At 70.6% G+C, this 57671-nt stretch carries 38 protein-coding genes and 6 pseudogenes (1 of these 44 running past the window's edge); 21 read left to right on the top strand and 23 right to left on the bottom strand.

All coding sequences use genetic code 11. The features are described 5' to 3' along the window. On the bottom strand, nt 1-383 hold the 5' portion of the coding sequence (locus ACWCP2_RS25045) for a hypothetical protein (RefSeq protein WP_450910819.1). 211 nt of this gene lie to the left of the window's left edge; only the first 383 of its 594 coding nucleotides appear in the window; the start codon lies at nt 381-383; its stop codon lies beyond the left edge, outside the window. 716 nt (nt 384-1099) lie between these two features. Here ACWCP2_RS25045 and ACWCP2_RS25040 point away from each other — a divergent pair. After that, nucleotides 1100-1291 (top strand): annotated as a pseudogene (locus ACWCP2_RS25040) (CorA family divalent cation transporter); the annotation flags it as partial. A gap of 141 nt (nt 1292-1432) precedes the next feature. Here ACWCP2_RS25040 and ACWCP2_RS25035 read toward each other — a convergent pair. From ACWCP2_RS25035 to ACWCP2_RS25005, 7 genes and pseudogenes are all read right to left on the bottom strand, one after another. Continuing rightward, a pseudogene (locus tag ACWCP2_RS25035) lies at nt 1433-2110 on the bottom strand (contact-dependent growth inhibition system immunity protein). 10 nt (nt 2111-2120) lie between these two features. Further along, complete coding sequence (locus ACWCP2_RS25030; protein WP_450910818.1) at nt 2121-2420, bottom strand: RNase A-like domain-containing protein; 300 nt, start codon at nt 2418-2420, stop codon at nt 2121-2123. A gap of 9 nt (nt 2421-2429) precedes the next feature. Then, nucleotides 2430-2987 carry a hypothetical protein gene (locus tag ACWCP2_RS25025; protein ID WP_450910817.1) on the bottom strand — a complete coding sequence of 186 codons (558 nt, stop codon included), beginning with the start codon at nt 2985-2987 and terminating at the stop codon, nt 2430-2432. A 10-nt stretch (nt 2988-2997) separates the two neighbouring features. Then, complete coding sequence (locus ACWCP2_RS25020; RefSeq protein WP_450910816.1) at nt 2998-3450, bottom strand: RNase A-like domain-containing protein; 453 nt, start codon at nt 3448-3450, stop codon at nt 2998-3000. Next, nucleotides 3380-3700 carry a hypothetical protein gene (locus tag ACWCP2_RS25015; protein ID WP_450910815.1) on the bottom strand — a complete coding sequence of 107 codons (321 nt, stop codon included), beginning with the start codon at nt 3698-3700 and terminating at the stop codon, nt 3380-3382. Before ACWCP2_RS25015 ends, ACWCP2_RS25020 begins: the two co-directional genes overlap by 71 nt. Before the next feature lie 54 nt (nt 3701-3754). After that, entirely contained in the window at nt 3755-4513 is a 759-nt protein-coding gene (locus ACWCP2_RS25010; protein ID WP_450910814.1) for a hypothetical protein, read from the bottom strand. Between the two features lie 87 nt (nt 4514-4600). Then, nucleotides 4601-5757 (bottom strand): annotated as a pseudogene (locus ACWCP2_RS25005) (RHS repeat-associated core domain-containing protein); the annotation flags it as partial. Between the two features lie 32 nt (nt 5758-5789). On the opposite strand from ACWCP2_RS25005, the pseudogene ACWCP2_RS25000 reads away from it, so the two are divergent. Next, a pseudogene (locus ACWCP2_RS25000) lies at nt 5790-6467 on the top strand (helix-turn-helix domain-containing protein); the annotation flags it as partial. A gap of 56 nt (nt 6468-6523) precedes the next feature. Here ACWCP2_RS25000 and ACWCP2_RS24995 read toward each other — a convergent pair. The 5 genes and pseudogenes from ACWCP2_RS24995 to ACWCP2_RS24975 form a co-directional block, all read right to left on the bottom strand. Next, nucleotides 6524-8552: pseudogene (locus ACWCP2_RS24995) on the bottom strand (HelD family protein). A 37-nt stretch (nt 8553-8589) separates the two neighbouring features. Beyond that, entirely contained in the window at nt 8590-10197 is a 1608-nt protein-coding gene (locus tag ACWCP2_RS24990; RefSeq protein WP_450910813.1) for an MFS transporter, read from the bottom strand. Nucleotides 10198-10253: 56 nt separating this feature from the next. Beyond that, nucleotides 10254-10790 carry a thioesterase domain-containing protein gene (locus ACWCP2_RS24985; protein WP_450910846.1) on the bottom strand — a complete coding sequence of 179 codons (537 nt, stop codon included), beginning with the start codon at nt 10788-10790 and terminating at the stop codon, nt 10254-10256. Between the two features lie 235 nt (nt 10791-11025). Continuing rightward, nucleotides 11026-11694: pseudogene (locus ACWCP2_RS24980) on the bottom strand (beta-ketoacyl reductase); the annotation flags it as partial. A gap of 333 nt (nt 11695-12027) precedes the next feature. Next, nucleotides 12028-12960 (bottom strand): LuxR C-terminal-related transcriptional regulator, encoded by a 933-nt coding sequence (locus ACWCP2_RS24975; protein WP_450910812.1) that lies wholly within the window; start codon nt 12958-12960, stop codon nt 12028-12030. A gap of 235 nt (nt 12961-13195) precedes the next feature. Here ACWCP2_RS24975 and ACWCP2_RS24970 point away from each other — a divergent pair, with 235 nt between their 5' ends. From ACWCP2_RS24970 to ACWCP2_RS24905, 14 genes are all read left to right on the top strand, one after another. After that, nucleotides 13196-13561 (top strand): hypothetical protein, encoded by a 366-nt coding sequence (locus tag ACWCP2_RS24970; RefSeq protein WP_450910811.1) that lies wholly within the window; start codon nt 13196-13198, stop codon nt 13559-13561. A gap of 222 nt (nt 13562-13783) precedes the next feature. Continuing rightward, complete coding sequence (locus tag ACWCP2_RS24965; protein WP_450910810.1) at nt 13784-13924, top strand: hypothetical protein; 141 nt, start codon at nt 13784-13786, stop codon at nt 13922-13924. Nucleotides 13925-14011: 87 nt separating this feature from the next. Then, nucleotides 14012-14275: an MbtH family protein gene (locus tag ACWCP2_RS24960; protein WP_450910809.1), complete on the top strand. Its 264-nt coding sequence runs from the start codon at nt 14012-14014 to the stop codon at nt 14273-14275. Beyond that, nucleotides 14266-15561 carry an MFS transporter gene (locus ACWCP2_RS24955; RefSeq protein ID WP_450910808.1) on the top strand — a complete coding sequence of 432 codons (1296 nt, stop codon included), beginning with the start codon at nt 14266-14268 and terminating at the stop codon, nt 15559-15561. The genes ACWCP2_RS24960 and ACWCP2_RS24955 overlap by 10 nt, the downstream gene beginning before the upstream one ends. Nucleotides 15562-15644: 83 nt before the next feature. Further along, nucleotides 15645-21392 carry an amino acid adenylation domain-containing protein gene (locus ACWCP2_RS24950; RefSeq protein ID WP_450910807.1) on the top strand — a complete coding sequence of 1916 codons (5748 nt, stop codon included), beginning with the start codon at nt 15645-15647 and terminating at the stop codon, nt 21390-21392. A gap of 23 nt (nt 21393-21415) precedes the next feature. Then, nucleotides 21416-29089 carry an amino acid adenylation domain-containing protein gene (locus tag ACWCP2_RS24945; RefSeq protein ID WP_450910806.1) on the top strand — a complete coding sequence of 2558 codons (7674 nt, stop codon included), beginning with the start codon at nt 21416-21418 and terminating at the stop codon, nt 29087-29089. Between the two features lie 55 nt (nt 29090-29144). Further along, nucleotides 29145-29735: a DUF6817 domain-containing protein gene (locus ACWCP2_RS24940; protein ID WP_450910805.1), complete on the top strand. Its 591-nt coding sequence runs from the start codon at nt 29145-29147 to the stop codon at nt 29733-29735. Continuing rightward, nucleotides 29711-32863, top strand: a complete 3153-nt coding sequence (locus ACWCP2_RS24935) for a non-ribosomal peptide synthetase (protein ID WP_450910804.1) — start codon at nt 29711-29713, stop codon at nt 32861-32863. The genes ACWCP2_RS24940 and ACWCP2_RS24935 overlap by 25 nt, the downstream gene beginning before the upstream one ends. Continuing rightward, nucleotides 32857-33876, top strand: a complete 1020-nt coding sequence (locus ACWCP2_RS24930) for a TauD/TfdA family dioxygenase (RefSeq protein WP_450910803.1) — start codon at nt 32857-32859, stop codon at nt 33874-33876. Before ACWCP2_RS24935 ends, ACWCP2_RS24930 begins: the two co-directional genes overlap by 7 nt. Continuing rightward, nucleotides 33873-35159 (top strand): phenylacetate--CoA ligase family protein, encoded by a 1287-nt coding sequence (locus ACWCP2_RS24925; RefSeq protein WP_450910802.1) that lies wholly within the window; start codon nt 33873-33875, stop codon nt 35157-35159. The genes ACWCP2_RS24930 and ACWCP2_RS24925 overlap by 4 nt, the downstream gene beginning before the upstream one ends. After that, nucleotides 35156-36385, top strand: coding sequence for an aminotransferase class V-fold PLP-dependent enzyme (locus ACWCP2_RS24920; RefSeq protein WP_450910801.1), 1230 nt, complete (start codon nt 35156-35158; stop codon nt 36383-36385). Before ACWCP2_RS24925 ends, ACWCP2_RS24920 begins: the two co-directional genes overlap by 4 nt. Nucleotides 36386-36487: 102 nt before the next feature. Continuing rightward, on the top strand, nt 36488-37219 hold the full coding sequence (locus tag ACWCP2_RS24915; RefSeq protein WP_450910800.1) for a thioesterase II family protein: 732 nt from the start codon (nt 36488-36490) through the stop codon (nt 37217-37219). A 97-nt stretch (nt 37220-37316) separates the two neighbouring features. Beyond that, on the top strand, nt 37317-37502 hold the full coding sequence (locus ACWCP2_RS24910; protein ID WP_450910799.1) for a hypothetical protein: 186 nt from the start codon (nt 37317-37319) through the stop codon (nt 37500-37502). Between the two features lie 140 nt (nt 37503-37642). Further along, nucleotides 37643-37804 carry a hypothetical protein gene (locus ACWCP2_RS24905; RefSeq protein WP_450910798.1) on the top strand — a complete coding sequence of 54 codons (162 nt, stop codon included), beginning with the start codon at nt 37643-37645 and terminating at the stop codon, nt 37802-37804. 12 nt (nt 37805-37816) lie between these two features. Here the strand turns inward: ACWCP2_RS24905 and ACWCP2_RS24900 are convergent, their stop codons facing one another. Further along, nucleotides 37817-39067, bottom strand: coding sequence for a helix-turn-helix domain-containing protein (locus ACWCP2_RS24900; protein ID WP_450910797.1), 1251 nt, complete (start codon nt 39065-39067; stop codon nt 37817-37819). Nucleotides 39068-39513: 446 nt separating this feature from the next. On the opposite strand from ACWCP2_RS24900, the gene ACWCP2_RS24895 reads away from it, so the two are divergent. Further along, nucleotides 39514-40134, top strand: coding sequence for a hypothetical protein (locus tag ACWCP2_RS24895; RefSeq protein WP_450910796.1), 621 nt, complete (start codon nt 39514-39516; stop codon nt 40132-40134). A 132-nt stretch (nt 40135-40266) separates the two neighbouring features. On the opposite strand, the gene ACWCP2_RS24890 is transcribed toward ACWCP2_RS24895, so the two are convergent. The 8 genes from ACWCP2_RS24890 to dpgA all read right to left on the bottom strand — a co-directional run bounded on the left by ACWCP2_RS24890 (nt 40267) and on the right by dpgA (nt 48011). Further along, complete coding sequence (locus ACWCP2_RS24890; protein ID WP_450910795.1) at nt 40267-40647, bottom strand: hypothetical protein; 381 nt, start codon at nt 40645-40647, stop codon at nt 40267-40269. A gap of 269 nt (nt 40648-40916) precedes the next feature. Next, nucleotides 40917-42056, bottom strand: a complete 1140-nt coding sequence (locus tag ACWCP2_RS24885; RefSeq protein ID WP_450910794.1) for a glycine amidinotransferase — start codon at nt 42054-42056, stop codon at nt 40917-40919. A gap of 31 nt (nt 42057-42087) precedes the next feature. Beyond that, nucleotides 42088-42300, bottom strand: a complete 213-nt coding sequence (locus tag ACWCP2_RS24880) for a ferredoxin (RefSeq protein WP_450910793.1) — start codon at nt 42298-42300, stop codon at nt 42088-42090. A 14-nt stretch (nt 42301-42314) separates the two neighbouring features. Continuing rightward, the gene (locus tag ACWCP2_RS24875; RefSeq protein ID WP_450910792.1) at nt 42315-43523 is read right to left on the bottom strand and encodes a cytochrome P450; all 1209 of its coding nucleotides are present in this window, start codon (nt 43521-43523) and stop codon (nt 42315-42317) included. Then, nucleotides 43520-44812, bottom strand: a complete 1293-nt coding sequence (locus ACWCP2_RS24870; protein ID WP_450910791.1) for an aminotransferase-like domain-containing protein — start codon at nt 44810-44812, stop codon at nt 43520-43522. The genes ACWCP2_RS24875 and ACWCP2_RS24870 overlap by 4 nt, the downstream gene beginning before the upstream one ends. A gap of 6 nt (nt 44813-44818) precedes the next feature. Then, the gene (dpgC, locus tag ACWCP2_RS24865) at nt 44819-46171 is read right to left on the bottom strand and encodes a (3,5-dihydroxyphenyl)acetyl-CoA 1,2-dioxygenase DpgC (protein WP_450910790.1); all 1353 of its coding nucleotides are present in this window, start codon (nt 46169-46171) and stop codon (nt 44819-44821) included. Then, nucleotides 46168-46863 carry an enoyl-CoA-hydratase DpgB gene (gene dpgB, locus ACWCP2_RS24860; protein ID WP_450910789.1) on the bottom strand — a complete coding sequence of 232 codons (696 nt, stop codon included), beginning with the start codon at nt 46861-46863 and terminating at the stop codon, nt 46168-46170. Before dpgB ends, dpgC begins: the two co-directional genes overlap by 4 nt. Before the next feature lie 17 nt (nt 46864-46880). Beyond that, complete coding sequence (gene dpgA / locus ACWCP2_RS24855) at nt 46881-48011, bottom strand: 3,5-dihydroxyphenylacetyl-CoA synthase DpgA (protein WP_450910845.1); 1131 nt, start codon at nt 48009-48011, stop codon at nt 46881-46883. 38 nt (nt 48012-48049) lie between these two features. Here dpgA and dpgD point away from each other — a divergent pair, with 38 nt between their 5' ends. Further along, nucleotides 48050-48853, top strand: coding sequence for an enoyl-CoA-hydratase DpgD (gene dpgD / locus ACWCP2_RS24850; RefSeq protein ID WP_450910788.1), 804 nt, complete (start codon nt 48050-48052; stop codon nt 48851-48853). A 137-nt stretch (nt 48854-48990) separates the two neighbouring features. Here the strand turns inward: dpgD and ACWCP2_RS24845 are convergent, their stop codons facing one another. Next, nucleotides 48991-50148, bottom strand: a complete 1158-nt coding sequence (locus ACWCP2_RS24845; protein WP_450910787.1) for a glycine amidinotransferase — start codon at nt 50146-50148, stop codon at nt 48991-48993. Nucleotides 50149-50464: 316 nt separating this feature from the next. Between ACWCP2_RS24845 and ACWCP2_RS24840 the strand changes: the two genes are divergently transcribed. The 3 genes from ACWCP2_RS24840 to ACWCP2_RS24830 form a co-directional block, all read left to right on the top strand. Further along, nucleotides 50465-51505 carry a methyltransferase gene (locus tag ACWCP2_RS24840; RefSeq protein WP_450910786.1) on the top strand — a complete coding sequence of 347 codons (1041 nt, stop codon included), beginning with the start codon at nt 50465-50467 and terminating at the stop codon, nt 51503-51505. Nucleotides 51506-51544: 39 nt separating this feature from the next. Further along, a complete protein-coding gene (locus ACWCP2_RS24835; protein WP_450910785.1) occupies nt 51545-51760 on the top strand; it encodes an MbtH family protein in 216 nt (71 codons plus the stop codon). A gap of 119 nt (nt 51761-51879) precedes the next feature. Next, the coding region (locus ACWCP2_RS24830) for an amino acid adenylation domain-containing protein (protein ID WP_450910784.1) at nt 51880-57671 on the top strand (5792 nt) is incomplete at its 3' end.

Genomic DNA, 57671 nt, shown 5'->3' with positions numbered 1-57671 from the left:
AGCTGCGCGCCGCTCGCGTACTCGGGCACGCCTAGCGCCTCCCAGGGCCACCGCCGTACGATCAACTCAGCTTTCGTGCGGATTGCTGCATCTGTCGCATGGGCTCCTGCCCACACTTCGTCGATGGTCCGGTCCAGGTCATGCAACCAGCGACCCAGCGCTTCGTAAGCTCCTTCCACCCGCTCTTGGACGTAGCGCTCGCGTTCCACCTCCCTCTGCGCTTGGAGCTGCTGATCCGCGAAACGCAAGTGAGCATCAACCTGATTGCGCATCACTTCAAGATCGCGGTCGCGCCGCCGGATCGTATCGGCCGCCCCCAGTCGGTAGCCCAAATACACCAGGAAGACCGCTGTAAGCAGCCCGATCAGCGCTTGGTTCGTCATAGGCGACATGGTCGAGAACCCGCCCGTCTCTCCGCAAGACGCAACGGGAAGCCCGGGGTCACAGCGTGGACGTGGCCGCCTGAGCCGGCAGCCGTGCCTGGCCCTACCGAACCCTCGCCCTCCTCCGCAGGGGAGTGCCGACTGATCACACGTGCACGATTGGAACGGAAGGTCCGGAGAAAATCCTGATGCCTGCACCCCCCGAAGAACTGGTCATCGTGATGATCGACGACGCGGACGTCCTTGCCGAGCGCGATACGAGGTGTGTGATCAGCGTCAGAATCGGAAACTCCGTCATTGGCCGGCCCATCGCCCCGGCCGGGGCTGACTGCACCTCGGGGACGGCAAGCTAACGGCTGTGGCCGTGCCAGGGGGACGTTGCGCCTTGGCCGACTCGGATGCACGTTCCTCCGGCACCGAGCAGCCGCACCACACCCCGAACACAGTCCATCCAAACAGCGGCCACCTGCTCTGCCCAGCTACCCCCACGCCGCCTAGCGTGTCATGGCAGGTAGATCACGGTCCCGACCAACGGCGATCCTCCCTCAGGCTCAGCCTCCGCTGGGGAGAATCTGGGGAGAGCGCAGCCCCGTTGGGGAGCGGCTGGGGAGGATCGACCGCATAAACGGGAAGCGCTACGAAAGGGCCTGAAAAGCGGATCGTCGCAGGTCAGAGGGCCTGACCAACCGTTTTCCGCAGGTCAGCGGTGTGCGGGTGACGACTTCAAGAAGATCTCCTCCTGGGCCGCCATCCTCTTCGCCCCCACCCTGGTGGGAACCATCTACGGCATGAACTTCGAGACCATGCCGGAGCTGAAGTGGGTGGCGGGCTACCCCTTCGCGATCCTGCTGATGGCAGTGGTCTGCGTAAGCCTGTACGTCATCTTCAAGAAGCGCGACTGGCTGTAGACCGCACAGCAGCACCATTGATCAACTTAGCTCTCGCGAACACTAGGAAGTGGCTCGCCGGGCGCCCCCGGGGAGAACCCGCAGCCCGCCCGCACCTTGGGACTGCCCCGCCCGGCCCCAAAGCCCTCCGGGCGGGACCGTTCAGTTCGTGTAGTCGGGCCTGGCCGCCCGGAGATGGTCCGCCACCGTCCGGAGCCAGGCTTCGACCGGGAACGGGGCCGGCGGCTCGACCTCCATGCCGAGTTCAGCGACGCCGGCGGCGTAGTCGTGCTACTCCAGCCCCAGAGCCAGCAGTTCGTGGATCTCGCCGACCAGCCGGGCGGTCAGCTGGGGGTCAACCGTTGCCCCGTAATCGCGGACCGCCGCATCGTGGTCGCCGAACTCGTCGGGCATGTCCTGCGAGAACCAACCACCGAGGAACTGTCCCAGCTCCCCGAAGCGGGCGTGCCACTCCCAGTGGGTCTGGGGCGCGACCGGCGGCGGCACATCGCCGGACTCGATGCTGCGCTTGATGTGGTCGGCCATCTCGGACAGCCAGCTTTGAGTCCGGGACTCGGACAGCCCGATGTCGGGTACCGAAGAGAACTCGCCGAGGCGCAGCCGCAAGCGGCCCGGCGGATTCCGTGCGTACTCCCGGAGTTGTTGTTCGGCGACAGAGAGCGCCCAGGGCCGGGTGTGCCAGGTGTGCCGGAGGTACGCCTGAAGAGCCGGAGGCGCTGTGCCTGCTTCCGGACTGTCGGGTTCCTGTCCGACGAAGGCTGCGACGACGACGTCGAGTTCGCCGTACCGGCGGTCGAACTCAAACGGCTTCATCGGCACTGCGGCACCTTCAGAGGTAGATCGGGTAAGTGGCGTGCACGACGAAGCCGTGCGGACTCACCGCTTCACGCCTCAGCGTCACCCGCGCGGCCCGCACATCGACGGGCTCGCGGCCGGCGAGCATCATCGCCTGCAGCAACACGCGCCCGACGGGCTCCTCACGGGACGGCCAAGCCGCCTCGATGGTGAGCCTCGGTCGTGTGCTCTGGGCCGGCCAGCGATGTACGGCCTGCTCGTTGCGCGTGACGACCTGCTGGGTACACCACTGTGCGGTCGCGCGGTCGGGATAGGTGGCAGAACGGGTACGCACGGGAAATCCTCAGTCGATGGTGAAGCCCCAGAAGATGCCGACTTCTATAGCGGAGACAGCGATTACACCACAATCCATTACGTGGCCGGTGAAGCCCTCATAGGCACCCTCGCGACGGAACATATCGGCATGCGGATTCTCTCGCGCCGTCACCGCATTGGTCATGAACAGCGCGTCTTCTCCGAATCTTTCCAGGATCATTCTCGCGTGCGAGGTCAGCTCGGCTTCTCGCGCATCGAAATCCGGAATATCCTGTGTTTGGAACCACTCGCCCTGGAGAGTGACCAGGATTTGTTCGGCGCCCCTCCTGGACACAGGGAAGGCGGTGCTGAAGTCCCTTGGCGTGACAGCACTGAACGGGCCGTCCGGGCCGATGCCGTGGTCGCCCCCTCCCGGTGCCGCGGCAACCTTCGGCCAGCCACGCGGATCGTCCGTCCGCAGCTGCATGACGTCGAGGGCGTCCAGGCGCCAGTCATCGAGCCGCCGCGCCCCCACCGCCGCGAACATGCCCTCTCCGAAGAGGGCCCGCAGGGAACGGCTCCACGAGGTGGCGTCCATCTGGGTCACGGGCCTTACCTCAGTTCTCCAAGTGCGCACTACGGGTGCTGGGTCTTGTCGGTGGGCATGGAAGTGAGAACGACGAACGGCGGGTGTGCGGGTGGCTTCCCGGGTTGGGTCTCAGAACGACCCACACATGGGTCACGTCACGCGCGGCAGCGTCGCCCCGGTCCCACGACCTTCCCACGACGTCGTTCGTCGTCAGAAGGAGCGAGCGTGACGAGTTGGGTCCGGGGTTGCCCGCGAGCCAATTGTCGATTTTCCTCTGATTGCTCGGTTCATACAGAGCCGCCTGAGCATACCGCTGTGCGTCTGCAAGGTTCCCGAACGCAGAAACGGCCTCGGGCCGGATGCCGGAAGGCCTCACGATCTGCTGGTCCCTCAGCCTTTGTTCCAGTTCCTCATCCGTCTTTCCCACCCTCCGCCCGCGCCGACTCGGCCCGGAACGCGGGAGCACTGAGATATGCCTCATCCAGGGCTTCATGCAGTTTGTTGAGCTCCGCGACCTGTCGGTGCACGCGGTTGTTGTACGCCTCGACCGTCGCGTTCATCGCCTCCTCGTCCACCTCAAGGGAGAAGCCGACCGCGAAACCCCTCCCCATCTTGAGGAGTCCCTTGCCGAAGCTCTTGACGTCCTTCAAGTCCAGGCCGTCGCTTCTGTCGATGTGCGGCAGGGCCTTCAGCACGGCTTCGTAGTAGAGCCTGCGAAGGTCGTCCCGCACATCCTCCGCGGCGGCCGCCCAGGCACGCAGAGCGTCAGCTTCCCCGGCCGACCGTCACCGGTGCCCGTAGTCCGCCACCAAGTCGGCGATCTTCACTGTCAGGGCGTCGATGCGGTGGCGGTCCTCGCGCTGGTCACGCAGACGGTGGTCGAGCTCCCGGAGGCCGGCCAGGGCGGCCGGGTCCCGACGCCTCACCTCGTCGAGCAGCGGCGTGGTGAGGAGGTCCAGACATTCGGCGAGCAGGAGCCGGGTGGCAGGGGCGGGAGGAGCCTCGTCGGGAACGGCGAAGCCCGTGGTCAAGTACCGCGCGGAATCCGTGAGGCTCCAACCGACGACGGTCCCGTGCTGGACCAGGAGCGCCACGTCGGGTGCGATGCCGATCCGGGCCTCCAGCGGCTCGTCGAGGACCTCGAGGTCGCGCAGACAGGTCAGCTCGCTGTCCGCGGGTGCGCGGCACAGTTCCGTGGTCACTTCCAGACTGAAGTCCCGGGCTTCGTCCGCACGCAAACCACCCGGGCGGACGAGAGGTGTTGCGGGAACACGCGCCCAGTCCTCGGCGTCAGCGGACCCGACGGCGATCTGGAACTCGGCCCCGACCAGGTTCCGGCTGGCCGGATCGAAGTGGAGTTCGTCGGGCGTGTCCCACAGATACGGATGGCTCCCGAAGGTGTCCAGGAGGAATTGGCCACGTTCCTCGACGTTCGCGTACGTCGCGATGGACACCTTGAGGTCCCAGAAGTCGAAACGCGGGGTGATGGTCAGCGGATCGCCCGTCACCGTCGCGGTCCATTCGTCGCCGATGGTGAGTTTCATGTGCGTGCCACCTCATCTGACCTGCTCTGCTCTGCTCTGCGGGAGCCATGTAGCCGTTCTTGGCAGGAATCCTGCCCTTAACCACCCCTTCGTGTAAGTGGGCATGAGGCCAAGCGGGTCGCGAAGCGGTGTTCGGGTTGGCTACGGGGTTCGGCGCGGGAGCCAGGCCCAAGGGGTCCGGGGGAGGTGTGGCGGCCGGTCTCGGGGTCGTAGTGCCGGAAGTAGTTGTAGTGGAGGCCGGTCTTGGGGTCGTAGTACTGGCCCGGGAAGCGGAGCGGGTGTAGGTGGATGCGCTCGGTCTGCGCCAGGGGGACATCCCCGCGGTGGTCCCATGTGAGGGCGACCGTGTTCGGCTGGTCCGGCTGGAGCGTGGTCTGTTCGCACAGGGTCAGGCCGTCCCAGGTGAACCGGACCTCCTCCACCACGCTCTCGCCGTCGGGCGCCAGGCGCTGCTTCGCGGTGCGGCGGCCGAGCAGGGTGTACCGGTACCTCCAGCGGGTGCCGTCAGGGGTGGTGACGGAGGTGAGCCGGTTCTCCGTGTCCCACGCGTAACGCCAGGTGTCCGGCTTCCGGGAGAGCCGGGTCTTCTGTCGCAGGGTGACCCGGCCGAGGGCGTCGTACTCGAATCGGACGTCTCCGGCGCGGTTGAGGCGGGTGCCGGCGTAGGCACGTGAACCGGTGGCTTCGCCGCCGGGGTGGCCGGACGGCCAGGATGCCGAGGTCTGGTTGCCGGCGGCGTTGTAGGCGTAGCGCTCCGTCCAGCCCTGAGCGTGGACGGCGGTGACCCGGGCCAGTTCGCGGCCGGCGGCGTCGTGGGTGAACTCGACGGGCCGGCCGCCGGTCGTGAGCCGGTGGGGCTGTCCGTCGGCACCGTAGGCATAGGAGGTGGCATGGCCGGTGGGTGTGGTGCGGCACGTACGGCGGGCCCAGGGCGTGTACGCGTAGGTTATGGGGCGGCCGTCAACCAGTTCGGTCTTGGCGAGTCCGCGACGGTCGTACTGGTACCGCAGCTCGGCGGCCGGTCCGGCTGCCTCGAGCAGGCGTCCCGCCCTGTCGTACGCGTAGATCGTGACCTCGCCGTCGACATCCTTGTTTGTCACCTGGCCGAGCTGGTCACGCTCGACCGAGATGGTCCGAAGGGCGAGGTCGACACCGAGGCCATCCCCGACGCCCTGCACGGCACCGAGCGCGTCGGTGCGGGCGGCGAGCCTGCCCGCGGCGTCCACGTGGCAAGTCATTCGTCTACGACGACCGCCGCCGCCTGGCGATCCGGGTGAGGCGCGGCGCGGACGCGGTCCGCAAGGGCCGGCCGTGGAGCCTTCCACTGGCGGACCGTGCGCTGCTGGTCGCGGCCTACTGGCGCACCAACCTGACCATGCGCCAGATCGCGCCGCTGTTCGGGGTGTCCAAGTCGGCCGCGGACCGCATCATCGACCACCTCGGGCCGATGCTCGCGCTCCAGCCCCGCAAACGGTTCGCCAAGGAGACCGTGCTCATCGTGGACGGCGCCCTGGTCCCTGCCCGCGACCACACCACCGCCGCCCGGTCGAAGAACTGCCGATCCTCCTCCAGCCATCAGGTCGTCATCGACGCCGACACCCGCCTGGTCATCGTGGTCGGCCGGCCCCACGCCGGAATCCGCGACGGCTACAAGGCATCGCAGGAGTCCGGCGCCGCAGTCTCTGCCGGCACGGCCACGGCCGTCGCCGACGGCGGCCACCCGGGCCCGGGCACCGGACTCGTCCTGCCGCACCACCGGCGCGAAGGCGAACAACGGCCCGCCCCGAAACAGACCCGCGACGAGTTGCACAAGCAGGCACCCACCCGCGTCGCCCACCTCCTCGCCCGCATGAAAACCTGGCGGATCCTCCGCGACTGCCGCCTCAACGGCGACGGATTCCACCACGCCCTGCTCGGCATCTCCCTCATGCACGATCTCGCCCTCACCGTATGAGCGGCCGTGTGGCGACCGAGTGGCGCCCGCGGCGAGGACGCGGGCGCCGAGTGTCGTCAGGCGGGCTGGACGGTGATGGTGCAGAGGCGCTTGGTGGCCCGGGTCAGGGCTACGTACAAGTCTCTTTCCCCACCTGGGCGGGTCGTGATGATTTCCTCGGGGCTCATGACGACGACCCCGTCGAATTCCAGGCCGCGCGCTTCGGACGCCGGCACGATGCGTGCGTGGTGGGCGACGCCCTCGGCCGTCAGCTCGCTCACCCTGGTGTCGGCGCAGATCACTCCCAGAAGCTCGCCCGGGTGCGCGGCGCTCTGGGCGCGGAGTTCCGATACGACGGCGGTGACCAGCCCGTCCGGAGGCGTGGTCACGGTGCGAGGGCTCTCACCGCTTCGCAGTGACCGTGTGGGCTTCTGATCCGGAGCGATCCGCGTGAGCAGGTCCCGGACGCTTTCCAGGATTTCCTGCGTGGTGCGGTAGCTGACGGTCAGGTTGTGCAGTTTGAACCGCGGTCCGACGTGGGGGCTCAGTGCCTCCTTCCAGTCGCGTGCTGTCGCGACCGGGCCGGCCTGGGCGAAGTCACCCACCAGCGTCATCGCCCTCGCCGGGCAGCGGCGCACGATCATCCGCCACTGCATCGAGGTCAGTTCCTGCGCTTCGTCGACGACGACGTGCCCGTACGTCCGCTCGGGGAGGCCGTCGACGAGGCTCGCCGCCTCGTCCAGCAACGGCACGTCGGCATCGGTCCACGGATCGTCCTGACCGCGCAGCAGAAGGGACCGCTCCTGCGAGGTCAGGCGGGGCAGGTGCTCGGCGAGAGCGCCGGCGTTCGTCAGGAGCGCCTTCACGAGGTCACCGGGTACGAGCCGCGGCCACAACGCCTCGACCGCTCCTTCGACACCGGCGTCGTCGAGGAGATCGGCTCGGATGGCGTCCAGGTCCAGCTCGTGGACCGGACCGGCGTCGGGCGCACCTTCGACACGGCGCTGGGCGGCTCCCGTGAACCGGTCGAGGTTGAGGCCCGTCATTCTTTCGGTATCGGCGTCGATCTGCTCCAGGAGGTCGCCCATGTCCCGTTGCATCGCGTCGGTGACGGCGTCGACCAAGAGCTCCTTGAACACCTGGCGCGCGGGGTTGTGTCCCGATACGGCTGCCACGGCGGCGTCGCGGGCCGCGGCCACTTCCTCGCCGGAGAGGCGAACCGGTTCCTGTCCGACCCGTACGGTGAAGTCACCGGCGGGGGCCTGGTGGACGCGCAGCAAACCGGCCAAGGCGTCCGCGAGATCGGAACTGCCCTTGAGCCGCGCCGTATCGAACGGGTCCACCGTGTCCGTGGACATTCCGGCCAGTTCCTGGCAGGTCGCCAGAACGACGTCGTTCTCTCCGAGCGAGGGAAGGACCTGGGAGATGTAGTCGAGGAACCGGGCGTTCGGACCCACCACCAGGACACCCTCCTCCGCGGCGCGCGGAAACGCGTACAGGACGTAGGCCGCCCGGTGCAGGGCGACCACCGTCTTGCCGGTGCCGGGCCCGCCCTGCACCACGGTCACCCCGCGGTGGGCGGAGCGGACGATCTCGTCCTGTTCGGTCTGGAGCGTCGCGACGGCCGCGTGCATCCTGCCCGTACGCCGTGCCGACAGGGCCTCGGTCAACGGGCCGTCCCCCACGACGTCCTCGTCGGTCGGGGCGGTCCCGTCCAGCAGTTCGTCGCTCACCGAGATGACCGTGCGCTCCTCGAGGCGCAGGTGCCGGCGCCGGCGCAGGCCCATCGGGGTGGACCGGTGTCGCCTCGTAGAAGGGCCGCGCCGCGTTCGCGCGCCAGTCCACGAGCAGAGGCAGGTCGTCCTCCTCCGTATGCAGTCCGATCCGCCCGATGCGCAGGGCCGTGCCGTCCGTCCAGTCGACGCGCCCGAAGACCAGCCCCTTTTCGGCGCCCTCCAGCCGGCCGATTTCCTTGGCCAGACGCTCGGCGGTGATTTCTCTTTCGTACGTCTCGCCGGCGCTTTCCGCCGGTGCCTTCAGCACACCCGATCGGTGTGCTCGCGCCTCGGAAATCCGGTCGGCGAGCAACTCGTACAGAGAGGACACATACTCCCGCTCCGATTCAACGGCGCGCGCGGTGGAATCACTGTTCTTGGGCAACAGAGGGCTCCTTGGTCGGATGTGCCGCTGCCGCGGAGCTGCGGGTCTCTTCGTGGTCCGGCTCCGCTGTCGGACCCGTCTTCTTTCCGGCAGCGGGCAAGGTGATCAGCAGCACAACCGCTCCGAGGAGTGCGATGGCCGCGATCCAGCCTGCGCCGACGTGCATGGCATGGATGAACGCATGGTCAGCGGCTTCGGCAAGAGCGGGCCGGTGCGTGGTGGTGGCGATGTGGCGGGCCTGTTCGGCGGAGACTCGCGCCTGTTCCCGCAGCGGGCCGGGTACGCCCTCCAGCGAAGGTTCGATCGCCCGTCGGTACATGATCGACAGGATCGTGCCGCCCACCGCGATTCCGATCACACTGCCGGTTTGCCGCACGGTGTTGGTGACGGCCGATCCCGCACCGGCCTGTTCCAACGGCAGGTCGCTGATCAGTGCGGCTGTTACGGGGCCGATCACCATGCCGATCGCCAGACCCTGTATCAACAGCAGGATCTCGATCCAGATGAAGGGAGTCTGGAGTCCGAGGAACCCGTACCCGCCCATGGTCAGCGCGCCCACGGTGATCGCCGGCACGGTGACGAGGCGGAGCGGCAGGCGGCGCACCAGGCGCGAGGCGAGAGGCGCCCCCGCGAGCGCGCCGGCCGCGGTCGGGATATTGGCCAAACCTGCCTTCGTCGGCGAAAACCCGAGCGCGCCTTGCAGGTAGAACGCGTTGTAGAAGGTGATCGCGGCCACGCCGAAGAGCAGAAGTCCGAGCGCCGCATTGCCGCCGCTGAACGCACGTTGCGCGAACAGTCGCGGGTTGAAGCTGGGCGCCTTGACACGCAGTTCGACGAGCACGAAAACAACCAGCAGAATCAGACCGGCAACGATCGGCGCCCAGACGTCGGTACGAGTCCACACCGTCACCTGCCCCGCCCGGATCAGCCCGTAGGCCAATGCCACGAGGCCACTGATCGACAGCAACATTCCTGCGGGGTCCATGGGCCGCAGAATGGGGCTGCGGAAATTAGGAACCAGCACGACGAGCCCGATCAACGCCAATGCCGCGACCGGGACATTGATCAGGAAGACCGAGCCCCACCAGAAATGATCCAGGAGGAACCCTGCCAGTACCGGGCCGGCAGCCATTCCGACACCGGCCGACGTCGAGAAAATGCCGATGGCGGCAGCCCGTGCGGGGCCGGTGAAAGTCCACATGAGGATGGCCATCATGGCGGGCGTGATCAACGCGCTGCCCATGCCCATCACGGCTCGGGCCGCAATCAGCTGGCCCGCATCGCTTGCGTACGCAGCCCACAGCGAGGACCCCGCAAAGATCACCAATCCACTGGAAAACACGGTCCGATGCCCGAACCGGTCCCCCAATGCCCCTGCGGTGAACATCAATGTGGCGAAGGCCAGGGTGTACGAACCGGTCGCCCATTGCAGTTGACCGGGATTAGCCCCCAGTCCACGAACCGGGTCCGAAAGGGTCTCCAGCGCGGCACTCAGGACGGTATTGTCCAGCCAAATTAGCAGCGAACACAGCATGAGAATGGCGAGAATCAACTGCTGCCTGGGCTTGGGCAACGTTGGAGACGCAGTCATGAACACCTTCGGATATCGACCGGCAGGAACGTGAACGACTGGACCATAAGTAAACGCTAGGGCACTGTCAAGCTCCGATTTCCTCGCCAGGACCGTTGCGATCGAACGGAATATATGCCCTCCGCCGGATTTGCAGACCGACCGCTTTTATGCCCCTGACGGATTTGCGAGTCAGGGGATTTCATGCCCTCCAGTGAGCGGTCGCACCGCGTCCCGCGACCGTCGAATGCTCGGTGCACGCGTGCGGAGCTCAGCCTCACGGTGGCCCGCAGATTCAGCGTCGGCGCGGCGATCGGCTTGGCCTCGCGTTCGGGGTAGATCCTCACGTAGCCGCCCAAGGCGACCAGGCCATGGTCGTCGACGGGAGTCAGCGCGTTGTCCCGGGACAGGATCTGCCCCAGTGCGTCGGTGAGCACCAGTCGCTTGAGTTCGGGGTCTTCCGGGGAATAGGTGTCGATCATCGCGACGCCCACGAGCTCGACGCCGTCGTCTTCGAGCCGCCGGGCGATCGCATGGGCGAGCGCACCACCGATCGAATAGCCGATGAGCGCCACCGGGCCTCGCCCGCGTTCCGACGCGACGGCCGCGGCCAGGCTCTCGATCGCCGCGGGCCAGGAGCTGCGCGGCCGGGCGCCGTGCGGCGGCCTCGTCGGCGGGGTAGGTGGTCATCAGAGCCGAGCTCGCGATCAGCAGGGGCATCGCCTCTGCCAGCTCACCGCGTCCGTGCGCCGCCGACACCAGGTCGGTGATCGTGCCGCGCACGCCGGCGGGTACCTGCTCCCCCACCCCGGTGTCGGATTCCTCGATCAGCGACAGCACCAGCTTCGCCACATCGGTGGCGGTCGGGTGGTCGAAGATCAGCGTCGACGGCAGCGTCAGCTCGGTCAACTGTGCGAGCCGGTTACGGAATTCGATGGCCCCGAGGGAGTCGAAACCGAGTTCGGTGAACGGCGCGTGCGGGTCGATCGCGTCGCCGGACAGGTGGCCGAGGACCGCCGCGGCGACGTTGCGCGCCTCTCGGACGATCACACCGTCGCGGTCGGCCTCGGGCTCGGGCAGTGCGGCCAGCTGCCGCACCAGGCTGACATCGGCACTCGCGGCGGCCGGGGGAATCCGGATCATGCCGCGCAGTACCGCCGGCAGCGTGCCACCGCGCGCCAGGGCGGTGAGCGCCGTCGTGTCCAGCAGTGCCGTGGCCAGTGTCGCCCGGTCGGTCGCGAGTGCGCTGTCGAACAGCGCCATCCCCGACTCCGGGTCGATCGGGATCAGGCCCAGCCTGGCCCGGATCTGGCGGGCGTACTGCTCGGCGCCGTCCCCGGAGAGCATCCCCGCCATGCCCACGGTCCACAGTCCCCAGGCCAGCGAGTGTGCGGGCAGGCCCGCGCCGCGCCGTACGCGTGCCGGCGCGTCCAGCATGCTGTTCGCGGCGGCGTAGTCGCCCTGTCCTTGTCCGCCGAGCAACGGCGCGGCGGACGAGAACAATACGAACGCCGACAGCTCCAGATCGCGACGCGTGGCTCACCCGCAGCCTGCTGGTCTTGACGCGCTCGGCCATCAGCCTCGACCCGAGCGCCGACACCGCCTCGGTGGTCCCGGAGAAGACCACCGCGTCGCGAGCGTCACTGCGGCCAGCGACACCGCGGCGACCGCCGGATCGGTATGACCCGCCGCCAGCAGCTCCACGGCCCGACGATGCGGGAACCGCCGTGCGCTGTGCGGTGAATCGGCTGGATCCGCGGGACTTCAGCATGGCAGCAGATTCCATGATCGGCCCGACCGCTCGGTCTCGATCCTCCGGCGGATGCCCCCCGAACCAGGTGCCGGGAGGGGTCAGAGCCAGCCCAGGCGGACCGCTTCCATGCCGGCCTGGAAGCGGCTCTGGGCGTTCAGCCGTTTCAGGATGTCCGCCATCAGGCGGCGGACCGTGCGGATGGAGACGCCCAGTTTGCGCGCGATGCATTCGTCGGTGAGGCCGTCCTCCAGCATCTTCAGCAGCGCAAGGTCCCGCTCGCTGGGGCCTTCGCACTCGGGGGCCGGCGTGTCACCCAGGGGGGCCGCGCGTTCCCAGATGAGGTCGAAGAGTTCGTTGAGGGCTGTGACCACGCTCTTGAGGTGGATGACGAAGGCGCCCTCGCGGCTGACGTCCTGGCTCACGGGGAGGACGGCGATGGAGCGGTCGCAGAGGATCAGCCGCATGGGGAGGGACGGCACCGTTCGGGACTGGCCGCCCCGAGAGGTGAACCAGGCGGCGTAGTCCGCCGTGGCGTTGTCGTTGCGCACGCTGTCCAGATAGACGGTCTGCATGCGCACGCCGCGGCCCAGGTTGTGCTCGTCCAGCGGGCGGCACGCCTCCAGCGCGGCGGGGCTCAGGGCGCCTCCGGGCATGAAGGCCCGGACCTCCGTGACGGCCTGCCGGGACAGCTCCGTCAGCCGGCTCCGCACGCCCTCCACGCCGGCGACGCGCTCCACGCCCTCGGCGCCCGCCTGGGCCCGGATGGAGGCATACTCCGACGTGAGCGAGGCCAGGATGGCCCGGTCGCGGGAGAGCTTGGCGCGCCGTTCGTCGAGTTCGGCCTCGACGCCCTGGAGCAGCGGTGCCAGTCCCACCTCGGGACTGGCCGGAACGAAGCGCTCGACCTCGGTCGACGAGCGCAGCAGGGACAGCTTGGTCAGCCGGTCGAGGGAGGAGCGCACCTCGTCCCCGGCCAGGCCGAGATTGGCCTCGATGTCGCGGATCCCCCAGCTCGGATGCAGGAGAAGCATCCGGTAGACATCGTGATCCTGCGCCTGCAGACCGACGCTTTCCAGCACTTCAGCCCCCCGTGCTCGCCTCGGTAGGGGTCTCCCCCGGTGCGTTGCGGACAGCATACCTATGGCCATGATCGAGTACGGGGTCCCCCGATCGGGTCTCCTCTCCCACTGGCCGCTCGGTGTCATGGCACCAGGCGGCCCGCCGAACACCCGTCCCGGTCGCCGTACCCGCCCCTACGGTGACTGCGTGTATGCCATCAAGGTCGTTCTGCAACCGGCCGAACATCCCTCGTCCCCGGGGCGGCAATCCTGGGAGGCCGTGGCCGGCCGGCTCCAGCGCGACGACCCGCAGCCCGGGATCGAGCACATCGCGGCGGTCCTCACGCCGCCCTACGTCGTGGCCATGACCTTCGTCGTGGCCACCGATCTGAGGCAGGCCGAGCGGCTGACGCTCGCCGCCTGGACCTCCTGGCTCGCGCTCACCCGACTGACCGACTGGCGACTTGTGTCCTGTGCCTGCGATCTGTACCTCGGTGTCTGGGCGACAAGGGAATTGGCCATTCCGGATAACGGGGCGAACAGTTCCGGTGGAGATGGCACATGGTTGCCATGACCTACTGAGGCCAGCGGCAGGGGCTGACATCGAGTTTCGGTGGAGCCAGGATTGATCCAGGCAGCCGGGGGGACGCCTTCCTCACAGTGGAACGGACCGCCGGGTGGGAACTCCCCGGCCTCTTCCCGACCAGTTCAGACATGCCGCTCGATTGCGGCCGAAACCAGCGAGGCGAGAATGAACCGATGTACGACGTGGGTTTCCCGGGCAGCACTGCTTTCCGTGCTCCTCGCCATTCCATCGATTTCCACCGCGCAGGCGGACGCCTCCGAAGTCACCACCCACGCCACCCAGTCGGTCGGCGAGCAGCCGGCCACGGGAACGCTGTCGCACGGCAACACCGACAACTGGGCCTGGGACTGAGCCCCGCCGGCTCCACTCGGACCACCCGAGTGCGACGCCGTACGGCAGCGGGCGAACGAGAACAGTCTCAGGCAGCAAAGAGGTGCGATGTCGAATCCGCTCAACGAACCCCATGACCGCTTCTTCGTGGTGGTCAACCTCGAAGGCCAGTACGCACTGTGGCCCGAATGCGCGCAGGTCCCCGCCGGCTGGACGGTCACCCACGGTGCGGCCGACCGCGCCGCCTGCATCGACTTCGTCACCGCGGAGTGGACGGACATGCGGCCGCTCAGCCTCGTGGCGCACTTCGCATCGCGGGGGCGGAATTCCACCCCTTCTCCCATCGAATCCGGAGGTTCCCCGTGGGGGTAACCGGCCACACTGGATCAATCTTCCGGAACAGGGCATTCGCCCTCTTCTGGTCGAGCCAGTCGATCTCCTTCCTGGGCACGCAGGTGACGTACGTCGCATTGCCCCTCACCGCGGTGGTCACCCTTGAGGCGACGCCCATGCAAGCGGGACTGCTGAGCGCGCTCGAAACGCTGCCGTTCCTGCTCTTCGGCCTCTTCGTCGGTGTTCTGGTGGACCGCCGAGCCCGGCGGCCGATTCTCATCCTTGCGAATCTGATCAGGTTCTTCGCACTTGCCTGGATTCCCGTGGCCTATGCGCTCGACATCCTGACGATCTCTCAACTCCTGCTCGTGACATTCCTGGTGGGTGTCATGACGGTATTCTTCGAGATCGCCTACATGTCCTATCTTCCGGGATTCGTCGAACGCGAACGGCTGATGGAGGCCAACAGCAAGCTGCAGGCCTCCGCCTCGGCCGCGGAGGTCGCGGGCCCCGGCATCGCCGGCGGTCTGATCAGCGTGATCAGTGCGCCCGCGGTGATCGCCATCGACGCCGTCAGCTACCTGGTCTCCGCCCTCGCCCTGATCGGGATGCCGGCCGACGCCGCCCCCCAGAAGGAGGGGGACGCCGAGGAGAAGCCGTCCATCGGAGCCTCGCTGCGCGAAGGCTTCGCCGTCGTCGCCCGGAGCACGCTGCTCCGCTGGTGCACCTTCGCGGTCTTCTTCCTCAGCCTGTTCTTCAGCTCGGTGATGGCCCTCTACTTCCTCTTCCTCATCCGTGAGGCCGGGATCGGCTCCACGGCCGTCGGCCTGATCGTCGCGGTCGGCAGCCTGGGTGGACTCGCGGGCGCCCTGCTGTCCGAACGGTTCAACGACTGGCTGGGCCTCGGCCCGACCCTGGTGTCCGCGCTGGCCCTGCCCGGCGTCGGATTCCTCCTGCTGTCCCTCGTGGACGGGAACACCACCGGTTCCGTCGTCCTCGCGGGTGCTGCCACCTTCATCGGGTTCTTCGGCATCCCCGTGTTCGACGTGACGGTCATCAGCTTCCGTCAGTCGATCACTCCCGACCACCTCCAGGGCCGGGTGAACGCCACGGTGCGTTCGATCTCCTGGGGAACCCTCGCCCTGGGCTCCCTGATGGGCGGAGCCCTGGCCAGCGCCCTCGGGCTGCGCGAGGCCCTCGTGATCTCGGCCGCCGGCCTCTTCGTGCCCGCGGTGCTCCTGCTCCTCTCCCCGGTGCGCCGGATGCGGCATCCGCAGACGCCGTCGGACGACTCGGCCGAGCCGAGCCCCGTCGGCTCCCACTGAGAAATCCCGCTCAACGCAGCGGTCGGACGGGCCCGCCCCGTCCCACCGCCGGTGAGCCATGCCCTCCGAAGGAGAACCCCCACGTGGCGGACCTCGCATACTGGCGGGACCGGCTCGAAGACACGCCCTCTTCGTCCGGGCTGCCCACCGACCGGATGCGGCCCCCTGTACGGCGTACCGCCGCAGGCTCCGTACCGATCGTGCTCGGCAGCCCGACCGCCGAGCGGCTGGACCGGATCGCCGGCGCCCACCGGACCACCCGGTCCACGGTGCTGACGGCCGTGTTCCAACTGATGCTCGGCCGGTACGCCGGAGCCACCGACGTCTGCGTCGGCATCCCCGCGCAGAGCGACCCGGGCAACACCCTTGCCCTGCGGTCGCGCTGGGACGAGGCGATGAGCTTCGCCGCGTTCCTCGCGCTGGTGCGGGACGGAATCCTTGCGGACCTCGCACACCAGGACGTGCCCTTCGAGCAGGTTCTGGCAGCGATCCGGCCGGCCGGTGACGCCGGCCGAACGCCGCTGTTCAGGACGGTGACGGCCGCGCGGGACTCCCGTCCCGCCGTCCCCGTGGACCTCGCCCTGCTCTGGGACGAGAGCGCGCCCGAAACCGGAGCGCTGCGCGGTGAGTTCGCGTACGACGCCGACCTCTTCGACCGTGCCACGGTGGAGCGGTTCGCGGGCCACTTCACGGCCCTGCTGGAATCGGCCCTCGCCGCACCGGAATCCGCCCTCCGCGAGCTCGTGCACACCGGCGCCGAGGAGCGGGCACTCCTGGCCGCCTGGGGGACGGAACCGGCGCGGAACTCCGCGGCGAGTGCGGTCGAGGCCTTCCTGGAAATCGCCCTCACCACGCCGAACGCGGTGGCGCTGGACTTCCCGGACCAGGTGCTGACCTACGGCGAACTCCGGCGCCGCGCCGAGCAGATGGCGGGCGTGCTGCGGGGACGCGGCGTACGGGAGGAGAGCGTCGTCGGCCTGGCCGTGGAGCAGTCCTCGGCCCTGGTCGTCGCCATGCTCGCGGTCGTGCTGGCCGGCGGGGCGTACCTGCCGCTGGACGCGGGCCACCCGGACGCGCGGCTGGCCCACATGGTGGCGGACAGCGGGGCACGCCTGGTCCTCGCCGACCGCGACCTCACCTTCGTGACCGAGGTGCCCGTCCTGCGGATCGGTGACCTCTCGGCCCTGCCCGCCGCACCGGCCGGTCTCCGGCCGCCCCACCCCGAGCAGCAGGCCTGCGTCCTCTACACCTCCGGGTCGACCGGCCTGCCCAAGGGTGTGGCGATCACCCACCGCGGGATCGTGCGCCTGGTGTGCGACACCGACTACCTCGGCTGGAGCCCGTCCGACGTGGTGGCCCAGGTGGCCAACACCTCCTTCGACGCCGCCACGTTCGAGATCTGGGGGGCGCTCCTGAACGGCGCCCGCCTGGTGGGCGTGCCCAAGTACGAGGTCCTCGACCCGGCCGCGCTGCGTGCGCGCATCGCCGCCGACGGCATCACCACGATGCTGCTCACCACGGCCGTGTTCCACCGGTGCGCCGACGCCGACCCGGCCATGTTCGCGCCCCTGCGCACCCTCTTCTTCGGCGGCGAGGCCGCGGACGCCCGGCGGGTGAACGCCGTACGGGCGGCCGCTCCCGGGGTCCGGCTGGTGAACGCCTACGGCCCGACCGAGGGCACCACCATCGCGAGCCGGCACGACATCGCGACCCCGACGACGGATGGCCGGGTCCCCATCGGCCGCCCCATCACCGGCACCGTCCTGCACGTGCTCGACCGCCACGGCAGGGAGACCGGCGTCGGCGTCCCCGGCGAGCTCCACATCGGCGGGGCCGGTCTGGCCCGCGGCTACACCGGCCGCCCCGGCATGACGGCCGAGCGCTTCGTACCGAGCCCGTTCGGCGACGGCGAGCGCCTCTACCGCACGGGAGACATCGCCCGGTGGCGGGAGGACGGCGAGCTGGAGTACCTGGGCCGCGCCGACGGCCAGGTGAAGATCCGCGGCGTACGCATCGAGCCGGACGAGATAGCGAACGTGCTCCACAGCTGCCCGGGCGTGCGTGAAGCGGTGGTCGCCGTGAAGGGCGAGGGCGAGCGGACGGCCCTGGCCGCGTACCTCGTCCTGGCCGACGGCAAGCGGGCCGAACCGCACGCGCTGCGGTCCTTCCTCGCGGAACGGCTGTCGGCCGCGATGGTTCCCACCTGGTACGTGACCCTCGACGAGCTGCCGATGACGCCGAACGGCAAGGCGGACCTGAAGGCGCTGCCCGAGCCTGCCGCAGCGGACGGCGCCCTCTCCGGGTCCGGCGTCCCGCCCCGGGGAGCGACGGAGAAGCTGGTCGCCCGGGTCTGGTCGGAGCTGCTGGGGCCCGAGGACATCTGCGCCGACGACGACTTCTTCGCGCTCGGCGGGAACTCGCTGCTGGCCTCCCAGACCGTCGCCCGCGTCGCCGGGGAACTCGGGGTGGTGCTCGGCCTGCGGGACCTGTTCGCGGCGCCCACCGTGTCGGGGTTCGCGCGCCGCGCCGCGGCGGCCGGCTCCGCCGGGGCACACCTGCCGATCCTGCCGGTGGGTAGCGGGCCCCAGCCGCTCTCCTACGCCCAGCAGCGGCTCTGGTTCCTCGACCGGCTGGCTCCCGGCAGCCCGCTGTACAACGTCCCCCTCGCCCTGACCTTCACGGGCCCCCTCGATCCGGCGGCCCTGCGCTCGGCCCTGCGGGAGCTGCTCCGGCGCCATGCGGCGCTGCGCACCCGGCTGGTGGAGACCTCGTACGGCGAGCCGGTCCAGGTGACGGACGACGGCGACGGCATCGAGCTGACCACGGAGGACCTGCGGCACGTGCCCGCGGCCGAGCGGACCCGGACGGTCGCCGGGCGCGTACGGGAGGAATCCGTAGGGCCGTTCGAGCTCCTCGGCGGCCCGCTCGTCCGCCTCCGCCTCCTGCGCGTCGAGGAGCGGCGGTCCGTCCTGCTGATGACCGCGCACCACGCCGTCATCGACGGCGGGTCCGTCGGGGTGCTCCTCCGCGACCTCGGAGCGCTCTACCGGGCCGCGCTCGGCGACGGGAGCGAACCCGCACTGTCCCCGCTCCCCGTCCAGTACCCGGACTACGCCGTCTGGCAGCGCGCGCTCCTCGACGGTCCGCTCCGCGAGGAGCAACGGGGCTACTGGCGCGCCTGCCTGGCCGGCGCGCGGCCCGTCCTCGACCTTCCCACCGACCGCCCGCGCCCTGCCTCCCCCCGGCACATCGGGGACACCGTCGCGGTACGGCTGCCGGCCGAACTGACCGCCCGCCTCGGCGAGGTGAGCCGGGCCCTCGGCGCGACCCGCTTCATGACCCTGATCGCCGTCCTCTCGCTCCTGCTCGGCCGGTACGCGGGGGTCCGGGACGTCAGTGTCGGCACCCCGGCGTCCGGCCGTTCCCGGCCCGAACTCGAAGACGTGGTCGGCTACTTCGTGAACACGCTGGTGCTGCGATCGCGCTGGGACGAGCGGCAGACCTTCGCGGAGTTCCTCGGGACCGTACGGGAGGGCGCGTTGGGCGCCTTCGAGCACCAGGACCTGCCGTTCGAGCAGGTGGTGGAGGCCGTCCGGCCGCCCCGCGATCCGAGCCGGACCCCCCTGTTCCAGGTGATGATGGCCATGCAGAACGTGCCCGAGCGGATGCGCGTCGCGCCGGATCTGACGGTGGCCGTGCACGAGCCGGCCAACCCGGTCGCGAAGTTCGACCTCACCCTGGTCTGGGAGGAGTCCACCCTCGAGGACGGGGCGCTCCGCGGCACGATCGAGTACGACGTCGACCTGTTCGACCGCGAGAGCGTCGAGCGGTTCGCGGGACGGTTCACCACCTTGCTGGAGACCGTCCTCACGGCGCCCGACACCCGGCTCGCGGAGGTGTCGGTGCTCGACGCCGCCGAGCGGGCATCCCTGGTGGGCAGCCGGCCGGAGAAGCCCGCCGGCGCCCCCTCGCCGGCTCCGGCCACGCTGCTCGGGCTGCTCGCGGAGGCCTCCGGCCGCTGGGGCGGACGGACCGCGGTCAGCCAGAGCGGCCGGTCCGTGAGCCACGCCGAACTGGCTGACCGCTCGGACCGGATCTGCGCCCACCTGCTGGACCGGGGGGTGACGCGGGGGAGCACGGTCGTCGTCCGCATGGACCGCGGCCTGGACTGGCCCGCGGCGCTCATGGGGGTCATGAAGGCCGGCGCCGCCTATGTCCCGGTCGACACCGCGGCTCCGCAGCGCCGGCTCGGCCACGTGCTCGCCGACTCCCGGGCCGTGATGGTCCTGGGCTCCGCGGCAGCCGGGGTACCGGAGACCGGCGGTGTCCCCTTCACCACCGTCGAGGAGGCGCTCCGGGCGGGCGGCCCGGCGCCGGACCGGACCGCCGGCACCGTCCACCCGATGGCAACGGCCTACGTGCTCTACACCTCCGGCACGACCGGAACGCCCAAGGGCGTGTGCGTCACGCAGGCCAACCTGGCCCACACGCTGCGGGCCGTGGCCGACCGGTACGGGCTGCGTCCGGACGACCGGGTCCTCCAGTTCGCCTCCCTCGCCTTCGACGTGGCCGCCGAGGAGCTGTTCGCCACCCTGATCCGGGGCGGGCAGGTGGTCCTGCTCCCGGACGGACCGGTGCCCGGCATCGCCGAGCTGACGGAGCTGGCCCGGAAGGAACGGCTGAGCGTCCTCAACCTGCCCGCCTCGTACTGGCACGAGTGGGTGTCCGTGCTCGACCGCCACCCGGTGACCGGCTTCCCGGCCCTGCGGCTCGTGGTGGTCGGCAGCGAGCGGGTGGACGCGGGCCGGCTCGCCGAATGGCAGGCCGCGGCCCCGCCCGGGGTGCGCTGGCTCAACGCCTACGGCCCGACGGAGACGACCATCACGGCCACCCTGCACGAGCCCGCCCCGGAGATGTCGGGCGGGGCGACCGTACCGATCGGCAGGCCGCTCCCGGGCGTGCGCGCCTACGTGCTGGACGAGCTGCTCCGGCCGGTTCCTCCCGGCGTCCACGGGGACCTCCATCTCGCCGGCCCCGGCGTGTCCCAGGGCTACTTCGGGGACCCCGGCCGGACGGCCGCGGTGTTCCTCCCGGACCCCTGGGGGCTGCCCGGGGAGCGCATGTACGCCACCGGCGACCGGTGCCGCGCCGCCGTCGACGGAACGCTGGAGTTCCTCGGCCGCGAAGACGACCAGGTCAAACTGCGCGGCTTCCGGATCGAGCTCGGTGAGATCGAGGCCGCGCTGAACGCCCACCCGGAGGTCCGCGAGGCGGTGGTGATGCTGCGCCAGGACGTACCGGGCCGCCCCGCACTGGCCGGATATGCCGCACTCGCCGGCGCCGCCACGGCCGCCGACCTGCGCGAGCACCTGGCGGCGAGGCTGCCGGAGTACATGGTGCCCACCGCGATCGTCCTCATGGACGGGCTGCCGCGGGGCGAGCGCGGCAAGATCGACCGCCGTGCCCTGCCGGACCCCGGCACCGGGGGCGGACTCCCCGCGCGCATCCCGCCCAGGGGCGGGATGGAACGGCTCGTCGCCGACGTCTGGACCGAGGTGCTGGGGGTCGAAGCGGTGGGCGCGGAGGACAACTTCTTCGAAGCCGGGGGGCATTCGCTGCTCATGCTGCGGGTGCAGGCCCGGCTGACGGAACGGCTCGGACGGCAGATCCCCGTGGGCGATCTGTTCCGGTTCCCCACCGTCCGGAGCCTGTCCCGGCATCTCGCCGACGACGGGGCCCGTCCTGCCACCACCGGCGAGGCGGGGCGCCACCGGGCGGCCGCACGTAAGGCACAGCTGCGCGCACGGACACCGCGGAGGACCGCGCGGTGACGTACGAAACCTTGGAGACACGCATGACAGACAAGATCACGGACGACGGAGGGTCACCCGCCGGTGCGGTCGCCGTCGTGGGCATGGCCCTGCGCGTTCCCGGCGCCGACACCCCGGACGCCTTCTGGCGCAACCTGAGCGGCGGCGTGGAGTCGATCAGCACCTTCACCGACGAGGAACTCCTCGCGGCCGGCGTCGCACCGCAGGACCTCGTCCGCCCGGACTACGTCCGCAGGCTCGGCGTCCTGCACGACGCGGCGGGCTTCGACACGGCCTTCTTCGGCTTCTCCCGGCGCGAGGCCCAGATGCTCGACCCGCAGCACCGGCTCATGCTGGAGTGCGCGTGGGAGGCCCTGGAACACGCGGGTGCCTTTCCGTCCGGCCCCGGCGACCAGGCGGACCGGGTCACCGGTGTCTACGCCGGTGTGGGCGAGAGCAGCTACCTGCACCACAACCTGCTTCCCAACGGCGACCTGATCGACCGGGTGGGTGCGTTCCAGACCTCCCTCGGCAACGACAAGGACTTCGTGCCGACGCGCGTCTCCTACAAGCTCGACCTGCGCGGTCCGAGCATCAGCGTCCAGACCGGCTGCTCGACCTCCCTGGTCGCGGTCCACATGGCCTGCCAGGCCCTGGGCAGCGGGGAGTGCGACGTGGCCCTGGCCGGCGGCGCGACCGTGATCGCGCCGCGCCGGGGGTACCGCTACGAGGAGGGCGGCATCAAGTCCTCCGACGGGACGTGCCGGGCGTTCGACGAGGCCGCGGACGGGACCGTGGCCGGCAGCGGCGCCGCCGTGGTCGTGCTCAAGCGCCTCGAGGACGCCCTGGCCGACGGTGACGTCATCCACGCGGTGATCCGCGGTTCCGCCGTCAACAACGACGGTGCGCGCAAGGTCGGTTTCACCGCTCCCAGCGTCGAGGGCCAGGCCGATGTGATCGCGGAGGCCTACGCCGTGGCCGACGTCGAGCCGTCCAGCATCTCCTACATCGAGGCGCACGGCACGGGCACGCCCCTGGGCGACCCCATCGAAGTGGCCGCGCTCCACAGCGTCTTCGGCGACGGTCCGGTCGGCGGCTGCGCCCTCGGCTCCGTGAAGACCAACGTCGGCCACCTGGACACCGCGGCCGGCGTGGTCGGTCTCATCAAGGTCGTTCTCTCGCTGAAGGCCCGGCAGCTGCCGCCCTCGCTGCACTTCTCGGCGCCGAACCCGCAACTCAACTTGGACGAAGGCCCGTTCCACGTCAATACGGCCCTGACTCCGTGGGAGGGCGAGCGGTTGCGCGCCGGCGTCAGCTCGTTCGGCATCGGCGGCACCAACGCGCACGTGGTCCTCGAAGAGGCTCCCGTACGCGCCCCCGCCGCCGCGGAGGGCCGTACGGGACACGTCCTGCCGCTCTCCGCCGCCACGCCCACCGCGCTGCGGAAGGCCGCCGGGAACCTCGCCGACCACCTCGCGGCGCACCCGCACGAGCGCATCGGCGAAGTGGCCCGCACCCTGCAGCGGGGCCGCCGGCAGCTGCCGTACCGCGGCTTCGTCGTCGCCGGCACCACCGCCGGGGCGGTCGACGCACTCGGCTCCGGGGTCCCGGTGCGCCATGTCACGGCGGGCACCTCCGGTGACCGCGACGTGGTCCTCGCCTTCCCCGGGCAGGGCGCCCAGTACGCGGGCATGGGGCACACGGTCCGCAGGGAGCCGGTGTTCCGGGCGGAGGCCGACCGTGCGGCGTCCCTGCTGCGCGCCCTGACCGGCGTCGACGTCCGGCCGGTCCTCGGGCTCGGTTGTCCGCTGCCCGAGGACGACGCGTCGATCCACCGGACCTCGACCGCCCAGCCCGCGCTCTTCGTCGTGGAGTACGCGCTGGCCCGGCTCTGGGAGTCGTGGGGCGTCCGCCCGGTGGCCATGCTCGGGCACAGCGTCGGCGAGCTGGTGGCCGCCTGCCTCTCGGGCGTGATGTCCCTGGAGGACGCCCTGTGCCTGGTCGCCGCGCGCGGCCGGCTCATGCAGGACGCACCAGCCGGTGTGATGACCGCCGTACCGCTGCCGGAGAGCGAGATCCTCCCGCTGCTGGACGGAGTGGACCTCGCGGCCGTCAACGGCGCACACGAATGCGTGGTCGCCGGTCCCGCCGACGCCATCGTGAGCTTCGAGGCCCGGCTCGCCGAGCGCGGGGTGGTCTCCAAGCGCCTGCGCACCTCGCACGCCTTCCACTCGCGCCTGATGGAGGGCGCCGCCGCGGCCTTCGAGGCGGAGGCGGCGCGGATCACGCTCTCGCCGCCGCGCATCCCGTTCCTGTCGAACGTCACCGGGGACTGGATCACCGACGAGCAGGCCGTCAGCCCGGCGTACTGGGCCCGGCAGATCCGCTCCACCGTGCGCTTCGACGACGCCCTGGGCGCCGTACGCGACACCGGGGCCGCGGTGCTCGAAGCCGGTCCGGGACAGGTGCTGACCCGGCTGGCCCGGGCGGCCGGGTGCGACGCGGTCGCCTGTCTGCCGAGCGGGGCCGACGAGTCCGCTCCGCTGACGGCTGTCGGCGAGCTGTGGTGCCAGGGCGTCCCGATCGACTGGGAGGCGCTGGCCGGCGGGCCCCTGCCGTACCGGACGGTCCTGCCCACCTATCCCTTCGAGCGGGAGCACTGCTGGATCGACCCGCCGCTCGCTTCCCCTACCGACCACGGATCCCGGAGCGAGGGCGTGGCGAAGCCGGGGACGCCGGATGCCGGGTCCGTCGCGACCGGGTCCGTCGCGGCCTCGGCCACCGCCGCCGGGTCCGTCGCGACCTCGGCCACCGCCGCCGGGGACGCCGCTGCCGAGGCCGCCGCCGGAGCGGAGTCCGCCGGGGCGCCCTCCCCCGCGGACCCGACCGAGCGGGAGATCGCCGCGATCTTCGCGGACCTCCTCGGCGGTTCCGCCATCGGCCCGGAGGACGGCTTCTTCGAGCTGGGCGGGCACTCGCTGCTCGCCACCCAGCTCGTCTCCCGGGTCCGCGGCCTCCTCGGCGTCGACGTCCCGCTCCGCACCTTCATCGACCGGCCCACGATCCGCGGGCTGGCCCGCGCCGTGGACACCGCCCGCGGCGCGACGGGCGAAGCCCCGTCGGAGCCGCTGCCGGTCATCGTGCCCGACCCGGATGCCGCATCGGAGCCCTTCCCGCTGACCGACGTGCAGCAGGCCTACTGGATCGGCCGGACCGGCGCCTTCGACATCGGCAACGTCGGTATGCACGGCTACGAGGAGTTCGAGGCCACGGGCCTGGACCTGCCCCGGCTGGAGCGCGCGTTCCGGCGCCTGATCCAGCGCCACGGCATGCTCCGCGCCGTCGTGCTGCCGCGCGGCGAGCAGCAGATCCTCTCCGAGGTCCCCGAGTACGTGGTCACCACCCAAGACGTCCGCGGCCTGCCGGCGCAGGAGGTGGAGGAGGCCCTGGCGGCCACCCGCGGCGCCATGTCCCACCAGGTCTTCGTCCCCGAGAACTGGCCGCTGTTCGAGCTCCGCGCCACCCTCCTGGACGGCGACCGCACCCGTCTGCACTACAGCATCGACGGCCTGATCACCGATGCCCGCAGCTCGAACCTGCTGCTGCGCGAACTGTCCGCGCTGTACCGCGACCCGGAGATGGCACTGCCCGAGCCCGAACTCTCCTTCCGGGACTACGTGCTGGCCGAGACGAGCCTCGAGGAGACCGAGCTCTACCGGCGCGCGGAGGCGTACTGGCTCGAGCGCGTGCCGGAGTTCGCCCCCGCCCCCGAGCTGCCGCTCGCCCGCGACCCGCGCACCATCGACGCGCCGCGGTTCCGCCGGGTCAGCGGAACGCTGGACAGGGAGCGGTGGGACCGGGTCAAGGCGGCGGCCACCGGCCGTGGCATCACCCCCACCGCGCTGCTCATCGCCGCGTACAGCGAGGCCATGGCGACCTGGTCGCGCAACCGCAGGTTCACGCTCAACCTGCCCATGGCCAACCGGCTGCCGCTGCACCCGGGCGTGGACGCCGTCGTCGGTGACTTCACCTCGGTGACGCTGCTCGAAGTCGACGCCTGCGGCACGGACTCCTTCGCCGAGCGCGCCCGCGCGGTGCGCAACCAGCTCCTGACCGACATCGACCACCGGCTCTTCAGCGGTGTCCGGGTGCTGCGCGAGATGCGGAAGGTCCGCCCCGACGCGGCGATGCCGGCGGTGTTCACCAGTCTCTTCCTCGACCACGGCCAGGACACCGGGATCGGCGAGGAGGTGTTCAGCATCTCCCAGACCCCGCAGGTGTGGATCGATGCCCAGGTCTTCGAGTCCGACGGCCGGCTGGTGCTGGACATCGACGCGGTGGACGAGCTCTTCCCGACGGGGCTGGTCGCCTCGATCCACGGGGCCACTCTGCGCCTGCTGGCCTGGCTCGCCGACGACGAAGCACGGTGGGACGCGTCCTTGCCGTCCCTGCTTCCCGCCGCCGATCTGGAGATGCAGCAGACCTACAACCTGACCGCCGGCCACCTGCCGCACGGGCTGCTCCACGAGCCGTTCTTCGCGTCGGCCGGCCGGACACCGGATGCCCCGGCCCTGATCACGCGGACCCGGACGCTGACCTACGGCGAACTCGCCGGGCGGTCCCGGGTGATCGCCGGCTGCCTGACGGCGCTGGAGGTGCGGCCGAACGACCTGGTGGCCGTGGTGATGGAGAAGGGCTGGGAGCAGTCCGCCGCGGTCCTCGGGATCCTGGCCTCGGGCGCGGCGTACCTGCCGGTGGACGCGGAACTGCCCGAGGAGCGGATCCGGTTCCTGCTCGGCCAGGGCCAGGTCAAGGCGGTACTGACCCAGGCCCGGGTCGCCGACCGGATGGTCGGCGCACTGGGCGCCGAGGGCACGGTGTTCCGCGTGGACGAGTTGCCGGCCGTACCGGCCGCGGACGCTCCCGTCCCGCGGACGGCCGAACCCGGCGACCTCGCCTACGTGATCTTCACCTCCGGTTCCACCGGTGTGCCCAAGGGTGTGATGATCAGCCACCGCGGCGCCCTCAACACCGTCGTCGACGTGAACGACCGGTTCGCGATCGGCGAGCGGGACCGCACCCTGGCACTGTCCTCGCTGAGCTTCGACCTCTCCGTGTACGACGTCTTCGGCCCGCTGGCCGTCGGCGGCGCCGTCGTCGTCCCCGACGCCGACGCGCACCGCGACCCCGCGATCTGGCTGGAGCTGGCCGAAACCGCCGGCGTCACCGTGTGGAACTCCGTACCGGCGCTGATGGAGCTGCTGGTCGAGCACATGACGGTGAAGGGCGTGACCAGCGAGGCACTGCGGCTGATCATGCTCAGCGGTGACTGGTTCCCGGTCACCCTCCCGGAACGCGTCCGGCGGGTCCTCGGCACCCCGGAGATCGTGAGCCTCGGCGGCGCCACGGAGGCGTCCATCTGGTCCATCCTCCACCCGGTGGGGGACGTGCCGGCGGACTGGCCGTCCATCCCGTACGGCCGGCCGATGCGCAACCAGACGTTCCACGTCTTCGACGAGGCGTTCCGACCCCGTCCCACCGGTGTCCCCGGGCAGCTCTACATCGGCGGCACCGGCCTGGCCGAGGGCTACCTGCGCGACGGGACGAAGACCGCCGCGAGCTTCGTACGGCATCCGCAGACGGGTGAACGCCTCTATCGCACGGGCGACTTGGGGCAGTTCCTGCCGAGCGGCGAGATCGAGTTCCTCGGCCGGGAGGACTTCCAGGTCAAGGTCCAGGGCTACCGGATCGAGCTCGGCGAGATCGAGGCGGCGCTGCTCCAGCACCCCGCCGTGCGCGGAGCGGTGGCCGTGGTCCACGGCCGTCCGCAGGGAGCCAAACGGCTGATCGCGTTCGTGGTGCCCCAGGAGGGCGAACCGATCCCGGCGGACCTGCGCGCGTTCCTCGGCGGCAAGCTGCCCGGCTACATGGTCCCCGAGACCGTGCTGGGCATCGGCGCACTGCCGCTGACCCCCAATGGCAAGGTCGACCGGCAGGCCCTGGTGGTGCCGGACGAGCCGGCCGGGCCGGCCCGCTACCAGGCGCCGTGCACGGAGATCGAGAAGGTCATCGCCGAGGTCTGGGCCGGCATGCTCGCGGTGGAACGCGTCGGACGGCAGGACCACTTCTTCGAGCTGGGCGGCGACTCCCTGACCGCCATGCGCACCGTGCTCCACCTGCGCAAGGCCCTCGACATCGAGATCCCCATCCGGGTGATCTTCGACAGCCCCACCCTGGAGACCATCGCGGCCGCGATCGGGGCACTGGGCGCCGACGGCGAACCGGCCGCCGCGGCCGGGCCGACCCCCCGCGACCACGCGGAGGCCCCGGCCCCCCTGACCGCGTCCCAGGCCCGCCTCTGGTTCCACGACCAGCTCGTCCCGGGCAACACCACCTACAACCTGGTCCAGCCGTTCCGCCTCACCGGACCGCTCGACACCGCGGCTCTGCGCGGCGCCTTCGAGGTGTTCGTCGAGCGCCACGGCATCCTGTCGCAGTCCTTCGAGGTCATCGGGGACACCCCCTACCAAGTCCCGGGCGCCGGAAAGCCCTTGGACTTCCAGGTCTTCGACACGGCGGAGGATCCGGAGCGGTGGACGCCGGAGCGGGTGATCGCCGAGGAGGCGCGCACCCCGTTCGACCTGGCGAACGGACCGCACTTCCGGGTGCGCCTGCTCCGGGAAGGCCCGCAGGACCACGTCCTGGTCGTCTCCGTCCACCACATCGTCTGGGACGGCTGGTCCACCTCGATCATGGTCCGGGAGATCAGCGCGCTCTACCGGAGCCGGAACGAGTCCGTCCTGCCGGCGCCCGGCGTGCACTACGCCGACGTCGCGGTGTGGGAGGCCGAACAGGCCGAGTCCGGCGAGTTCAAGCCCCAGATCGACTTCTGGCGCAGCCGGCTCGCCGCACCGCTCCCCGTCCTGGCCCTCCCCACCGAAGGGGAGATCACGGACTCCGAGAAGATCGAGGGAGCCCGCGCACCCTTCTCGCTCGATCCGGTCGTGGCCGCCGACTTCAAGGGCGTGTGCAGCGCCGAGCGCGCCACCACCTTCATGGGCTACCTCGCCGCCTGGCAGGTACTGCTCCAGTGGTGGTGCCGGCAGCAGGACATCATCGTGGGCGTTCCGGCCGGCCACCGTGCGCACCCGCAGCTGGAGAGCACGATCGGCTTCCTGGTCAACAGCCTCGCCATCCGCACCCGGTTCACCGGCGACCCCACGTTCAGCGAGGTGCTGAAGGAGGTCCGCGAAGGGGCGCTCGAGGCGTACGCGCACCAGGACGTGCCGTTCGACCACATCGTGCAGGCCGTCCGCCCGGAACGCCGCGCCGGCGAATCGGCCCCGGTGTTCCGCACCTGGTTCCTGCTGGAGGACGTCCCGCTGCCCGAATGGGACCTGCCCGGGATGGCGGCCGAGGAGATCGACGCGGAATTCCTCCTCGCCGTGCACGACATCAAGCTCACCCTCCTGGCCACCGCGGAGGGGGGGATGGAAGGCGGCATCGACTACCGCGTCGACCTCTTCTCGGATTCCACGGTGCAGCGCCTGACGCACTGCCTGAGCGAATTGGTGAAGCTGCTGTCGGTCCAGCCGGATCTGAGGATGAGCCTCGTCAACCGGGCCCTGGAGAACCTGTGGGAAGGAAAGAAGGAAGTGCGCAAGCAGCGCTCCTGGAAAGAAATCCAGTCACAGCGGGTGTCCGTACGGGAAGCCTGACGCAGAGGGATCCGACGACCGCCGCAACAATGAAAGGAAATACGAGGAGTGACGAATGATTCAGGCTGAAGAATACCGGGACGACCTCGTCCGGCTGGGTCTGCACAAAATCGCGCACCAGGACGAGACCTTGCTGGACCACATGTTCCGGGCCTGCGACATCCTGCAGGACATGAAGGCGCCGGACCACGTCTGCCTCGCCATCCTGTTCCACGGCGTCTACGGCACCGAGGGGCTGCACAACGACAACGTGGAGTCCATTCCGGAAGACAAACGGGCCGAGGTACGAGCGGTCGTCGGCCCGCAGGTGGAGGAGATGATCTACAACTTCTCCGTCATGAACTACAACTCCCTGGGCAAGAGTTTCCGCAACATGTTGCGCCCCAACGGAAAGCCGGAGATGAAGGACCGGCGGACCGGAGCGGACATCCCCATGGATGCCGACGCATTCGAAGACCTTTTGCGCATGAAGCTGGGCGACGTGCTGGCGCACATGCCGCAGCAGGTCAGCCACTCCCATCTCAACCTGCCGGCCGAATATTCGGGATTCTGGCAGATCGCGACCGAGCACCTCGGCGCGGATGCAATCAACACATGGAACAAGTTCACCAAGGGGCAGCTGTGGATCGATCCGGAACTCAACTGATTTCCCAGGCCGCCTGGGAAGGCTTCTGCCTGTCCAAGCAGCAGGAGCACGTACTGGGCCTGGTGGCCGGCGGGCTGACGACCAGGACGGTCGCCGCGGCGACCCTCTCGGCCCCCGTCGACCGCGCCGTGCTGGAGCGTGCCGCGCACGACGTGGCACTGGCCCACGAGAGCCTGCGCACCGCCTACCGCAGGGTCCTCGGCAACAACAGCACCGTGCTGATGGTGATCGAGGACGAGCCGAGGGCCGTCGTGTCCGAGGCCTCCGGCGACGACGCCCGCCTGGCCGAGATCATCCGCGGGGAACTCCACGCGGACACCGGCGAGGACGCCGTCGGCGAGCTGCGCCTGGTCCTCTTCACCCGGCCCGGTCAGGGACAGTCGGTCGTCCTCTCGGCTCCGCGCATGAGCATGGACCGCACGTCGGTGGAGGTCTTCTTCCGCGATCTGCGCCAGGCGTACGCCGCGCGGCTGAGCGGCACCGCGTGGAGCCGCGACGACGTGGTCCAGTACGCCGACTACGCGCAGTGGCAGGTCGAGGAGGGCACCCCGAGTGCCCGCCAGAAGGAGAGCGCGGCGGACCGCGTGCAGCAGTTGGCTGGCTTGCCCCCACTGAACCTGCCGCTGGAAGTCGTCTCCGACGACCCGGTCCGCGCGGAGCTGGAGTGGAACCTGCCCGCATCCCTGGCGGAGCGGCTGCGTGCACGCGGTGCCGAGTACCAGGGAGGTCTGCGCGGCGTCCTGCTGACCGGCTGGGTCACGGCCCTCTGGCATGCCGCCGGCAGGCCGGAACGACTGGCCGTCGGCACCACGCTCACGCGTCGGCCGTTCCAGGAAATGCTCACGTCGATCGGCCAGTTCGAGACCCCGATGCCGATCCAGGCCGCGATCGCCGAGGGGACGACGCTGGACGACCTGCTGCGTGCGGTCGGCCTGGAGATCGACGGCTTCGAGCAGGCCGACGAGAGCTCGATGGACCCGGCCCTGCAGCACACCGCCGGCCTGCCTGGTTTCGGCTTCGGCGACACCACTGACTTCACCTCGGCGGACTGCCCCCTGTCCTATGCCGACCTGCGCATCGAGCCGTCCGACGACACCCGCAAGGCCACCCTCTTCGCCCAGGGCCTGGACGGCGGGATCCGGCTCACCCTGCGCCACCAGGTGCTCGGCATGGCCGAGGGCGGTGCCGAGGCCCTCCTGGTCTGCCTGCAGGCGGCCCTGTCCGCACTGGGCGGCGACCTGACGGTCACGGTGGAGGGGCTGGCCATGCTGGACAGCGCCGCCGCGCACGAGCTCGTCACGGCCACCAACCCGGCGGAGCTCCCCGGCACCCCGGGGCCCCACTGGCACCGGCAGGTCGAGCGGACCGCCCGGCGGACTCCCGACGCCAACGCCCTCCGTACGGACACCCGTACCTGGACCTACCGGGAGCTCGACCGGGCCGCCAACCTCCTGGCCGCGGAGCTGGCCGCGCGCGGCGTGCGGCGCGGGACCCTGGTCGGGCTCTGCCTGGAGCGCTCCGACCTGGCCCTCGTCGCCATGCTGGCGATCGCCAAGGCCGGCGGCGGCTACGTACCGCTCGACCCGAACCTGCCCGCCATGCGCCGCACGGCCGTCGTCCAAGGCCTCGGTCTCGAGTACGCCGTGGCCACCGACGGGACCGCCGCGGACCTCCCGGCCGGCCTCGACCTCGTCCTCCTGGACGCCGCCCTGACCGTGTGCGCCCAGCACGACGGCGCGTGCCCGGACGTGGAGACCGGCGACGCCGACCCCGCGTACGTGATCTTCACCTCGGGTTCCACCGGCACGCCGAAGGGCGTACTGGTCGGCCACGGGCAGCTCGCGGCCTACCTCGACGGCGTACTCGACCGGCTCGGCCTCACCGGCCCGATCGACTCGGTCGCCCTGAGCACCCTCGGCACCGACCTGGGCAACACCGCGCTGTTCCCGCCGCTCGTCAGCGGGGGCGAACTCCTGGTCGTTCCCACCGAGGTGTCCGCGGACGCGCAGGCGCTGTCGGAGCTGCTCTCCCGGGAGAACTACGACCTCCTCAAGATCACCCCGTCGCACCTGGAGGCCGTCTTCACGGTGGCCGAGGCGCCGGAGCGGCTGATGCCGCGCCAAGCCCTCGTCGTGGGCGGCGAACCGTTCGGCTGGGGCTGGTACAACCTGTTCCGCGGCTACCTCGGCGAGACCAGGCTCTTCAACCACTACGGCCCGACCGAGACCACCGTCGGGGTGCTCTGCGGACAGGCCACCTCCAACGACCTGGCCGCGCTGGCCTCCAGCGTCCCGCTCGGCACCCCCATGCGGCACGCCCGCGCCTACGTCCTGGACCCCCTGCGCCGGCCGCTGCCCGCCGGCCTCCCGGGCGAGCTCTGGATCGGCGGCTCCTCCGTGACCCGGGGCTACCTGGACGGAACGGCGGAACAGCAGGAGCGCTTCGCCGACGACCCGTTCAGCCCGGCCCCCTCGGCCCGGATGTACCGCACCGGCGACAAGGTGCGGTTCCTGCCCGACCGCACCATCGAGTTCCTGGGCCGCGTCGACCGGCAGATCAAGCTGCGCGGCTTCCGCGTGGAGCTCGGCGAGATCGAGGCCGTCATGCGCCAGCACCCCCGGGTGACCGGCAGCCTCATCGTCGAGGCCGGCGAGAGCACCGGCGCCCACCTGGTCGGCTACCTGACCGACAGCGAGGGCGGCCGCGGGAACGCGGACTGGCTCCGTGAGTTCCTGGCCGAACGCCTCCCGGAGTTCATGCTGCCCGCCCACCTGGTGGCCCTGGACGCCTTCCCGCTGACCAGCACCGGGAAGATCGACGCCAAGATGCTCCCCGAGCCCGGCGCCTACAGCCTGGGCTCCACGTCCTACGTAGAGCCCCGGACGGAGACCGAGAGGCGGATCGCCGCCCTCATGGCGCAGCTCCTGCTGCTCAAGCGGGCCGGAGCCGAGGACGACTTCTTCGAGATCGGCGGCCACTCGCTGCTGGCCACGCAGCTGGTCTCCCGGGTGCGCGACGAGTTCAAGGTGAATTTCAAGCTGCGCAACCTCTTCGAGTTCCCCGTCGTGTCGGAGCTCGCCGCGTACATCGACCAGCTCCTCGAGAAGAAGGCGGACGAGGCATGTTGACCCAAGGGAAGACCTCGAGCCCCCAGGGACTCTTCACGCGGTCCCGGAAGTCCGTATCCGTCCACAGCGAGTCCCTGGTCCGGGTGGCTCCGCTCGTCGACGGCTCGCGGGCCGTGTCGTGCACGCCGACCGTGCCCGGCCTGGATGCCCGGGAGTGGCTGGCCGGCTCCGGACAGACCCTGGCCCGGCTGCGCGCCGAGCACGGCGCCGTACTGCTGCGCGGATTCAGCCCGGTCGACGCCGAGGGCCTGGCCGCGCTCGTCACCGCCCTCGACGGCGGGCTGCGCGACTACGACAACCGCTCCACTCCCCGGCAGCGGGTCAACGGCAACGTCTTCACCTCGACGGAGTACCCCGCCGACCAGACCATCCCCCAGCACAACGAGATGTCGTACGCCGACTCCTGGCCGGCCACCCTGTTCCTCACTTGCCTGGTCCCCGCCGCCACCGGAGGCGAGACGCCCATCGCGGACAGCGGCCGCGTGTACGACCGGATTCCGGCCGCCACCCGGGAGCGTTTCGAGCGGCACGGGGTCATGTACGTACGCAACTTCGGCCACGGCATGGACCTGAGCTGGCAGGAGGTCTTCCAGACGGAGGACCGCGCCGAGGTCGACGCCTACTGCGAGCAGCACGGCATACGGGCCGAGTGGCTCGGCGGCGAACGGCTGCGTACCCGGCACGTGGTGCAGGCGACCCTCCGGGCAGGGGCGACCGGCACGAAGGTCTGGTTCAACCAGGCGCACCTGTTCCACGTCAGCTCGCTCCCCGCCGAGGTGGAGCGCGAACTCCGCGAGAACTTCGCCGAGGACGAGCTGCCCCGCAACGCCCTCTACGGCGACGGCACCCCCCTGGACCCCGCCGACCTGGCCGCCGTCCGCGCCGCCTACGCCCCGGAGGAGATCGCCCTGCCCTGGCAGGCGGGCGACATCATGATCGTCGACAACGAGCAGTTCTCCCACGGCAGGAACCCCTACTCCGGGGCACGCACCGTCCTGGTGGCCATGGCATGAGCGACTCCGGCCTGTTCGAAGCCGTGCGGGAAGAGATCGCGTACGCCTTCGACAACACCGACTTCTTCCACCGGCACATGGAGGCCAGCGGCCTCCGCCCCGAGGACATCCGGGGCCCGGAGGACTTCCTGCGCCTCCCCCCGACCGCCAAGGCGCACTATCGCCGGAACTTCCCGGCGGGCGTCCTCGCCAAGGGGTACACCCTCAACTCCCCGCACGTCATGCGCTTCCAGAGCTCCGGAACCTCCGGCGAGCGCCTCAACAGCGCCATCCTGGCCTACGATCTGGCCCGCCGGCAGGCGACCGCGCTGGGCGTGCACCGCGGCTTCGACGACCTGTGGCGTCCCGGCAGCCGGCCCAGGATCTGCCGGTTCGCGCCGCCGAACTGCTCGGACGTGGAGTGCGCCACGGGTTTCTCGACCATGGAGGACCGCGTCCTGGCGGACGGCACCCTGGTGCTCACCGTCGCGCACGACCTGCTGGCGACCCCGGAGTGGCAGATCGTCAAGGCGCTCGACGAGATCGAGCTCTACGAGCCCGACCTGCTCGTGGTGGACCCGACCCACTTCGCCTTCCTGACCCGGTGGGCCCGTCGGCTCGGCCGCACGATCACTTCGCCCCGCCGCCTGCACATCGTCTGCGGGTACACCCTGATGACCCGGGTGGCGCGACGTCAGATCGAGGCGTTCATGGGCCCGGACGTGCCGATCGGCGACATGATCGGCATGTCCGAACTCGGCTACCTCGGGTTCCAGTGCCAACACGGGCAGCGGCACATCAACAACCGCGACTTCTACATGGAGTTCGTGAAGGACGGCCGGTCCGTGCCGGAGGGCAGCACGGGCGAGCTGTACGTGACCACGGTCGACGACGGCCTCGTCCCGCGCATCCGCTACTCCACCGGCGACTGGTTCACGCCCCTGGGCGGCGACTGCGCCTGTGGCAGTGAGCTGCCGCTGGTCAGGATCGAGGGCCGGGCCACCCACATGATCCAGCTGGCGGACGGCCGCACCGTGACCCCCGGCGCCATCGACAGCCTGGTCGGCGACGCCCCCTGGATGGACCTCTACAAGCTGGAGCAGGACCGGACCGGTGCGTGCACCTTCAGGTACCTGCCCAATGACGGGGCGCGGCCCGGCGACGCCGCCGCGCTCGAACTCCGCCTGAGGGAACTTCTCGCGCCCAGCGACCTCCGTGTCGAAGCCGTGGACTACATCGCCGGCGAGCGCAGCGGGAAGTTCCAGCCGTGCGTCTCCCAAATCTCTGTGGAAGGTTCACGATGACCGAACGGAACGTCTACCGGGCCGACTTCCCCGCGCTGCAGCGGGAGATCGACGGTCAGTCGATCTCGTACCTCGACAACGCCGCCACGACCCTGAAGCCCCGCTCGGTCATCCGGGCGATCACCGAGTACTACGAGACCAACGGCGCCAACATCCACCGCGGGAAGCACCGGCTGTCCGAGGAGGCCTCCGACAGTTACGAGGCCTCCCGGGTGGAGATCGCCCGCCACATCGGCGCCGCGGCCAACGAGGTGGTCCTCACCCGGAACACCACCGAGGGGCTGAACCTGGTCGCGGCCGGCCTGGGCCTGGACCCGGACGCGTACATCGTGGGCTCCATGGACGCGCACCACTCCCAGCTGCTGCCGTGGCGGCGGGCCGGGCGGGTCGCCCTGACCCGGGTGGACGCCGACGGCCGGCTCGACCGCGACCACTTCCGCCGGCTGCTGCGCGGGCGGCCGAAGGTGGTCGCGCTCACCCACTGCTCCAACGTCACGGGTGTCGTCCACCCGGTGGCCGAGCTGATCGCCGAGATCCGCGCCGCCTGCGACGCGGTGATCGTTCTCGACGCCGCGCAGTCCATGCCGCACCAGCGCGTCAACGTGCGCGAACTGGACGTCGACTTCATGGCGTTCTCGATGCACAAGATGCTCGGCCCCACCGGCGTCGGCTGTCTCTACGGGAAGACCTCGCTGCTCGGCGGGCTGCGCCCGCTGGCCGTCGGCGGGGGCATGGTCGACTGGGTCGACCTCGAAGGCAGCGTCGACCGGCGCACCCCGTACAAGTTCGAGACGGGTACGCCGGCCATCGCCTCCGTCATCGGCTGCGCGGCCGCCATCCGGTACCTGGAGTCGCTGGACACCCCGGCGCTCGACCGGCACGAACGGGAGCTGTGCGCGGCCCTCGTCGGCGGGGCGATCACCCGGCCCGGGGTGCGGCTGATCGGGCCCCCGGAGCTGACCGGCCGGATCGCCCTCGCCAGCCTCCGGCTGGACGGCGGCGTCCCGACCGGCGAGGTCGCGCGTCTGCTCAGCGACTCCTACGGGGTCATGGTGCGCAGCGGCCACCTCTGCTCGCAGCCTCTGGTCACCGAGCTGGCCGGCGGAGAGATCCTGCGCGTCTCGGCGTACCTCTACAACGACGTCTCGGAGATCGAGGGGTTCTACCAGGCGCTGGACGAACTTCTCGCGTGGATCGGCCCGGTCGCGGTCGGTGCGCGCCGCTGACGCCATGCCCACCGTCAACGGTTCCGACCCGATCCCGTTCCCGTTCTCGTTCTCGTTCTCAATCCCGATCCCGATCCCGATCCCGATCTGCAGAGGTGTGACATGCCGAGCCCGACACGCTTGACCCTGGTGTGCTTCCCGCACGCCGGAGGTGGGCTGGGGCGCTACCGGGGATGGCGGGACGCCCTGCCGGACGGTGTCGAAGTGGTGCTGCCCGACCTGCCCGGCAGAGAGGCCCGGCTCTTCGACGACCCCCTCCCGGACGTCGCGTCGATGAGCTGTCGTGCGATCGAAGACCTGGCTGCGGTGATCGCGCGCAGTGAGCGGCTGGCGATCGCCGGGCTCAGCTACGGGGCGCTCGTCGCCTACGACATGGCCGCGAGGCTGGAAGCGTCCGGGAAGCGGGTCGAGGCCGTGTTCGCGGCGAGCCAGAGGTCGCCCGCGACGCCGCTGCCCCACATCAACTGGCGCTCGCTGAGCGGCGACCGGCTGATCGCCGAACTGACCGAGATCGGCGGGCTGAGTCCGGAACTGGGGGACGATCCGGAGTTCCTGGAGCTGTTCCTGCCCGTCATCCGCGCGGAGCTCCACGCGAGCGAGAGCTACGTCAGGCCGGCCACCCATGACCGCTTGCGGTGCCCGGTGTTCGTCTACCACGGCACCCGGGACGGCGCGATCCCCGCGTCCTCGGCGCAGGCGTGGCGGGACGAGACCGATCACTTCTCGTGGCGGAGCCTCGAAGCCGCCCACTTCCTCACCGGGCCGGACGGTGCGGATCTGTGGTTCGAGGCGCTGAAGGAGGACCTCACCCGGTGCACGGCGGGCGCCCTTTGAACCGCACGGGACACCCCTGCTCCGCACCGTCCGAACCGCTCGCACCACTCGACCGAAACCGATCCACACAGGACAAGAGAAGATGAGAGGGGCAGAAATGAACGGAATGGAAGTCTCCGACCTGCATCCCGGCCTGCGGCGTCCGGATTGCTGCGCCCATCTGGTGGGCCACGGCGACGGCCCCTTCGCGCAATTCACCGCCGACCGGGTCCACCCCGTCACCCCGGACGCGATAGCGGTGGACCGGCCGGCACCCGCGACCGCGGGTACCGCAGCCCACTGACCGGCGGGCCCCGTCCACGGAGAGGGAACCGTGGACGGGATCGTCCCCGGGCGGGGCGCCCCGGTCATCCGGTCCGGTCGCCGGCCGCCGCGTGATCGCGCAGGAGCCGGGCGGTTTCCTCGTCCATCGGGAAGATCGGGGTGAACCTGTGCTCCGCTGCCGCCTGCCTGGTGGTGGCGGCCGCGGACTTCGTCCCCCTCACGGGATTCGGCGTCGTGTTCATGCTGATCGGCGCACTGGTGGTGGCGGTGTACGCCGCCCTGGAGTACGCCGGCCTGCGGCGCATGACGGCGGCGGGATGACACCTCGGAAGGTCAGCCGGGGGTGACTCCGTTGGCGTACGCCAGGGATTCCGCGAGCGCCCGCCAGACCTCGGAGGCGAGTTCGACGTTGCCCGACTCCCGGGCCTCCTTGGCCAGCCGTTCCATGGCGATCACGGCATCCGACCGGTCGCCGACCATGATGGCCAGCTGGTTGCGCAGGATGTCGAGCCTCACCCGGTCCTGGCCGACGACCCCCTCCGCATCTCCCCCGACGCGGTCGCTGAGCTCCCGCGCGTCGTCGAGCCGCCCTTCGTGGAAGGCGAGCTGGGCCTGCAGGATGAGGAGTTCCCGATGGTGCAGGGGCATCCCCACCAGATCGGCCGCGGACGCGGCCTGCACCAGGCGGCGGCGCGCCTGTTCGATGTCCCGGGGGTCCATCTGCATGTACATGGAGGCGGCCGCCAGGCGCAGTCGCAGCCACAGCACCGGATCCTCGTTGCTGGGCATGCAGTCCATCGCCCTGCTCAGCAGAGCGGTGGTGGCCCCCCGGTCACCCTGGCGCACGGCCACGGCGGCGGCCGTCCACAGGGCTTCTACCTGGAGGCGCGGCGGAATGTCCTCGGCGAGCGTCTCGACCAGCCGGTCGACACGCGACCGCGCCTCCGCCAGTTGACCGCTCTCCGCTTCGATCGAGATGAGGGTCAGCAGCGCCTCGACGACGTCCCGGTGCGCCAAACCGTTCTCGGAGGCCAGCGCGTGGGCTTCGAGAGCGGCCGTGCGGGCCTCCGGGAGATTCCCGGAGGCCCGCTGCCGACGGGCGAGCCGTACGCGTGCACGCGCCTGCATGTCGAGCTGGCCGATCTCGTCACCGAGGACGACCAGTTGCTTCAGGGCCTCGAGCTCCTGCGCGGCCTTCCCCTCGGACTGGTAGCAGCGGGCGAGCAGCCACAGCGCCTGCCAGCGCAGGGAGGCGTCCCCGTCCGGCTCCTCCTGTTCGAGGGCGTTCTCGAGCAGCCGGGCCGTCTGCACCGATTCGCCGATGGTGGCGATCGTGGCCAGGGCCTGGGCGAGCGGGCTGCCCACGGAAGCGCGGAACACGGACGGCGACACCTCGAGCCGGCTGCACAAGTAGGACAGCACGCGCGGCGTGGGGGGCCGCGCTCCCGACTCGAGCCGCGACAGGTACGCGGCCGAGATCTCCGTGCCGCCGAGCTCCGTCTGCGACATGCCGTAGGCCACCCGCAGGGCGCGCAGTCTCCGCCCGAATACGGGTTGCTCGGGAATGTTGTCCTGACTAGGCATGCCATAAAGGCTGCGGGGCTTCGACAAGCTTGTCAAGCTCGACGAGGCATCAGGCAGGACTTGACAGACCGGTCAGGGCCAGCCGATTTCGTTCCTCAGGAGCGGGGCGGAATCCGGTCCGCCCGCAGTCACCTGCACGTCGCCGCCGGCCCCCGCACCGGCGTATCCCCCGTACCCGAGGACCAGGGTCAAAAGTATTCCTACGCACATGACTGCCTTCTTGAGCTGGCGGTTCATGGTTCCCTCCCCATTGATCAAACGGAAATCACCCCGGGCTCAGCGAGAGGATCAACCGGCTACCGATCGGTATTCGAATGACCGGATCCCGCCCGTGGTCAGCCCCAACCAAGCACACCTCGAACGACCCTGGCAAGCATGTGTCAATTATTTGACAACCTTGGAAGTCGATCTCTACTCTCTCCCGGGCAAGCAAGGAGGGGGACGACATGCAGATGAACTTCGCCGGGCCTACGCAGATCCGGCACGTGATCCACGGGGCCCGCCGGGAGGTCCTCCTCGCCGTGCCCCACGTGTCCGGCTTGAAGGAACAGGTCGACGTGGCGGCCGCGCACAGCGTCACCGCCGGCTCTGGCGTCAGCGTGAAGGTGTTCGTGCCACCGGGCGAACGGGGCGGGGTGGAGCACCACGGGGGACGGCTGTCCGAGCTCGCCAAGGAGGGCGTGGAGATCCACGCCCTGACGGGGCACAGTCCGCGCATGGCGATCATCGACGGTTCCGTCGTCATCTGGGCCATGAACCAGAAGGACTACAGCGACGGTGCCTTCATCGGGCACAAGCTGCCGTTCATCCCCTTGCTCGTGCGCTCGCTGACCACCCCGGAGCCGCCCGGGGACGGCGCACCGGCCCCGGTGCAGGACCTCAACCCCCTGTCCCGCGAGGTGCTGCGCCAGCTCACGCTCGGCACCACGGACGAGACGGCCGCCCACCACATGGGGATGGCCTTGCGCACCTACCGCCGCTCGGTCGCCCGCCTCATGGACTCGCTCGACGCCCGGAGCCGGTTCCAGGCCGGATACCTGGCGGCGCAGCGCAATCTGCTCTCCTGATCCGGTCCGGGTCCTGATCAGGTCCTGATCGGGTTCTGATCCGGTCCGGGCAACACCGGCGGCCTTCGTACCGATCCTGCGCGTTCCCCGGCCGGGGAGCCCTGATCGGCGCGAAGGCCGCCGGCTTTCGCGTCATGCCGGGGAGAACTGCCCCGCCACGAGGAATCCGCAGACCAGCGCCACGGCCACCGCCACCGCCGGGCCCATCGGGGAGTCCGGACGGCGGGCGTGCAGTTCACCCGTCACGGCCGCGCTGATCAGCAACGGGGCCCCGAGCGCCAGGGAGTGCGTCAGCCCGAGCCGTGGCGGCAGGCCCTGGAGGACCTGTCCGCCCACGAAGCCCAGGAGCACCGCGGTGAAGACCTGCCCGGGCAGCCGGCAGCGCAGCGGTGGCAGCCCCCTCCGGCCGGTGGCACCGGCCGGCCACAGCACCGCCGCCACCGCGTGCAGGGCGACGAGCAGGCCCGTCAGCTCCGTCAGGGCGCCGACGAGCCCCCACGGCCCTTCCGTCATACGGCCGGCCTCCCCGGTCCGCGGACCGGGCCGGCGGGACGGCCGGCGGGGCGGCCGTCGTGCGCGCAGCGGCCCGCGCCCCGATGGGCGGGGGCGACCCCCCGGGCGTGCAGCGCCACGCAGACGGGGCAGCACACCACACCGACCAGCAGCACCTTCGTACGTCGCACGGCCTTGCGCAGCGTCCCTCTCATACGGCCGCGCCCGGGGCCGGAATTGCGGTGGTCATTCCTCGTCCTTCCCGATGCTCTCTCCTGCGGTCGTACGGGTCAGCCCAGGTAGTCCTCGGCTCCGCCGGCGCGCACCGTGTCGAGGGTGAAGCAGTGGAAACCGCCGCCGAAGAGCCGCCGGTGCCGGTGCCGGACCGGCACCACGGTGAAGTGGTGGTCCTCGAGGGTCCGGATGAGCGTCTTGCAGGCGTCGTTGACCATGACGGTCGACTCGTCGACGGACAGCAGGTTCAGGTCGATGTACGGGCTGGGCGGGATCGGGTCGCCGTTCTCGTACTGCGGGTAGTCCTCCAGCGCGGGCGTGGGCGCGACGATGACGTCCCACTTGCGCAGCGCCTCGGGCAGGTAGGCGCGGGCTCCCTCGGAACGCAGCAGCAGCAGGCCGGGGCGGAGCGCGACGATGACGCTGTCGATGTGGCTCTGGGTGAGCTTGTGCATGCGGTGGATGCGGAAGCGGCCTTCGAGGTGACGCTCCAGCCAGTCCACGGCGAGCGCGTGGTTCGCGTTGGAGATGTTGACGATCACGTCACGGCCGAAGCGCAGGGCGTTCGCTCCGTCGATGAGCATCTCCAGACCGACGTCGTACGGGGAGGGCCGCGGGTCCAGCGGCACCTCGACGTTGGGCGCGGCGGTGGCCACGTTGCCCGGGTCGAAGGAGTTGTCGGTCATCACCGGCCGCGGCATGGTGGTCCAGCGCGCGCCCTGGAGGAAGTACTCCTGGAAGACCGGGGCGAGGAACTTCGTCTCGAAGTACCGGGCCCGGAGCATCGGCGGGGTCTCGATGATCTCGTCACCGAGAATCAGCGTGTTGTCGCGGACGTTCAGGGGCGGAGTGACGGGCGCGGACCAGAACGGCGTGCTGACGCCCCGGTCGAACTTCTCGGGCGCCAGGGGCCGGTGGACCGTGACGCCCAGGGACTTCAGGGTGTCCGCCATCCCTTCGACGTCCTCGACCAGTTCGTCGGCGAGGCGCTGGCGGAAGGCGATCCGCTCGGGGGACTCCGCCGTCGTCCCGTCCTGGGACACCCGGATGGACGGGTAGTAGCCGCGGGCTCCGGTGAGGTTGTCGCTGATGAACATGTCGAAGGTCAGGTCGCGGACCCGCTGGGCGTAGTTGTCGGCCGAGCCGACGATGACCTCTTTCAGCGATGACCACTCGTCGTAGCTGTTCAGGCGCATGTGCGTGACCCTCCGGGGGCGTGTTCGGAATTCATCGTGTGGTGTCGTCCGCCGCGGCGGCGAGGATCGCCTGGACGGGGCAGAGCCCGGCGGCTTCGTGGACGGCGGCGTGCAGGTCCTGCGCCGGCCTCTCGTCGAGGAGGACGACCGTGCCGTCCTCATCGTCCTGGTCGAATACCTCGGGCACGGCCAGGGCGCACTGCCCCGAACCGACACAGGCGTCGGGCTCGATCGTGATGTGCATGGGGTTTCGGTTCCTCACCAGGTGACCGGAAGGCGGTGGACTCCGTAGACGCTCATGTCCGAGGCGAGCGGGACCTCTTCCGCCGGGATCGCCAGGGCGAGGTCCGGGAACCGGCGGAACAGCGCGGGCAGGGCCGTGCGCATCTCCATGCGGACGAGGTTCTGTCCCAGGCACTGGTGGATGCCGAAGCCGAAGGCCATGTGGCCGGCGGTCTTGCGGCTGAAGTCGAGCCGGTCGGGATCCGCGAACCAGCCCGGGTCGCGGTTGGCGGCCGGGATGGATACGGTGATCGACTCACCGGCCCGGAACAGGTGGCCCTCGAAGTCCGTGTCCTCCAGCGGCGTGCGCGGCACACCGAAGTGGAAGACGGACAGGTAGCGCAGCAGCTCCTCGACGGCGTTGTCCGTGAGGGAGGGATCGTCGCGGAGCCGGGCCAGCTGGTCCGGGTGGGCCAGCAGCGCCAGGGTGCTCAGACTCAGCGAGCTGGACGTGGACTCGTGCCCGGCCGTCAGGAGCAGGACGCCGACACCCGCGATCTCCTCGGAGTCGAGCGTGCCGTCGGCGGCGAGCATGCTCAGCAGTCCCCCGCCGGAGCCGGCGGCTCCGGCCGAGGCCAGCCCGCGCAGGAACCCGTAGAGCCGGTCCATGGCCTCCGAGGCCTCGGTGGCGGTCGCGGTGAGGCTGAAGAGGATCTCGCTGTTGCGCTGGAACTCGGCCCGCTCGCTGTACGGGACCCCGAGCAGCTCGCAGATCACCAGGGAGGGAACGGGCAGCGCGAAGGCCTCGACGAGGTCGACCGGGCCACCGCGCGCGGCCATGGCGTCCAGCAGGTCCTCGACGATGCGCTCGATCCCGGGGCGCATCTCCCGCATCCGGCGCGCGGTGAACTTCCCGGCCAGTTGCTGACGCAGCCGGGTGTGCTCCGGGGCGTCCATGTCGACGAGCCACCCCGGCAGGGCCCGCGCCCCGTAGAAGGGGTCGACCCCGGGGCGGGACACGGGTGCCCGCTTGAACTCGGAGCGGGCGCTGAAGCGCGGGTCGGCCAGCAGCTTGCGGGCCAGGGCGTGGCTGGTGACCAGCCACCCGATGTGGCCGTCGGGGTAGCGCATCCGGCGGACGGGCTCGTCCTGCCGGTACTTCGCCAGCTCCGGGGGCGGGTCGAAGGGGGTGGTCCGCACGGTGGGGTGGGCGTCCGTGCGGGTCGTGTTCGCGGGGTGGGTCATGTTCCGATCTCCTTGGTCAAGAACGCGGCCAGGCGCCGGACCCCTTCCTCGATCTCTCGGGGGTCGAGGTAGCTGCACGAGAGGCGGATCTGGTGGTCTCCGGCTCCGCCGGCGTAGAACTGCTCCATCGGGGTCCACAGGACCCCGTACTTCGCTGCCGACACCTCCAGCAGCGCGGGGTCGGCGCGCACCGGCAGGTGGACCCGGACGAAGAAGCCGCCCTCCGGCCGGTTCCAGCGCACGCCCGGCGGTGCCACGCCGGTCAGGTGCCGGTCCAGGGCTTGCGCGAGGCAGGTCAGATTGCGCTGGTACAACTCCGCCTTGTGACGGCCGAGGGTGGCCAGCGAGCCGCCGTGTTCGAGCAGCATGCCGCCGATGACGGCCTGCGAGAGCGGAGAGGTGTTGACGGTGACCATCGTCTTGAGCGTGGCCAGTTCGGCGGCGAGCGGCCGGGTGGGGCCGCTCTGCCCTCCGACCCGCTGGTCGGCGACGACGTAGCCCACCCGGGCGCCGGGGAAGGCGACCTTCGCGAACGTGCCGATGTGGACGACCCGGCGGCCGGTGTCCAGGGCCTTGAGCGAGGGCATCGAGGACGCGACGGTGGCGGTGAACCCGTAGGCGTTGTCCTCCAGGATCAGGAAGTCCTCCTGCTCCGCCAGTTCGAGGAGCCGGTGACGGCTTGCGAGCGGCATGCGCCCGCCGCCGGGGTTGGAGAAGTCGGGAGCCACGTAGAGGGCCCGGACGGCGCGGCCGGCCAGCCGGGCATCGCGGCAGGCCGCGGTCAGCGCCTCCAGGTCGATGCCCTGGGTTCCCTCGGCGACCGGCACCACGTCCAGGCCCAGCATCCGGGCGGCGCCGGTGATGCCGACGAAGCACGGATCGGCCACGGCGAGGATGTCCTCGGCGGATCCGAACAGGGCCCTGAGGACCAGGAACATGCCCTCCTGGGCACCCACGGTCACGACGACGTCCTCGGGCGAGGTCTCGATGCCGTGGTCGCGCCACAGCGCCTCGCTGACGATGTCGTTGATGATGCCGCGGCTCGGCCCGTACTCGAAGAGCATGCGGCGGGCCCGCTCGGGGCCCATCCCCCGCTCGCCGAGGTGGCGCAGGAAACGGTCGGTGTAGTGCTGGATGTCGGGGTCGGGCAGGGTGTCGGGGTGCGGGGCGCCCGGCGCGAAGGAGATCGCGTCCGGGAAGCGGCCCATCACCTCATTGAGGAATCCGATCGAGCCGAGGACGGGTGCCCCGAGCGAGTCGTGCAGGCGGGACGGGGAGAGAAGTACCATGCCCGGTCACCCACGCGACCGTGAACGCTGCCAGCGGCCTTCGACCTTGGCGAGGACGTCGTCGCTGTACGAGCGGGCGGCCTGGACGAGCGCGAACTCGGCCAGGTAGCGGCGGAACAGGTCCAGCGGCTCCTCCACGAGGCCCAGCATGCGACGGTTGGCGACGACGGCCGGGGCGGCCAGGCCGGCCGCGGCGCTCTCGACGGCCTCGTCCATCGCGGCCGCCGGAACCACTTGGTCGCAGACCAGGCCGGCCTGCGGGTCGTCCGTGGCGATGCGACGGCCGCCCAGCAGGATCTGGCGGGCGGCGCGGGCGCCGGTCAGGCGGGACAGCCGCAGGTTGCCGAGGCCGGGCACGATGCCCTCTTCGGCGGCCGGGAGGCTGAAGTAGGCACCGTCCTCGGCGATGACGTGGTCGAGGACGAGCAGCAGCTGCATCCCTCCGCCGATGGCGAAGGCGTCCACGGCCCCGATCCAGGGCTTCTGCACCGTGCGCTCGGCCCAGGCCTCGTGCTCGGGTGCGATCAGCAGGCCCCGGTACATCTTGTTGATGTAGCCGAGCTCCCGGCCGAGGAGGAACCCGACGAAGGAGATGTTCCCGTTGCGCAGGTCCTTGAGGTTGATGCCGGCGCTGAAGACGCGGCGGTTCGCATAGCGGGGGTGGTCCACCTCGCCGCCCCGGAGCACGCCGACGCGCACCCGGTCGTCCAGCAGAACCAGGTCGACCGCCGTCTCCAGATCCGCGATGAGGCGGTTGTCCTCGGCGTTGAGGCAGTGTGCGTTGCGGAACGTCACATGGGCCGTGTGGCCCCGCCGTTCGAGGAGCACCGACTCCAGCTCGACGCGGTCGGTGGCGCGGAATCCGGCGAGCAGTTCCCGTGCCCGCGGCGTGGGGGCCAGCATGGCGTCGATCAGGTGGGGGCCCGCGACCGGCGAGTTCAGCACCGCGTGGCAGAAGAGGCCCTGGTCGATCTCGCGGCCGTCCTTGTGCGCCTGGACGCACGCGTCCTCGGCGGCCATCTCGGCCCGCGTCGGCGTCAGTCCGGGGAACCGGTCGGCGGCCGCGAACACCAGGTCGGGCAGGCGGACCGGGCGGGTCCGGCCCTCGGTCAGCACGTCGTACACGGCTTCGGCGTGCCGGGCCAGGAAGAGGCGGCGTGCCGTACGGCCGGCCGTGAGGGCCCGCTCCGCGGCCTGCTGCTGCGCCGCGCCGCGCTCCGGCTTGGCGGGGAGGACCGCCAGCTGCCCGGCTTCCTCCGCGGCCGCGGCCGCCAGCAGGGCCGTATCGGCGGTCAGGTCTCCGCAGTAGGCCGGCGGCGCCGGGACGGGCGGCTCGTCGAGGATGGCGACCCCCGTCATGACGCGGCCTGTCCGGCGAGTCGGGGTACGTCCGCCGCCTCGGCACGCAGGCGGCGCAGTTCCCGGTCGCAGGCCGCGAGGTGGATGCCGAGCGCTTCGTCGTATCCGGCCGTCGCGGCCTCGGAGATCAGCTGGCGGCGCAGAGCCGTCTCGCGGTCCGCGAACCGGCCCGTGAGCGCCGCCGCCGCGCGCACCGCCTCCTCGATGTCGTCTCCGGCGTGGTCGACGAGGCCGAGCTCGACGGCGCGCGGAAGGGCGATGTCGGCGCCCCACATCACGAGCTGGCGGGCCCTGCGCACCCCGAGGAGCTGCACGAGGCGGAAGAGGGCCATACCGGGCCAGAAGTGGCCCTCGTTGACGGGAAGTTCCACGACGAGGCCCGGCGCGCCGACCCGGAAGTCCACGGCCAGCAGCAGGTCCAGGGCGGGGCCGGCGCAGATGCCCTCGGCGACGGCCACGGTGACCGCGTCGAGCTTCTCCAGCCGGCGGACGGCCCGTTCCCAGCGGTTGACGGTGGAGACGCTGATCCCGCCCGGCCATTCCACGGTGCCGGCCGCGACGGTGGTCAGCCGCAGCACCACGGCGGCCTTGTCCGCCAGGCCTTCCAGCGCGCCGCAGAGGTCGTTGACGGCAACCGTGAGCTCCGCCAGGGGGCGTGTTGCGTCGATCTCCACGCTATGAATGTTCTTCACGACAGTTATTCCTTCCGTCACCACGAAACCAGGGCCATTTCGATGGTCGATCCGGGACCCATGGTCATGAACACTCCGAAATCACCGGACTGGGCCACACCCTCGGCGCGCAAACGCTGATAGGAGAAAAGGAACGACCCACTGGACATATTTCCGTGGTCCCGCAGCACGCCGGTCGTATGCCGTACGTCATGGCGGCTCAGACCGAGGTTCGCCCGGACCGAGTCGATCACTTTCTTTCCACCCGAGTGGATCACCCAGTGGGAAATGTCCGAACGGCCCAGGCCGGTTCCCGCCAGGAGGCGGTCCAGCGCGATCTCGGCGTGCGCTCCGACCACGTAGGGGACTTCCGGATCCAGGTAGAAGCTGAATTTCCCGTGCGAGTCGTCCCAGTCGAAGCGCATCGCGTCGACGGCGTCGGGAATGATGCAGCTGGAGAACTTGAGGAGGGCGGGCCCGAGGCCGGCGGCCGCGTCCGGCGTCGCGTCCGCCTCCCCGTCCGTCTGCCCGTCCTCTTCCACGCCCTCTTCCACGCCCTCCCCCGCGCCGCCCGGCGAGATCACCGCGAGAGCGGCGGATCCGTCGCCGAAGAGGCTGTTCACCACGGACGAGCGCATCGTCCCGTCGAACACGTAGGCCGCGGAGCAGGCCTCGATGCAGACCAGCAGGGCGAGCTCGCCCGGGTGGGCGTTGGCCCAACCGGACACCGCCGTCAGGGCGTTGAGTCCGGCATTGCAGCCCATGCCGACGATGTCCAGGCGGGAGCAGTGGACATCGATCCCCATCTCCTTGATGAGGAGGGCCGAGAACCCCGGCGTCAGCAGGCCCGTCGTGGTGACGCAGCAGAGGTACCGGACGTCCGCCAGCGTCGCGCCCGCGTCCTTCAGGCAGGCCTCGATGGCCTCGCGCCCCATGGACAGGCCGTTCCGGGTGTGCTTCTGCAGCAGTTCGCCCTGCGTTTCGGTGGCCCGCGTGCCATCCGGCAGCATGGGCGGCAGGGAAAGGCCACGACGCTCGATGTCACCGTTCAGAAAGACTGAACGTATACGCGGATCGGTGATTCCGAACTCGTCGATCATCTCCTGCTGCGTATACGAAGTCATGGGCACGGCAGTGCCGATACCTGCAATCTGCGGGGGATTTTCCATCAGTTTCACACTCGACTCCAGGAAGCTACAATCATTCCATGTCACAGCAATCAACAGTGTCTTACGAGAAGTTCGGCAACCTTGCCCGGATCACGCTCAACAGGCCCGAAGTCCTGAATGCCATGAATCTGCGCATGCACGAGGAACTCGCCGAAATTTGGGACGATTTCGAATCCGACGACGACATGTGGGTCGCGGTTCTCTCCGGGTCCGGCGAGCGCGCCTTCTCCGTCGGACAGGACCTGAAGGAGCTCGCCGGCCGTGAGCAGGCGGGTACGGCGGCGCCCTCCACCTTCGGCAGCCGCGGTAAACCGGGGTGGCCCCGGCTCACCGAACGGTTCGACCTGGCCAAGCCGGTCGTCGCGCAGGTACGCGGGTACGCCATGGGCGGCGGATTCGAACTCGCCCTGTCGTGCGACATCGTCATTGCCTCCGAAGATGCGACCTTCGCCCTGCCCGAAGCCAAGCTCGGGCTCATGGCGGGGGCCGGCGGCGTGTTCCGGCTGACCCGGCAACTGCCGTGGAAGACGGCGCTGGGCCACTTGCTGACCGGCCGGCCGATGGACGCCCGACGCGCCTACGAACTCGGCCTGGTCAACGAGGTGGTACCCGCCGCCGATCTCGACGCGTGCGTCGAGGGCTGGGTGGCGGATCTCCTGCGGTGCGCCCCGCTGTCCGTCCGGGCGATCAAGGAGGCGGCCACGAAGTCCGCTTCGATGACGCTGGAGCAGGCATTCGCCACCCGCTACCCGTGGGAGGAGCGGCGGATGCACAGCCAGGACGCGATCGAGGGGCCGGTGGCCTTCGCCGAGAAGCGCGCACCCCGCTGGCAGGCCCGCTGAACGGTCCGGGCGGCCGGGCGATCGCCCGGCCGGTCCGGGCGGGCCGGGCGGGTTCCACCGTCCGGCCCCGGCACCGGCGCGCCCGTGCCCGGGCGGCCGGGCGGCCGGGCGGTCGGGCGGTCGGGCGGTCGGGCCCGTCAGCCGAAGTAGTCCTCGGCTCCGCCTTCACGCACCGTGTCGAGGGTGAAGCAGTGGAAACCGCCGCCGAACAGCCGCCGGTGGCGGTGGCGGACGGGCACGACCGTGAACTTGTGCTGTTCGAGCTTCCTCATCAGCTCGGGGCACGCCTCGTTGACGAGGACGGTGTCCGGGCCGACGGAGAGCACGTTCAGGTCGATGAACGGACTCGTCAGGACGAGGTCGTCGTCGTCGTAGCGCGGGAAGTTGTCACCCTCCGGCGGCGGCGGCACGATGAGGTCCCACGTGCGCAGCGGCTCGGGCAGCAGCTCCGCCACCTCCGCGGAGCGCACCAGCAGCGTGCCGGGCCGCAGGGCCAGCACCATGCTGTCGATGTGGCTGTCACTGAGCCCGTGCACCCGGTGGATCCGGAACCGGCCCTCGAGGTGCCGCTCCAGCCAGTCGACGGCCAGTGCGTGGTTGGCCGTCGAGATGTTGGCCACGATGTCCCGGCCGAGCCGCAGGCACTGTGCGGCGTCGAACATCATCTCCAGCCCGACGTCGTACGGCGAGGGCTGCGGGTCCTCGATGGGTTCGGTGGGACCCCCGGCCGTGCTGGCCCGTACGTACGACAGGTCGAAGGACGCGTCGGTCATCATCGGCCTCGGCATGACCGACCAGCGCGCGCCCTTGCGGAAGTACTCCTGGAAGAGGGGCTTGAGGAACTGCGTCTCGAAGTAGCGCGAGCGGATCATGGGAGGGGTCTCGATGATCTCGTCGCCGACGATCAGCGTGTTGTCCCGGACGTTCAGCGGCGGAACCACCGAGGCGGACCAGGCCGGCGTCCTGACCTCGTTCATCGCCGCGTCCACATCGGTCGGCCTCAGGACGTTGACCGAGAGCGACGCGAGGGTCTCGGCCATGTGCTCCAGGTCCTCGTTCAGTTCCGCGACGTACCGCTCCTTGATCGGCACCCGCTCATGCGCCTTGGACGGGTCCGCGCCGCGCGAGGAGAGCCGGGGATAGTACCACTCGGAGCGGGAGGAGTTGTCCTTGGCGATGTTGTCGTGGAAGAAGAGGTCGAACGACAGCTCCCGCTCGTGCGAGACGTAGTTCTCGGCAGAGCCGACGATCACCTCCTTGAGGGGCGACCACTCATCAAAGCTGTTCAGCTGCACGGTTCCTCGATTCCTCGATTCCTCTTCCGGCTCCACGCCGTTCCAAGGCCCGAACGCTACGCCCGGGGAATCTCTCCATGAACCCGCATGGCAAGTTCTTGCCATCTCACGTTTCACCTGACCGTGAAGGCTCCCTCGCCCTCTAGCTGGGAGATGTCACGCCACGGCGCATCCGGCTCAAGGAATGTCCGGGGTCCGCCACGCACGGTTTGGCAAGAACTTGCCAATGCTCCCGCCGGGGGTGTCAGCCCCGCATACGGTCATGTCCGACCCGGACCAGGCCACCCCCTGGGCACGACGAGGAGACACAGGCATCATGGACATCTCGCACAGCGGAGACCCGGTTTTCGAGCGCTTCCAGTTCCTGGTGAACGCGCCCGCTCTGTTCAACGCGGTCGCCACCACGGTCGAGCTGAGGATCTTCCACTTCCTCGCGGACCACCCGGATTCGGACTTCACCGCCATCCGCAATTTCACGGACATGCCGCCGCACCAGTTGCGCGTCCTGCTCCAGGCCGTGTGCACCACCGGCCTGCTGCGCCGGGAGAACGGGAACTACTCCAACTCCGCCGTCGCCGCCGACCTGCTCGCCTCGGACGCCGAGGACAGCTGGAGCCACATCATCGTGGGCTGGAAGGAGGTCTACTACCCGGCGTTCGCGCAGATGACCACGGCGCTCAAGGCCGGCACGAACACCGCCCTCGACAGCTACCCCGGCGACGAGCCCACGCTCTACCAGCGCCTGTCGCGCAACCCGGAACTCGAAGCGGTCTTCCACCGGGCGATGAGTGCCTTCACCCTGCAGTCCGTCGACGCGCTCGTCCAGCGACCGGAGTTCGAGTCCGTGCGCAAGCTGCTCGACGTGGGCGGCGGCGACGGCACCACGTCCGCGCGGCTCGTGGCCCACCACCCGCAGCTGACCTCCACCGTCTTCGACATGCCGAGCGTCTCCAAGCTCGGCGAGGACAAGGCGGCCGCCGTCTTCCCCGACCGGGTGGAACTCCACGCCGGCGACGTCTTCAACGACGCGTTCCCGCTCGGCGCCGACGCCGTCCTCTTCAGCCACATCCTGGAGATCTTCTCCGAGGACCAGATCCTCGGCCTCATGAAGAAGGCCTACGACGCCCTGCCCGCCGGCGGCAAGGTCTTCGTCTACGGCTACAACGTCTCCGACGACGAGACCACGGGCATCTTCGGCGCCCGTCTCGGCCTCTACTTCAACGTGCTGGCCAGCGGCCAGGGCATGGCCTACCCGGCCCGCGACTACGAGGGCTGGCTGCGCGAGGTCGGATTCACCGCCGTGGAGACCATCGGCGGACTGCCCTACGAGCACGGCCTCACGCTCGGCGTGAAGTGACGCCCCGCACCACGACCACCCCTTCCTGAGGAGACATCCATGGCCAACCCCTTCGACGACGCCGACGGCAGCTTTCTCGTACTGGTCAACGACGAGGGCCAGCACTCCCTGTGGCCCGGCTCCGTCGACGTCCCGGCGGGCTGGACCGTGACCTTCGGCGCCGCCGGCCGCGCTTCGTGTGTCGAGCACATCAACACCACCTGGACCGACATGCGGCCGCTCAGCCTGGTTGCCCAGATGGACCGGGCTTCCTGACCTCCCTCAGCAATTGCGTTGCCGGCGGCGGCGACAACCATCTCTAGAAGCGAGTGACGATGATCGCGGGTTCGGTTCCGGCGTCTTTCCGGGCACAGGTAGCACGCACGCCCGATGCGGTGGCCGTGCGGTGTGCCGGCCGCAGCCTCACGTACCGGCAGTTGGACGACCGGGCGACCGGGCTGGCGCAGCGGCTGGCCGCCGGGGGCGCCGGCGCCGAAGTGCCGGTGCTGGTCCTGATGGACCGGTCGGTGGAGCTGGTCGTCGCGCTGCTGGCCGTGCTCAAGGCGGGCTCGTACTACCTGCCGCTGCACCCCGCGTTCCCTCGGGAGCGCATGGAGTGGATCGCCGCCGAGAGCGGGGCTCCCGTCCTGCTGACCGACACCGTCATGCGCCACCGGGCCCCCCAGGCAGCCACCGTCGTCGTGGCCGACCTGCCCGGTACGGATGCGGAGGCGGCCGCGGCCGCGGAGTGGGTGGAACCGGGTACGGCCACTCACCCCGACGAGCTGGCCTACGTCATGTACACCTCGGGGTCCACCGGGACGCCCAAGGGCGTGGCGATCACCCACCGCAACGTCACCGACCTCGTCGGCGACACGATGTTCACCGCCGCCGGCGCCCACGACCGGGTGCTGCTCGTCGCCTCGTACGCCTTCGACCCCTCGACGTACTCCCTCTGGTACCCGCTGCTGCACGGTGGCACGGCGGTCATCGCGACCGACGCCGAGCTCACCGTGGACCGGCTCGCCCTCCTGATCGCCGAGGAGCGGATCACCGCCGCCGAGATCCCCGCCGGTCTGTTCCGCGTCATGGCCGAGGAGCGGGCGGACTGCTTCGCCGGCGTCCGCGAGGTCCTCACCGGCGGAGACGTCATCCCGGCCGGCGCCGTGCGCAGCGTGCTGGAGCGCTGCCCCGGCACCCTCGTGCGCGGCACCTACGGTCCGACCGAGACCACCCTCTACGCCACGCAGTTCCCCTGGACCGGCGCCGCCGACGTCCCGGACCAGGTCCCGATCGGCATGCCGCTCGACGGAATGCGCGCGTACGTGCTCGACGGGGCCCTGCGCCCCTCCCCCATCGGTGAGACCGGCGAGCTCTACCTCGCCGGAGCCGGGCTGGGCCGCGGCTACGCCGGCCGGCCCGGCCTGACCGCCGAACGGTTCGTCGCCGACCCGTACGGACCGGCGGGCGCCCGCATGTACCGCTCGGGCGACCTGGGCCGCCTCAACCACGACGGTCTGCTCGAATTCGCCGGGCGTGCCGACGACCAGATCAAGATCCGCGGGTACCGCGTCGAGCTCGGCGAGATCGAGGCCGCGCTCGCCGGCGTCCCCGGCCTGCGACAGGTCGTCGTGACCGCCCGCGAGGACGCGGCGGGCGAAAAGCAGCTCGTCGCGTACGTGGTTCCCGAGGGGCCCGGCGGAGCCGACCACGAGGCGCTGCGCGCCCGGCTCGCCGACCGGCTCCCCGCCTACATGGTCCCGGCCGCCTTCGTCACCCTCGACGAGCTGCCCCTGACCGCCAACCACAAGGTCGACCACCGCGCCCTGCCCGCGCCCACCGCCGGGGCACGCCCCGGCCGCACCCCCCGCACCGAGCGCGAGCAGGCGCTCTGCCGGCTCTTCGCCGACACGCTGCAGCGGTCCGGGGTCGGCGTGGACGACGACTTCTTCCTCCTCGGAGGCAATTCGCTGCACGCGACGCGCCTGGTCAGCCGCATCCGGTCGGCGTTCGGCATCGACCTGGGTGTGGCGGCGGTCTTCGGAAACCCCACCGTCGCCGCCCTGGCCGAGGTCATCGAGGGGGCTCCGCAGGCCCGCCTCGCGCTCCGCCCGGCCGCCCGCCCCCGCGTCGTACCGCTCTCGCCCTCCCAGTACCGGATGTGGTTCCACCACCGGCTGGAGGGTCCGTCGGCCACGTACACCCTGCCCATCGCCGTCCGCATCGACGGCCCGCTCGACCCGGTGGCCCTGGAAGCGGCCCTCGGTGACCTCTTCGACCGCCACGAGGGTCTGCGCACCGTCTTCCCCGAACACGAGGGCGAGCCCTGCCAGGTCGTGCTCGCTCCGGACTCGGCCCGCCCGAGCCTGCCGGTGGAGCGCCCGTCGGACCTCGCCGCGGCACTGCGCGAAGCCTCCCTCTCCCCCTTCGACCTGACCACCGACGTCCCGCTGCGCGCCCGGCTGTTCAGCGCCGGACCGCAGGAGCACGTCCTGCTGCTCACCCTCAACCACATCGGCACCGACGGCCTGTCGATGGGGCCGCTGACCCGGGAACTGCACGAGGCCTACGCCGCGCGGCTCTCGGGCCGGGCCCCGCAGTGGTCGCCGCTGCCCGTGCAGTACGCCGACTACACCCTGTGGCTGCGCCGGCTGCTCGGCTCCGAGGAGAACTCCGGGGACCTGGCCGCCCGCCAGCTGGACTTCTGGCGGGAGGCCCTGGCCGGCGCCCCGGAGGAGCTGGAGCTCCCGGCCGATCACCCCCGTCCCGCCGTGGCCGGGTTCGGCGGCGGCACGGTTCCGTTCGAGATCGGCCCGGAGCTGCACGCGGCGATCACCCGGCTGACCCGTGTCACCCGCACCAGCGTCCACATGGTGCTGCAGGCCGCCGTCGCCGGTCTGCTCACGCGCCACGGCGCCGGTACCGACATCCCCATCGGCGGCACGGTCGCCGGCCGCACCGAGGCCGACCTCGACGGGCTGATCGGCTTCTTCGTCAACACGCTGGTGCTGCGGACGGACACCTCGGGCGACCCGAGCTTCCACACCCTGCTCGACCGGGTACGGGCCTTCGACCTCGCGGCCTACGAGCACCAGGACGTCCCCTTCGACCGGGTGGTCGAAGCCGTGAACCCGGCCCGCTCGCTGTCCCGCCATCCGCTGTTCCAGGTCATGCTGACGCTGGAGAACCCGGACGGCTACGCCTTCTCGCTGCCGGGCCTCACGGTGTCCTCCGAGGAACTGGCCACGGACACGACCCAGTTCGACCTGCTGTTCGGCTTCACCGAGCGGTACGCCGAGGACGGCTCCGCGGCCGGGGTGAGCGGACGGCTCGACTTCGCCACCGACCTGTTCGAGCCGGCCACGGCCGAGCTGCTGGCGCGCCGGTTCCTGGCGCTCCTCACACGTGCCGTGTCCGATCCCGATCGGCCCCTGTCCGCCCTCGACCTGTTCCTCGCCGGTGAACGCGAGGAGATCCTGCGCAGGGCGGACGCCGCCCGCACCGAGCTGCCGGACGCCTCGCTGGCCGAACTCGTCCAGGCCCAGGTGGCGCGTACGCCCGAGGCCCTGGCGGTCTCGGCGCCGGACGGCGACCTGACGTACGCCGAACTCAACGACCGGGCCAACCGCCTGGCCCACGTGCTGCTCGCCCAGGGGATCGGCCCCGGCACGTACGCCGCGGTGGCCCTGCCGCGCGGCACCCGGCTCATCGTCGCCTTCCTCGCGGTCCTCAAGGCGGGCGCCGCCTACCTGCCCATCGATCCGGCTTATCCGCAGGACCGCATCGAGTTCATCCTCCAGGACGCGCGCCCCGCCGTGTGCATCGTCGACGGCCGGTCCTCGGCGGTACTGCCCGAGGGCACACAGGTCCTCGACCTCGACGGCGCGCCGACCCTCGTCCGGCTCGCGCAGGCCGCCGGCAACGACCCGACGGACGGCGACCGGCCCGCGCGGCTGACCTCGGAGACCCCCGGCTACGTCGTCTACACCTCGGGGTCCACCGGCCGCCCCAAGGGCGTCGTGCTCCCGGCCCGCGTGCTGATCAACCTGCTGGCCTGGAACGCCACGGTGTTCCCCTGCGAACCCGGCTCCCGGGTCTCGCAGTTCAGCGCCGTCAGCTTCGACGCCTCGGAGCACGAGATCCTCACCGCGCTCCTCAACGGCAAGACGCTGTGCGTACCCGACGAGGACACCCGGCTCAACCCCGCCCGGCTCGCCCGCTGGCTGGACGAGCAGCGCATCACCGAGTTCTTCGCCCCCGACCTGGTCATCGCGGCGGTGTACGAGGCCGCGAACGAGCAGAACCTCGCCCTCACGGCCCTGCGCCACGTCGCCCAGGGCGGTGAGGCACTCCAACTGACGGACCTGGTACGTGACTTCCACGCGGCCCGGCCCGGTCTGCTGCTGCACAACCACTACGGACCGTCCGAGACCCACGCCGTCACCAGCGCCACCCTGCCGGCCGCCGTGGACGGCTGGCCGAGCACGGCGCCCCTGGGGGACGGGATCTGGAACACGCGGCTGTACGTCCTCGACGAACAGCTGCGACCGGTCCCGGCCGGTGTGCCCGGCGAGCTGTACCTCGCCGGCAGCGGGCTGGCCCACGGGTACCTCAACCGCCCCGGCCTCACGGCCGAGCGTTTCGTCGCCGACCCGTTCGGCCTCCCCGGGGAGCGGATGTACCGGAGCGGTGACGTCGTGCGCTTCGGCGCGCAGGGCGGCCTCGCCTTCCTCGGACGCGCCGACGACCAGGTCAAGATCCGTGGTGTCCGGGTCGAACTCGGCGAACTCAACGCCGTGATCTGCCGCATGCCCGAGATCGTGCAGGCGGCCACCGTGCTGCGCGAGGACCGCCCGGGCGACCGCCGCCTGGTCTCCTACGTCGTCACCGCGCCCGGCGGCTGCGCACCGGCCGCCGAAGCGATCCGCCGGCACGTCGCGGCCTGCGTGCCCCAGGCCGTCGTTCCTTCCGCCTTCGTCGTGGTCGAGGCACTGCCGCTCACCCCGAACGGCAAGCTGGACCGCAGGGCGCTGCCCGCCCCGACCTATGCGGGAGCCTCCGGCCGCGCCCCGCGCACGCCCGACGAGCAGGTGCTGTGCACCCTGTTCGCGGAGGTCCTCGGCGCCGACACGGTCGGCGCGGACGACGACTTCTTCGACCTGGGCGGCCACTCCCTGCTGGTCACCCGGCTCATCAACCGGATCCGTGTCGTCCTCGGACGCGATCTCTCCGTCCGAAGCGTCTTCGAGGCCCCGACGCCCGCCGCGCTGGCCGTCGCTCTGGCAGCGGCCGCTCGGCCGAGGGCGGCGCTGCGCCCCGCGCCGCGGCCGGACCGGCTGCCCGCGTCACCGGCGCAGCAGCGCCTGTGGTTCCTCGACCGGCTCGCGCCGTCCGGTACGACGTACAACCTGCCCGTCGGCTACCGGCTGAACGGTCCCGTGGACGCCGCGGCGCTGGAGTCGGCACTCGGTGATCTGCTGGTCCGGCACGAAGTCCTGCGCACCGTCTACCGCGAGTCCGACGAGCTGGTGCTGCAGGCCGTCCTGCCTTCCGCTCCCGCCGAACTGCACCGGGCCCGGTGTTCCGAGAGTGAACTGCCCGGGCTGCTGGATGTGCTCGGCAGCCACGTCTTCGATCTGTCCGCCGAGCTCCCGATCCGGGTCACCCTGATCACCCTGGCCGAGAACGAGCACGTCCTGCTCGTCCTCCTGCACCACATCGCCGGCGACGCCGCCTCCATGGGCCCCCTCACCCACGACCTCAGCCACGCCTACACCGCCCGCCTCACCCACCAGACACCCCAATGGACCGAACTCCCGGTCCAGTACGCCGACTACACCCTGTGGCAGCAGGAACTCCTCGGCACCACCGACGACCCCCACTCCACCCTCAACACCCAACTCGCCTACTGGAAGCAGGCCCTCGCCGACCTGCCCGCCGAACTCACCCACCCCACCGACCGACCCCGACCCACCCACCCCACCCAACGCGGCGGATCCCTCGAAATCGACCTCGGCACCGACCTCCACGAACGACTGACCCAACTCACCCGCACCACCGGCACCACCCTCACCATGGTCATGCACGCCGCACTCGCCACCGTCCTCACCCGACTCGGCGCCGGCACCGACATCCCCATCGGCACCCCCATCGCCGGACGCACCGACGAAAACCTCGACCACCTCAT

The sequence above is a fragment of the Streptomyces sp. NPDC002104 genome, from assembly GCF_053593795.1.
The sequence above is the reverse complement of the archived record's forward strand: the minus strand, read 5'-3'. Positions and strand labels throughout refer to the sequence as shown.

Excerpts from the sequence above, each read along its gene's own strand:
- ACWCP2_RS25020 (WP_450910816.1), bottom strand. The coding sequence starts at position 3,450 with ATGAGGCATATCTCAGTGCTCCCGCGTTCCGGGCCGAGTCGGCGCGGG.
- ACWCP2_RS25010 (WP_450910814.1), bottom strand. The coding sequence starts at position 4,513 with ATGAAACTCACCATCGGCGACGAATGGACCGCGACGGTGACGGGCGAT.
- ACWCP2_RS24990 (WP_450910813.1), bottom strand. The coding sequence starts at position 10,197 with ATGACTGCGTCTCCAACGTTGCCCAAGCCCAGGCAGCAGTTGATTCTC.
- ACWCP2_RS24975 (WP_450910812.1), bottom strand. The coding sequence starts at position 12,960 with ATGCTTCTCCTGCATCCGAGCTGGGGGATCCGCGACATCGAGGCCAAT.
- ACWCP2_RS24960 (WP_450910809.1), top strand. The coding sequence starts at position 14,012 with ATGTCGAATCCGCTCAACGAACCCCATGACCGCTTCTTCGTGGTGGTC.
- ACWCP2_RS24945 (WP_450910806.1), top strand. The coding sequence starts at position 21,416 with ATGACAGACAAGATCACGGACGACGGAGGGTCACCCGCCGGTGCGGTC.
- ACWCP2_RS24940 (WP_450910805.1), top strand. The coding sequence starts at position 29,145 with ATGATTCAGGCTGAAGAATACCGGGACGACCTCGTCCGGCTGGGTCTG.
- ACWCP2_RS24930 (WP_450910803.1), top strand. The coding sequence starts at position 32,857 with ATGTTGACCCAAGGGAAGACCTCGAGCCCCCAGGGACTCTTCACGCGG.
- ACWCP2_RS24925 (WP_450910802.1), top strand. The coding sequence starts at position 33,873 with ATGAGCGACTCCGGCCTGTTCGAAGCCGTGCGGGAAGAGATCGCGTAC.
- ACWCP2_RS24920 (WP_450910801.1), top strand. The coding sequence starts at position 35,156 with ATGACCGAACGGAACGTCTACCGGGCCGACTTCCCCGCGCTGCAGCGG.
- ACWCP2_RS24915 (WP_450910800.1), top strand. The coding sequence starts at position 36,488 with ATGCCGAGCCCGACACGCTTGACCCTGGTGTGCTTCCCGCACGCCGGA.
- ACWCP2_RS24910 (WP_450910799.1), top strand. The coding sequence starts at position 37,317 with ATGAACGGAATGGAAGTCTCCGACCTGCATCCCGGCCTGCGGCGTCCG.
- ACWCP2_RS24900 (WP_450910797.1), bottom strand. The coding sequence starts at position 39,067 with ATGCCTAGTCAGGACAACATTCCCGAGCAACCCGTATTCGGGCGGAGA.
- ACWCP2_RS24895 (WP_450910796.1), top strand. The coding sequence starts at position 39,514 with ATGCAGATGAACTTCGCCGGGCCTACGCAGATCCGGCACGTGATCCAC.
- ACWCP2_RS24890 (WP_450910795.1), bottom strand. The coding sequence starts at position 40,647 with ATGACGGAAGGGCCGTGGGGGCTCGTCGGCGCCCTGACGGAGCTGACG.
- ACWCP2_RS24885 (WP_450910794.1), bottom strand. The coding sequence starts at position 42,056 with ATGCGCCTGAACAGCTACGACGAGTGGTCATCGCTGAAAGAGGTCATC.
- ACWCP2_RS24880 (WP_450910793.1), bottom strand. The coding sequence starts at position 42,300 with ATGCACATCACGATCGAGCCCGACGCCTGTGTCGGTTCGGGGCAGTGC.
- ACWCP2_RS24875 (WP_450910792.1), bottom strand. The coding sequence starts at position 43,523 with ATGACCCACCCCGCGAACACGACCCGCACGGACGCCCACCCCACCGTG.
- ACWCP2_RS24870 (WP_450910791.1), bottom strand. The coding sequence starts at position 44,812 with ATGGTACTTCTCTCCCCGTCCCGCCTGCACGACTCGCTCGGGGCACCC.
- dpgC (WP_450910790.1), bottom strand. The coding sequence starts at position 46,171 with ATGACGGGGGTCGCCATCCTCGACGAGCCGCCCGTCCCGGCGCCGCCG.
- dpgA (WP_450910845.1), bottom strand. The coding sequence starts at position 48,011 with ATGGAAAATCCCCCGCAGATTGCAGGTATCGGCACTGCCGTGCCCATG.
- dpgD (WP_450910788.1), top strand. The coding sequence starts at position 48,050 with ATGTCACAGCAATCAACAGTGTCTTACGAGAAGTTCGGCAACCTTGCC.
- ACWCP2_RS24840 (WP_450910786.1), top strand. The coding sequence starts at position 50,465 with ATGGACATCTCGCACAGCGGAGACCCGGTTTTCGAGCGCTTCCAGTTC.
- ACWCP2_RS24835 (WP_450910785.1), top strand. The coding sequence starts at position 51,545 with ATGGCCAACCCCTTCGACGACGCCGACGGCAGCTTTCTCGTACTGGTC.